The sequence below is a fragment of the Kribbella sp. NPDC026596 genome, from assembly GCF_040638415.1.
Classification (GTDB): Bacteria; Actinomycetota; Actinomycetes; order Propionibacteriales; family Kribbellaceae; genus Kribbella.
The window spans coordinates 1-50,131 of record NZ_JBEZYF010000067.1 but is presented as its reverse complement, the minus strand read 5'-3'; the positions used below and the strand labels follow the sequence as shown (position 1 = coordinate 50,131).

At 68.1% G+C, this 50,131-nt stretch carries 45 protein-coding genes, 2 pseudogenes and 1 riboswitch; of the genes and pseudogenes, 17 read left to right on the top strand and 30 right to left on the bottom strand.

The features are described 5' to 3' along the window. Positions 1–54: 54 nt before the first annotated feature. The 3 genes from AB0E63_RS37250 to dnaG form a co-directional block, all read right to left on the bottom strand. Complete coding sequence (locus AB0E63_RS37250; RefSeq protein WP_360376735.1) at positions 55–741, bottom strand: hypothetical protein; 687 nt, start codon at positions 739–741, stop codon at positions 55–57. Position 742: 1 nt separating this feature from the next. Then, positions 743–985 (bottom strand): hypothetical protein, encoded by a 243-nt coding sequence (locus AB0E63_RS37245; RefSeq protein ID WP_360376733.1) that lies wholly within the window; start codon positions 983–985, stop codon positions 743–745. Positions 986–1,170: 185 nt separating this feature from the next. Continuing rightward, complete coding sequence (gene dnaG, locus AB0E63_RS37240; protein WP_360376731.1) at positions 1,171–3,084, bottom strand: DNA primase; 1,914 nt, start codon at positions 3,082–3,084, stop codon at positions 1,171–1,173. A gap of 45 nt (positions 3,085–3,129) precedes the next feature. On the opposite strand from dnaG, the gene AB0E63_RS37235 reads away from it, so the two are divergent. After that, complete coding sequence (locus AB0E63_RS37235) at positions 3,130–3,990, top strand: biopolymer transporter Tol (protein ID WP_360376729.1); 861 nt, start codon at positions 3,130–3,132, stop codon at positions 3,988–3,990. Between the two features lie 4 nt (positions 3,991–3,994). On the opposite strand, the gene AB0E63_RS37230 is transcribed toward AB0E63_RS37235, so the two are convergent. After that, positions 3,995–5,242 carry an FAD/NAD(P)-binding oxidoreductase gene (locus tag AB0E63_RS37230; protein ID WP_360376726.1) on the bottom strand — a complete coding sequence of 416 codons (1,248 nt, stop codon included), beginning with the start codon at positions 5,240–5,242 and terminating at the stop codon, positions 3,995–3,997. Positions 5,243–5,337: 95 nt separating this feature from the next. On the opposite strand from AB0E63_RS37230, the pseudogene AB0E63_RS37225 reads away from it, so the two are divergent. After that, positions 5,338–5,844, top strand: a pseudogene (locus tag AB0E63_RS37225) (sialidase family protein); the annotation flags it as partial. 127 nt (positions 5,845–5,971) lie between these two features. Then, entirely contained in the window at positions 5,972–6,367 is a 396-nt protein-coding gene (locus AB0E63_RS37220) for a hypothetical protein (RefSeq protein WP_360376743.1), read from the top strand. Here the strand turns inward: AB0E63_RS37220 and AB0E63_RS37215 are convergent. Next, positions 6,351–7,586: a deoxyguanosinetriphosphate triphosphohydrolase gene (locus tag AB0E63_RS37215; RefSeq protein WP_360376723.1), complete on the bottom strand. Its 1,236-nt coding sequence runs from the start codon at positions 7,584–7,586 to the stop codon at positions 6,351–6,353. The genes AB0E63_RS37220 and AB0E63_RS37215 overlap by 17 nt on opposite strands. A gap of 109 nt (positions 7,587–7,695) precedes the next feature. On the opposite strand from AB0E63_RS37215, the gene AB0E63_RS37210 reads away from it, so the two are divergent. Further along, positions 7,696–8,298 carry a DUF899 family protein gene (locus tag AB0E63_RS37210; RefSeq protein ID WP_360376720.1) on the top strand — a complete coding sequence of 201 codons (603 nt, stop codon included), beginning with the start codon at positions 7,696–7,698 and terminating at the stop codon, positions 8,296–8,298. Positions 8,299–8,333: 35 nt separating this feature from the next. Here AB0E63_RS37210 and AB0E63_RS37205 read toward each other — a convergent pair whose 3' ends face one another. Further along, positions 8,334–8,939 (bottom strand): dihydrofolate reductase family protein, encoded by a 606-nt coding sequence (locus tag AB0E63_RS37205; protein ID WP_360376717.1) that lies wholly within the window; start codon positions 8,937–8,939, stop codon positions 8,334–8,336. A gap of 31 nt (positions 8,940–8,970) precedes the next feature. Continuing rightward, the gene (locus AB0E63_RS37200; protein WP_360376714.1) at positions 8,971–9,597 is read right to left on the bottom strand and encodes a TetR/AcrR family transcriptional regulator; all 627 of its coding nucleotides are present in this window, start codon (positions 9,595–9,597) and stop codon (positions 8,971–8,973) included. 102 nt (positions 9,598–9,699) lie between these two features. On the opposite strand from AB0E63_RS37200, the gene AB0E63_RS37195 reads away from it, so the two are divergent. Beyond that, complete coding sequence (locus AB0E63_RS37195; RefSeq protein WP_360376712.1) at positions 9,700–10,560, top strand: alpha/beta hydrolase; 861 nt, start codon at positions 9,700–9,702, stop codon at positions 10,558–10,560. Here AB0E63_RS37195 and AB0E63_RS37190 read toward each other — a convergent pair. Next, the gene (locus AB0E63_RS37190; RefSeq protein ID WP_360376710.1) at positions 10,525–12,051 is read right to left on the bottom strand and encodes a UDP-N-acetylglucosamine 1-carboxyvinyltransferase; all 1,527 of its coding nucleotides are present in this window, start codon (positions 12,049–12,051) and stop codon (positions 10,525–10,527) included. The genes AB0E63_RS37195 and AB0E63_RS37190 overlap by 36 nt on opposite strands. Before the next feature lie 174 nt (positions 12,052–12,225). On the opposite strand from AB0E63_RS37190, the gene AB0E63_RS37185 reads away from it, so the two are divergent. Together AB0E63_RS37185 and AB0E63_RS37180 are read left to right on the top strand one after the other, a co-directional pair. After that, on the top strand, positions 12,226–13,446 hold the full coding sequence (locus tag AB0E63_RS37185; protein WP_360376708.1) for a hypothetical protein: 1,221 nt from the start codon (positions 12,226–12,228) through the stop codon (positions 13,444–13,446). Positions 13,447–13,613: 167 nt separating this feature from the next. Further along, complete coding sequence (locus AB0E63_RS37180; protein WP_360376706.1) at positions 13,614–14,096, top strand: acyl-CoA thioester hydrolase/BAAT C-terminal domain-containing protein; 483 nt, start codon at positions 13,614–13,616, stop codon at positions 14,094–14,096. Here the strand turns inward: AB0E63_RS37180 and AB0E63_RS37175 are convergent. Beyond that, entirely contained in the window at positions 14,089–14,367 is a 279-nt protein-coding gene (locus AB0E63_RS37175; protein WP_360376703.1) for a muconolactone Delta-isomerase family protein, read from the bottom strand. The genes AB0E63_RS37180 and AB0E63_RS37175 overlap by 8 nt on opposite strands. Positions 14,368–14,724: 357 nt before the next feature. Beyond that, a complete protein-coding gene (gene ppdK / locus AB0E63_RS37170; RefSeq protein WP_360376701.1) occupies positions 14,725–17,379 on the bottom strand; it encodes a pyruvate, phosphate dikinase in 2,655 nt (884 codons plus the stop codon). Between the two features lie 387 nt (positions 17,380–17,766). Here ppdK and AB0E63_RS37165 point away from each other — a divergent pair, with 387 nt between their 5' ends. Together AB0E63_RS37165 and metE are read left to right on the top strand one after the other, a co-directional pair. After that, positions 17,767–18,633 carry an ABC transporter substrate-binding protein gene (locus AB0E63_RS37165; protein WP_360376698.1) on the top strand — a complete coding sequence of 289 codons (867 nt, stop codon included), beginning with the start codon at positions 17,767–17,769 and terminating at the stop codon, positions 18,631–18,633. Between the two features lie 43 nt (positions 18,634–18,676). Beyond that, positions 18,677–18,899, top strand: a riboswitch (cobalamin riboswitch). Positions 18,900–19,033: 134 nt separating this feature from the next. Continuing rightward, positions 19,034–21,265: a 5-methyltetrahydropteroyltriglutamate--homocysteine S-methyltransferase gene (gene metE, locus AB0E63_RS37160; RefSeq protein ID WP_360376741.1), complete on the top strand. Its 2,232-nt coding sequence runs from the start codon at positions 19,034–19,036 to the stop codon at positions 21,263–21,265. 42 nt (positions 21,266–21,307) lie between these two features. On the opposite strand, the gene AB0E63_RS37155 is transcribed toward metE, so the two are convergent. The 4 genes from AB0E63_RS37155 to AB0E63_RS37140 all read right to left on the bottom strand — a co-directional run bounded on the left by AB0E63_RS37155 (position 21,308) and on the right by AB0E63_RS37140 (position 26,832). Beyond that, positions 21,308–23,266 carry a VWA domain-containing protein gene (locus AB0E63_RS37155; RefSeq protein WP_360376695.1) on the bottom strand — a complete coding sequence of 653 codons (1,959 nt, stop codon included), beginning with the start codon at positions 23,264–23,266 and terminating at the stop codon, positions 21,308–21,310. 120 nt (positions 23,267–23,386) lie between these two features. Beyond that, positions 23,387–24,784, bottom strand: coding sequence for an ATP-binding protein (locus tag AB0E63_RS37150; protein WP_360376692.1), 1,398 nt, complete (start codon positions 24,782–24,784; stop codon positions 23,387–23,389). A gap of 44 nt (positions 24,785–24,828) precedes the next feature. Then, positions 24,829–26,106 (bottom strand): serine hydrolase domain-containing protein, encoded by a 1,278-nt coding sequence (locus AB0E63_RS37145; protein WP_360376690.1) that lies wholly within the window; start codon positions 26,104–26,106, stop codon positions 24,829–24,831. 9 nt (positions 26,107–26,115) lie between these two features. Next, positions 26,116–26,832: a Clp protease N-terminal domain-containing protein gene (locus AB0E63_RS37140; protein ID WP_360376687.1), complete on the bottom strand. Its 717-nt coding sequence runs from the start codon at positions 26,830–26,832 to the stop codon at positions 26,116–26,118. Between the two features lie 65 nt (positions 26,833–26,897). On the opposite strand from AB0E63_RS37140, the gene mug reads away from it, so the two are divergent. Then, positions 26,898–27,398: a G/U mismatch-specific DNA glycosylase gene (gene mug, locus AB0E63_RS37135; protein ID WP_360376684.1), complete on the top strand. Its 501-nt coding sequence runs from the start codon at positions 26,898–26,900 to the stop codon at positions 27,396–27,398. Here mug and AB0E63_RS37130 read toward each other — a convergent pair. Next, complete coding sequence (locus AB0E63_RS37130; RefSeq protein ID WP_360376738.1) at positions 27,391–28,044, bottom strand: alpha/beta hydrolase; 654 nt, start codon at positions 28,042–28,044, stop codon at positions 27,391–27,393. The genes mug and AB0E63_RS37130 overlap by 8 nt on opposite strands. A 180-nt stretch (positions 28,045–28,224) precedes the next feature. Here AB0E63_RS37130 and AB0E63_RS37125 point away from each other — a divergent pair, with 180 nt between their 5' ends. The 3 genes and pseudogenes from AB0E63_RS37125 (at position 28,225) to AB0E63_RS37115 (ending at position 32,538) form a co-directional block, all read left to right on the top strand. Then, positions 28,225–28,368, top strand: coding sequence for a hypothetical protein (locus AB0E63_RS37125; RefSeq protein ID WP_360376681.1), 144 nt, complete (start codon positions 28,225–28,227; stop codon positions 28,366–28,368). A 30-nt stretch (positions 28,369–28,398) separates the two neighbouring features. Further along, positions 28,399–31,713 (top strand): hypothetical protein, encoded by a 3,315-nt coding sequence (locus AB0E63_RS37120; protein WP_360376679.1) that lies wholly within the window; start codon positions 28,399–28,401, stop codon positions 31,711–31,713. A 50-nt stretch (positions 31,714–31,763) separates the two neighbouring features. Next, positions 31,764–32,538, top strand: a pseudogene (locus AB0E63_RS37115) (transposase). Positions 32,539–32,724: 186 nt separating this feature from the next. Here the strand turns inward: AB0E63_RS37115 and AB0E63_RS37110 are convergent. The 13 genes from AB0E63_RS37110 to AB0E63_RS37050 all read right to left on the bottom strand — a co-directional run bounded on the left by AB0E63_RS37110 (position 32,725) and on the right by AB0E63_RS37050 (position 44,464). After that, the gene (locus AB0E63_RS37110; RefSeq protein ID WP_360376676.1) at positions 32,725–33,354 is read right to left on the bottom strand and encodes a glyoxalase superfamily protein; all 630 of its coding nucleotides are present in this window, start codon (positions 33,352–33,354) and stop codon (positions 32,725–32,727) included. 493 nt (positions 33,355–33,847) lie between these two features. After that, positions 33,848–34,831, bottom strand: coding sequence for a non-homologous end-joining DNA ligase (ligD, locus tag AB0E63_RS37105; RefSeq protein ID WP_360376673.1), 984 nt, complete (start codon positions 34,829–34,831; stop codon positions 33,848–33,850). 24 nt (positions 34,832–34,855) lie between these two features. Next, positions 34,856–36,115, bottom strand: a complete 1,260-nt coding sequence (locus AB0E63_RS37100; RefSeq protein WP_360376670.1) for a hypothetical protein — start codon at positions 36,113–36,115, stop codon at positions 34,856–34,858. Between the two features lie 144 nt (positions 36,116–36,259). Beyond that, entirely contained in the window at positions 36,260–37,108 is an 849-nt protein-coding gene (locus AB0E63_RS37095; RefSeq protein ID WP_360376668.1) for an acetylxylan esterase, read from the bottom strand. A gap of 3 nt (positions 37,109–37,111) precedes the next feature. Next, positions 37,112–38,038: an acetylxylan esterase gene (locus AB0E63_RS37090; protein WP_360376665.1), complete on the bottom strand. Its 927-nt coding sequence runs from the start codon at positions 38,036–38,038 to the stop codon at positions 37,112–37,114. 26 nt (positions 38,039–38,064) lie between these two features. Continuing rightward, the gene (locus AB0E63_RS37085) at positions 38,065–38,295 is read right to left on the bottom strand and encodes a TOBE domain-containing protein (RefSeq protein ID WP_360376662.1); all 231 of its coding nucleotides are present in this window, start codon (positions 38,293–38,295) and stop codon (positions 38,065–38,067) included. After that, a complete protein-coding gene (locus tag AB0E63_RS37080; RefSeq protein WP_360376659.1) occupies positions 38,268–39,593 on the bottom strand; it encodes a hypothetical protein in 1,326 nt (441 codons plus the stop codon). Before AB0E63_RS37080 ends, AB0E63_RS37085 begins: the two co-directional genes overlap by 28 nt. A 234-nt stretch (positions 39,594–39,827) precedes the next feature. Further along, entirely contained in the window at positions 39,828–40,376 is a 549-nt protein-coding gene (locus AB0E63_RS37075; protein WP_360376657.1) for an SRPBCC domain-containing protein, read from the bottom strand. Further along, entirely contained in the window at positions 40,373–40,693 is a 321-nt protein-coding gene (locus AB0E63_RS37070) for a metalloregulator ArsR/SmtB family transcription factor (RefSeq protein WP_360376654.1), read from the bottom strand. Before AB0E63_RS37070 ends, AB0E63_RS37075 begins: the two co-directional genes overlap by 4 nt. A gap of 183 nt (positions 40,694–40,876) precedes the next feature. Continuing rightward, positions 40,877–42,028, bottom strand: a complete 1,152-nt coding sequence (gene dusB / locus AB0E63_RS37065) for a tRNA dihydrouridine synthase DusB (protein WP_360376652.1) — start codon at positions 42,026–42,028, stop codon at positions 40,877–40,879. 1 nt (position 42,029) lies between these two features. Continuing rightward, positions 42,030–42,707 (bottom strand): hypothetical protein, encoded by a 678-nt coding sequence (locus AB0E63_RS37060; protein WP_360376650.1) that lies wholly within the window; start codon positions 42,705–42,707, stop codon positions 42,030–42,032. 2 nt (positions 42,708–42,709) lie between these two features. After that, on the bottom strand, positions 42,710–44,095 hold the full coding sequence (locus AB0E63_RS37055) for a glycine--tRNA ligase (RefSeq protein WP_360376648.1): 1,386 nt from the start codon (positions 44,093–44,095) through the stop codon (positions 42,710–42,712). Positions 44,096–44,173: 78 nt separating this feature from the next. Then, complete coding sequence (locus tag AB0E63_RS37050) at positions 44,174–44,464, bottom strand: antibiotic biosynthesis monooxygenase family protein (RefSeq protein WP_360376645.1); 291 nt, start codon at positions 44,462–44,464, stop codon at positions 44,174–44,176. Between the two features lie 32 nt (positions 44,465–44,496). Between AB0E63_RS37050 and AB0E63_RS37045 the strand changes: the two genes are divergently transcribed. Continuing rightward, positions 44,497–44,805 (top strand): DUF6703 family protein, encoded by a 309-nt coding sequence (locus tag AB0E63_RS37045; protein WP_360376643.1) that lies wholly within the window; start codon positions 44,497–44,499, stop codon positions 44,803–44,805. Here AB0E63_RS37045 and AB0E63_RS37040 read toward each other — a convergent pair whose 3' ends face one another. Further along, a complete protein-coding gene (locus AB0E63_RS37040; RefSeq protein ID WP_360376640.1) occupies positions 44,806–45,348 on the bottom strand; it encodes a TetR/AcrR family transcriptional regulator in 543 nt (180 codons plus the stop codon). It lies immediately after the preceding gene. 98 nt (positions 45,349–45,446) lie between these two features. On the opposite strand from AB0E63_RS37040, the gene AB0E63_RS37035 reads away from it, so the two are divergent. Further along, positions 45,447–46,676: an FAD-dependent monooxygenase gene (locus tag AB0E63_RS37035; RefSeq protein WP_360376637.1), complete on the top strand. Its 1,230-nt coding sequence runs from the start codon at positions 45,447–45,449 to the stop codon at positions 46,674–46,676. 213 nt (positions 46,677–46,889) lie between these two features. Here AB0E63_RS37035 and AB0E63_RS37030 read toward each other — a convergent pair whose 3' ends face one another. Then, positions 46,890–48,185, bottom strand: a complete 1,296-nt coding sequence (locus AB0E63_RS37030) for a YibE/F family protein (protein WP_360376635.1) — start codon at positions 48,183–48,185, stop codon at positions 46,890–46,892. 52 nt (positions 48,186–48,237) lie between these two features. On the opposite strand from AB0E63_RS37030, the gene AB0E63_RS37025 reads away from it, so the two are divergent. Both AB0E63_RS37025 and AB0E63_RS37020 read left to right on the top strand, forming a co-directional pair. After that, positions 48,238–49,188 carry a metal ABC transporter substrate-binding protein gene (locus tag AB0E63_RS37025; protein WP_360376632.1) on the top strand — a complete coding sequence of 317 codons (951 nt, stop codon included), beginning with the start codon at positions 48,238–48,240 and terminating at the stop codon, positions 49,186–49,188. A gap of 115 nt (positions 49,189–49,303) precedes the next feature. Then, positions 49,304–50,062, top strand: a complete 759-nt coding sequence (locus AB0E63_RS37020; protein WP_360376630.1) for a metal ABC transporter ATP-binding protein — start codon at positions 49,304–49,306, stop codon at positions 50,060–50,062. Positions 50,063–50,131 lie beyond the last annotated feature (69 nt).

The following is a 50,131-nucleotide window of genomic DNA, read 5'->3' as shown; positions in this document are numbered from 1 at the left end:
CGGCGGACCGCCGGCGGACGTGGGGCCGCCCGCCGGCGGTTCTGTCGGGCGCGGTCAGTTGATGACGCGGAAGCCGTTGCGCTCGCCCAGTATTGTCAGGCTCCGCATCCCTGGGATGCCGTCGAACGGCGGTGGGACCGTGGCCTTCTGGAAGAGCGCGTAGGCCTTGCGGAACTCGGTGCCGGCGTAGCCGTCGACGAACTCCGCCGGCTTGAGGCCCTGGTGCCGCAGCGCCTTCTCGACGATCAGTACGTCGCGCTCGTGCAGCCCTTCCCCACTCGGGCGGAACTGGTCACGGCGGGCGGCGTCGATGACGTTGCTGAGGTCGACGACCGGCATCTGTGGTGGGTGCATCGGCCGCCAGACCCGGACTCCGTTGACGTCCTCGCTCCAGCCGCGGTACCGGTGTCCCCAGCTGCGGGTGATGAACGAGATCGCGACCCTGTCGATCTCGCCGTGCCGCTTGATGTCGTTGCTGAAGCAGGTCCCGTCGCCTGCGCTGATGGCGACGTGCCCATCACCTCCGTTGGTCCACCAGATGGGAACACCGAGTGGCGGCGTACCCGTGGTGCCGTGCCTGAAGTCGGTGCCGAAGTAGCCCTTCTCGGCCGACCCGTACAGCGGTCCGACGTTGAAGCAACGCCGGACGAAGACCAGACACTGGCGGAACCAATCCTGGGACGGGTTGGCCACCTGTCCCTTCGCGAAGTTGATCGCGGCCTGCCCGGTGCGGATCGCCATCTCACTGCCCCCCGTCCGGATCGACCTCGTCGGCCGACTTCACGACATCGTCGGGCCGAGTCTCCTGACCGGGCTCCTCGCCCGGTTCCAACGCGGTCTCATCGCTGTTCCCGCGCGGCTCGGCGAACTCGCTGTCGAGCGCCGGGTCATCGGCCTTCACCCCCGCCGACTTGCTCAACGGCAGCAGCGTACTTTCGTCCAACACGTCGACAGATTGCGAACTGTCGACCACTACTTCGCTCATCGCGAAACCTCCCCCTGTTTGCTGTTACTCCCACAACTACGCTCACGCCACCCCTGCGACATCCGAGGGAAACCCTCAGATCGGCGGCAAGAACCCTCAGATTCCCAGCCGGCCTTCAGCCAGCCTTAAACCGCTTGGTACGCCGAGCAGGCGGCCAGGCTCGTGTCACAGCTGGCTGGCGACGACTAGAGCGCGCCGGAGATGGCCTTCTTGCGGAGGTCGGCGCGGTAGGCCTCCAGCGCGATCAGCTCGCCGAACATCCGGTTGTAGTCGTCGGCGCGGTCGATCGGATTCGTCCGCTGCAGCTTGGATTTCAGGTCCTGGATCCGGCGCGCACAGGTCAGCTCCTGCAACCGGGCCAGCAAGGCCTGCGCGTACGGTTCGTCGGGTTCACGCCCGAGCCGCAACGGGTCCACGGCCAGCGCGCTCACCACCGCCGCGGCCGGATCGTTGCCGATGGCATCGCGTACGGCGACCACCCACGCCTCACCGGGAGCCGCGGCCGCCGGTCCACCCGCCTTCGCCATCGCGACCCGGACGGCGGCCAGCCACGGATGCGTGAAGTCATGGTCGTCGAGCTCGTCGAAGGCGACCCCGACCAGCAGTGGATACTGCATCGCGACCTTCAGCGCGTCCCACTCGATCACGAACCGCTGATCCCGCGGCGACGGGATCTCGACGCGAGGAGTTGGCGGCTGAGCCCCCTCCGGCGACTGCCCGCCCTGACCACGATCACTGTGAACACGGTCCGTCGGCGCCGCACCTCGCGAGGCGGCCCGGTGGACCTCGGACCGGACCTGGTCGACCTCCATGCCGAGCTGCCCGGCCAGTTCGCGGGTGAAGGCGTCGACCTTCGACCGGTCGCGAATGCTGATCACCAGACGCGCTGCCTCTCGCAGCGCGTCGATCCGCGTGTCCGCGCGATCCAGGTCGTACTTCGACAGCACGTTGGTCAGTACGAAGCGGTACAGCGGGACCCGCCGGCCGATGAGCTCCCGGACCGCGGCATCACCCTTCTGCAGCCGCAGGTCGCACGGATCCAGTCCGTCCGGCTCCACCGCGACGTACGTCTGCGAGGCGAAGGCCTGGTCGCCGGCGAACGCCTTGAGCGCCGCCCGTTGACCGGCCTCGTCACCGTCGAAGGTGAAGATCACCTCGCCGCGGAACTGGTCGTGGTCGAGCAGCAACTGCCGCAGGACGCGCGCGTGATCCTCACCGAACGACGTCCCACAGGTGGCAACCGCCGTCTGCACGCCGGCCAGGTGGCAGGCCATCACGTCGGTGTAGCCCTCGACGACCACGGCCTGGCGGCCCTTCGCGATCTCGCGGCGGGCGAGGTCGACTCCGTACAGGACCTTGGATTTCTTGTAGATCGGGGTCTCGGGAGTGTTCAGGTACTTCGCTTCGATCCGGTCGTCGTCGAAGAGCCGGCGGGCACCGAACCCGATCACGTCCGAGGACGCGTCCCGGATCGGCCACATCAGCCGGCCGCGGAACCGGTCGTACAGACCGCGCTGTCCCTCCGCGGACAAGCCGGACGCGACCAGCTCCGCGTTCGTGAAGCCGCGGCCGCGCAGATGGTTGGTCAGCGCCTCACCGCCACGCGGCGAGAACCCGACCCCGAAGTGGACGGCAGCGTCCTTGTCGAAGCCGCGCTGATCCAGGAACTGCCGGCCGGACGACGCGTCGGCCGCGCCGAACAGCTGCTCGACGTAGTACTCCGCGGCGACCTTGTGCGCCTCGACCAGCCGGGGCCGCTGGTTGCCCGGACCGCGCTGGATCGGCGCGCCGGAGTCGTCGTACCGCAACTGGATGCCGACCTTCGAGGCCAGGGTCTCGACCGCTTCGGAGAAGCTGATCTGGTCGATCTTCTGGATGAAGTCGATGACGTCGCCGCCCTCTTGGCAGCCGAAGCAGTAGAAGAACCCGCGCGCCGGGGTGACGTTGAACGACGGCGATTTCTCGTCGTGGAACGGGCACAACCCCTTGAGCGAACCACCGCCGGCGTTCTTCAAGGTCACGTACGAGCCGACGATGTCGTCGATCCGGGCCCGCTCGCGCACCAGCGCGATGTCCTCGTCCTTGATCCGGCCTGCCACCCCGCGAGTCTACGACGCGGGCGGGGTGGTCTTAACCTGGATACCGTGCCGCGTACTCTTCGCCCTGGTCAAAAGTCCGAGCTCTACGTCGTCGAGGTGGACACCGGCGAGCGCCGCCTGGTCTACAGCTCCGCCGATCTGCTCTTCGAAGCGCCCAACTGGACGCCCGGCGGGGAGCTGATCGTCAACGGGGACGGACGGCTGTTCCGGGTCGACGGCGGGCTCGAGGAGATCGATCTCGGCGGGGTGCCGGCGATCAACAACGACCACGTGGTCAGTCCGGACGGCACGACGGTCTACGTGTCGGCGGACGACGGACATCTGTACGCCGTACCGCTCGAAGGCGGATCGCCTCGCCGGGTGACCAACGATCGGGGACCTGGGTTTCATCACTACCTGCACGGGGTTTCGCCGGACGGCACGACGTTGGCGTACATCGGGTTGGAGCAGGTGGACGGTCGCCGGATCACCAATGTGTGGACGATTCCGGCCGCCGGCGGGGACGACGTACAGCTGACCGATGACGAGCACGCGGACGACGGGTCCGAGTACAGCCCGGACGGGAAGTGGATCTACTTCAACTCCGAGCGGGCGTCGACCACGCCGGGGCACGCGCAGCTGTTCCGGATCCCGGCCGGCGGTGGCGCTGCCGAGCAACTGACGTTCGACGAGCGGGTCAACTGGTTCCCGCATCCCGCACCGGACGGGTCGGCGATCGTCTACGTCAGCTTCCCTCCCGGTGTCCAGGGGCATCCAGCTGACATTGCCGACGTACGCCTGCGGCTGCTCACCGCCCGGGGCGAGATCCGGGAGATCGCGACGCTGTTCGGCGGCCAGGGCACGATGAACGTGCCTAGCTGGTCGCCGGACAGCACACGGTTCGCGTACGTCGCTTACCCGATCTAGGGGCTTAGATGTCCGCGAGCTCCACCGAGGTGTCGGCGAGGCGGGCCGGTTCGACCTGCTTGCCGGAGCGGATCAGGTCCTGGATGGCGTCGGTCGCGCCCCAGGTGTTGACGTGCATGCCGGCCAGCACGTGCCGGTCGTCGTCCACCCAGAACGCGACATAAGCACCGGACTTCGGGTCACCCCGCAGCACGACCTGGTACGACGTTCCGCGCGGGACGTAGCCGGCGTACTCCATGCCCAGGTCGAACTGGTCGGTGAAGAAGAACGGGATCGCGTCGTGCGCGACGTCCTGGCCGAGCATCGCCTTGGCCGCCGACTTGCCGGTGTCCTTGGCGTTCTGCCAGTGCTCGACCCGCACCGGCCCCCCGAACAGCGGGTGGTCCCAGCGCACCACATCACCCGCGGCGTACACGTCCTCGGCCGACGTCCGCAGATCCGGACCGGTCACGATGCCCGAGCCGTTCTCACGGGTCGCGACCTCGATGCCGGCGTCCGCGGCCAGCTCGACGTTCGGCTGGACGCCGACCCCGACGACCACCAGTTCCGCCGGAAGCACCTCGTCGCCGGCGAGCCGCACCCCGGTCACCTTGTCGGTGCCCTCGAAGCCCTCGACCCCGGCGCCGAACCGGAACTGGACCCCGTGCTGCCGGTGGAACTCGGCGAACAGCTCCCCGACCTCTTCCCCGAGGACCGCGGCCAGCGCGGTCGACTGCGGCTCGACGACCGTGACCTCGCAGCCGCGCTCGCGGGCGGCCGATGCCGCCTCCAGCCCGATCCAGCCGGCGCCGACCACGACGACGCGCGGCTTGGCGGCGTACGCGTCGGTCAGCGCCTGCGACTCCTCGGCCGTCCGCAGGTAGTTGATCCCCGGCAGGTCGGCACCCGGTACGTCGAGCTTCCGGACCCGGCTGCCCGTGGCGATCAGCAGCTTGCCGTACGACACCTGTGAACCGTCGTCCACGGTGACGGTGTGGGCCGCGGGGTCGATCGCCGTGACGGTCCGGCCGAGACGCAGTTCGACGTTGTTGTCGTCGTACCACTGCTGGTCGTGCAGCTGGGCGACGTCGGTCTGGTCCTTGCCGAGCAGCACCCCCTTGGACAACGGCGGTCGCTCGTACGGCAGTGAGCTCTCACTGCCGATCAGGACGATGCCGCCGGTCCAGCCTTCGGTCCGCAGCGTCTCCGCCGCGGTCGCACCCGCAAGGCTCGCACCAACGATGACAATGGCCTGCTGATCTGCGTCACTCATGCAGCCGACTCTAGTGCGCGAAGCCTTGTCGCGTAGTCAGCGCGTCACCACCGTGGCACAGCACATCATACGTCCTATGTCTTTCCGGGAGTCTCATGCGCGCCACCTGGACGGCGCCGCGCGAGCTCACCGACGCCAAGCTGCCGAGCTGGAACTTCTGGTACGCGACCGGCCCGATGCACGGCATCCAGCTCCAGCACGGCCAGCACGCCGGCCGACTGGTCGTCGGCGCCAACTTCGAGACGTACGACGGCATCGGTCCGCACATCTACGGCACGCATCTGCTCTACAGCGACGACTCCGGCCAGAGCTGGCACATCGGCGCGACCACCTCCCGCGACGACGGCACGGTGATCGCCCGGGAGGTGACCGCGGCCGAGTTGACCGACGGCCGGATCTACGCGCTGGCCCGCGAACGCGGCACCGACCCGGGCAGTCGCGCGTACGCGATCAGCAGCGATGGCGGCGAAACCTTCGACGCCCCCTTCCGGACCCTGCCGAACCTCGTCGTGCCCGATCTCCAAGGTTCCTTGCTGCGCTTCAGCGCCCGCAACGAAGGCGATCGGCGCAACCGGATCCTGTTCTCCGCGCCGGCCCATCCGGCGGCCCGCGAGGTGATGACGGTGCGTTCGTCGTACGACGAGGCTCGGACCTGGGACACGTGGCAGCAAAGCAAGGTCTTCGACTGTTGCCCCGGGCAAGTTCGGCACCGGGCTCGCACTGGACGGGGTGGACGATCGGGTCGAGGTGCCGTTCGACCGCTCGATCGATCTCGGCGCGGACGACTTCACGATGATGGCGTGGATCAAGTACGGCGCCAGCACCGGATCCCACGCGATCCTGTGGGCCTTCCGCACCGGGTCGGGAACAACACCGCAGGTCTGGCTACGAGCAGAGCCGGAGAGCAACCGAATCCGGGCGCTTCTGGATGTCGACCGTTTCAACATCACTGTGCAGTCGGTCGGACAGCGAGTCGATGGCGTCAGCCGCTTCCAGGGCACCGTCGACGAGGTCCGCGTCTACCGCCGCGCACTTTCCACAACCGAGCTCGACCAGATCCGCCAGACCAACAAGCCCATCCGCTCGCAGCTCGGCCTCGATCTCCCGTTCAGCTCGGTCGGCTGACCAACTGTGAGTGCCAGGCCTGGGCCGAGGGGTCGGTGAGGGAGGCTACCTGGTCGACGATGACGCGGAGACGAGCGTGATCGTCGGTGGCCTCGGTGAAGTCGCTACGGAAGGCGGCGTCCAGGTGCAGGGGCGCCGTCTTCCACAAGGCTTCGACGAGCTCGGTGAGGAGCTCGCGCTGCAAGGCGCGGCGGGCCTGGCGTTCGGGTGAGTTGAGGACGTGGAACATGCCGACGCCCTTGAGCAGCCCGATCTCTACCCGGACGCCATCGGGGACGACCAGGTCGGCTTCGTAGCGGATCAGGCGGGAGCGGCCGAAGACGGCGTGCGTGGCCTGCTCGGCCGCGGTCGCGAAGCGGCCGATCAGTTGGCTGGTCAGGTCTTTCAGTCCACCGAGCGCTCGCCGGCTGTCGTCGAACGGGCCGCCCGGCCAGTAGTTCAGCGACGTGAGCCGCGTCCACCCCTCGTCCAGCTCCGCGTCGGTTGCCTCTGGCAAGTACAACCGCCGGACGATCTCCCAGTACGGCGCCCGGTCGGCGCCGACCGCAGCGAGATCGATGTGGTGGGCAACGATCCCGTCCTCGACGTCGTGCACCGAGTAGGCCACGTCGTCGGCGAAGTCCATCACCTGCGCCTCCAGGCAGCGGAGCTCGCCGACGCCCTGACGCAACCAGGTGAAGACCGCGAGATCGTCGTCGTACACCCCGAACTTGCGCTCGCGGGCCCGCCGCGGCCACGGATACTTCGTCGCTGCGTCAAGCGTTGCGCGGCTGAGGTTGAGGCCGACACTGCGGCCGTCGGAGTCGAAGGTCTTCGACTCCAGCCGGGTCAGCAATCGCAACGTCTGCGCGTTCCCCTCGAACCCGCCGATCTCCGCGGCGACCTGGTCGAGCGCCCGCTCGCCGTTGTGCCCGAACGGCGGATGCCCCAGGTCGTGCGACAGGCAAGCGGCGTCCACGATGTCCGGATCGCAGCCGAGTGTCGCGGCCAACTCGCGACCGATCTGCGCGACCTCGAGGCTGTGCGTCAAACGGTTGCGAACGAAGTCGTCACTACCGGCCGTCACCACCTGCGTCTTGGCCGCCAGCCGCCGCAACGCCGCACTGTGCAGTACGCGCGCGCGATCGCGAGCGAAGGCTGTCCGCCCCGGCCGCTTGACCGGCTCGGCGACCCATCGCTCGGCGTCATGCTCGTCGTACCACTCATGCTGCTTCCTCATCACTGCTCACAGTAGCGGCCATCACCGACAGTTCGGTGAACACATGTCACGCAGAGCGCATCGGCTCCGACGTTGCGGGTACCAGGTAATCGACGGAAGGAAAGTAGTCGTGGTTGACGAACGAAGGTCAAGCCTGCCGGAGGTAGTCGATCGGACCGCGTTCGAGACGGAACTGGACGCTCTGCGCGTACGCGAGAAGGCGCGCAAGCAACTCATCGCCTACTACTTCATGTGGCACCCCGGCCACCCCGCGGCCGAGCAGTGCCAGGGCTGCACGTGGTGCAACGGCAACGTCGCGGAACTGTCCTACCTGCACTCCCGCGACATCACGGACGCCGTCTTCTGCCAGGGCCCGTACGACGAGAGCCGCCGCTACCGCGATTTCATGGGCTGGACGATGCCGTGGTACTCGGCCGTGGACTCCCTCGACGAACTCCTCGTCGGGCGCAAGATCGGCAACATGCACCTGGTCTGTTACGTCCGCGACGGCGATCGCGTGTTCGATACCTGGTGGACCACCATCCGCGGCGTCGAGGTGATGGACAACAGTTACTCGCTGATGGACCTCACCGTGTACGGGCGCCAGGAAGTGCACGAGGACTCCCCCGACGGCTGGCCGCAGCAGTGGGAGGTCGGTGGCCTGACCGGCAACGGCCGCCCCATCTCGCAGTGGTCACGCCTGGAGGCCGGCCGCTCTGACGATCTCACCTGAGGGGCGTGAGTCGCCAGAGCGGTCTCCATCGGGCGTCAGGTGGAGACGCAGTAGCGGAGCCAGACGACGCCGCCCCCGAATACCTCGGTGCCGACCGGGTGAAGGGTCAGCTTCCGGGTGTCGCACCAGCGTCGGCCGGTGCCAACGAGCACCGGGTGGACCAGCAGGGCGAGCTCGTCGACCAGCCCGAGGTCGAGGAGCGCATTGACGAGCGCACCGCCGGAGTCGACGCGAACCGTCTGCACCCCACGCCGACCGAGGACATCGAGCACCTCGGCCAGGTCAACGTGCTCGTAGCCGGTGACGAGCTCGCGGGTCGTCGCATCAGGCGGTCGCGCCGGCGTCTGATCGGCGTACAAGGCAAGGACGTCGGACCAGTAGCCGAGCTGTCGCAGCGTCTCCCACTCGCGGACCCGCGCGCGACTGTCCACCACCGCGAGCAACGGACCATCGGGCTTCGGCCCTGGCCGTGGAGCGGCCCGTACGGCGACCTCCTGCGCGAGGATCGTGTCGGCGCCGGCCAGCGTGACGTCCTCCTGCCACAAGGTCGCGAGCGCGTAGAACCGCGCGAGGTCGACGTCGAACCCCGACGTCACCCCGTCCAGCGAGACCGCCACCTGAGCCACCACCTGAGGCCGCATGCCGCAAACCTAGAGAAGCCCACCGACAACCTCACCAGGGCAAGGCTGTGCCCGCGGTGGCTGCTGACTCGAGACGGAAGCGGACCGCATGACGGGCCTGATCGTAGGTCGTGTTGTCCTCATGCAGGATCGACGCGAGGTTCGCGGCCTCGTAGTACGCGTTGAGGTCGAAGGCCAGGAGCTTCGGATCCCCGGCCAGCTCGCCGCGCTCGATCGCCTCGCCGATCATGGTCTCGATCAGATCCATCCACTCGCGATGCACGGCGGCGAGTGAGTCCTGCACCGCTCCCCCACGGGCCGCGTACTCGTGAGAGACCTTCTGGAAGAAGCACCCGCCCGGGAACACCCGGCTTTGCGAGTAGTCGAGCCAGTGCGCACTCAACGCCCAGACCCGCCCGAGCCCGGGCTCGACCTCGAACGCCGGCGTCACCACGTTGTCGGCGTAGATCCGTCGCGCGGCCCGGATCGTCGCGAGCTGCAGCTCCTCCTTCGAGCCGAAGTGCGCGAACAGCCCGCTCTTGCTGATCCCCAGCTCGGTCGCGAGCCGCCCGATCGACAGCCCTTCGAGTCCGTCGACCGATGCGATGTCTACCGCCCGGCGCAGCACGGCGCGCCGGGTCTGGTCACCCCGCACCAGCCGTCCGTCGACCTTCTCCACGGTTCCCGATCCTAGTGGTGTTGACGTTCGCGCTCTGACAAACTAATAATACGACCGTTCGTATAGTTTGCCAGAGTCAACGCCACGCAGCCGAGGAGCGCCATGAAGAAGCTGGTCAGGACCGGATTGTCGACAATCGGATCGTTGTCACCCCGGCTGGCCGGGCGCCTCGCGTTCGCACTCTGGCGCCGTCCCTTCGCCCGTGGCCAGGTCCGCGACTCCGAGCGCAAGATCCACGAGGCCGCGCGGATCGAGGTCGTCGACGGGGTCGTCACCTACGCGTGGGGCGACGGCCGCCGGCCGGTGCTGCTCGTGCACGGCTGGCGCTCCCGCGCGTCCAGGTACGCCGGGTTCGTCACCAAGCTGCTCGAGCTCGGCTACAGCCCGGTCTCGTACGACGCTCCCGGCCACGGCGACTCCGCGGGGCCGATCGTGTCGATCCTCGGCCACCAGCGCATCATCCGCGGACTGGAGGAACGGCACGGCCCGTTCGAAGGCGTGATCGCCCACTCCCTCGGCGTACCGTTCGCCCTGTACGCCGTCCGCGAAGGGGTCGCCGCCCGCCGGCTGGTCACGATCAGCGGCGTCGCCGAGTTCGCCTACCTGGCGGACACCTTCTGCCGCGAGTTGGGTCTGGGCCCGAAGATCAACCGAGAGCTCCGGCGCCGCATCGAGCGCGGGTACTTCGATGGCGACGACGGGATCTGGACCCGGTTCTCGGTGGCCACCGGCGACATCGATCTGCTGGTGATCCACAACGACGAGGACGACGTGGTTGATCCGCAGCAGGCGCGAGTGCTCTTGAGGGCCTACGGGCCGCGGGCGCATTTCCTGCCGACGAGCGGCCTCGGTCACAGCCGGATCCTGGCCGATCCGGAAGTGATCACCGAGGCCGTCGCCTTCCTGCAGGACTCAGACGTCCAGGACTCAGATGTCCCGGAACGTCTCGATCTGGGCGCCTAGCGAGTTCAGCCGGGCGGCGAGGTCCTCGTAGCCGCGGTTGATCACGTAGACGCTGCGCAGGACCGACGTACCCTTCGCGGCCATCATCGCGATCAGCGTGACCACGGCCGGGCGCAGCGCCGGCGGGCACATGATCTCCGCACCCGAGAAGTGCGTCGGGCCTTCGACCATCACCCGGTGCGGGTCGAGCAGCTTGACCCGGCCGCCGAGCTTGTTCAGGTCGGTCAGGTAGATCGCCCGGTTCTCGTAGACCCAGTCATGGATCAGCGTCTGACCGGTCGCCTTCGCCGCGATCACCGCGAAGAACGGCAGGTTGTCGATGTTCAGGCCGGGGAACGGCATCGGGTGGATCTTGTCGATCGGCGCGTGCAGCTTCGAGGGCCGGGTGGTCAGGTCGACCAGCCGGGTCCGCCCGTTCTCGGCCAGGTACTCGTCGCTGCGGCTGTAGTCGAAGCCCATCTCCTCCAGCAGCGCGAGCTCGATCTCGAGGAACTCCACCGGCGCCCGCCGGATGGTGATCTCCGAGCCGGTCACGATCGCCGCGGTGAGCAGGCTCATCGCCTCGATCGGGTCCTCGGACGGCGCGTAGTCGACGTCCACGTCGATCTCGGCCTTGCCGTGCACGGTCAGCGTGGTGGAACCGACGCCGTCGATCTTGACGCCGAGCAGGTCGAGGTAGAAGCACAGGTCCTGGACCATGTAGTTCGAGCTGGCGTTGCGGATCACCGTGACACCGTCGTACCGGGCCGCGGCCATGATCGCGTTCTCGGTCACGGTGTCGCCGCGCTCGGTCAGCACGATCGGCTTGCCCGGGCTCAGCGCCCGATTCACCACCGCGTGGTACTCACCGCCGGTCGCCTTCACCTCCAGCCCGAACGGACGCAGCGCGGCCATGTGCGGCTCGACGGTCCGCGTGCCCAGGTCGCAGCCACCGGCGTACGGCAACTGGAAAGTGTCCTCGCGGTGCAGCAGCGGGCCGAGGAACATGATGATCGAGCGGGTACGCCGTGCCGCCTCGGCATCCATCGCGGCCAGGTCGAGGTGGGCCGGCGGGACGATCTCCAGGTCGCCGGCGTCGTTCAGCCAGGTGGTCCGGACGCCGATCGAGTTCAGGACCTCGAGCAGCCGGTTGACCTCTTCGATCCGGGCCACCTTGCGCAGCGTCGTACGGCCCTTGTTCAGCAGGCTGGCACACAGCAGCGCGACACCGGCGTTCTTGCTCGATTTCACGTCGATGGACCCGGACAACCGCAATCCGCCCACGACGCGGAGGTGGACCGGCCCGCCGCCGAGAGAGACAATTTCGGAGTCGAGTGCCTCGCCGATCCGGGCGAGCATCTCGAGGGTGAGGTTCTGATGACCCTTTTCGATCCTGTTCACCGCACTCTGGCTGGTGTTCAGTACTTCCGCGAGTTGCGTCTGCGTCCAGCCGCGATGCTTGCGGGCGTCCCGGATGAGATTTCCGATCCGGCTCAGGTAGTCATCGGTCATGCGCCGGACCTTATCTCACATGTGAGATACCTCTGCATCGACCCGCCGGTGCCAGCGTAGCCAATGTCACGCCGGCCCCCACACCGGCCCCCGACGGACCCACCCACTACCGTCCGTCGAAACGACGGCCGCCTACAGTTACTCCAACTCCCGCCGCCAGGAGAGGATCAGCAGATGCCCTACGACACCTCCGCCGCGGTGGTCAGCGAGTTCGAGGCGGAGTCGTGGCCGCTCGAGGCAGCCGCGGACAGCCTGCACCAGGTCATCGAGGGATTCCACAACGGCGACACCCGGCCGCTGGTGATCGGTGACGGCGACCAGCCGGTGCTGGTGGTGCTCGCGATCGCGGACCTGGCCGACTTCCGGGCGCGGATCGCGGAGCTGCTGGCGAGCCCGGTCGACGCGGGCTGGCTGCGGTACTACCTGCGCTCGAACTTCGACATGAGCTCGGAGCGCCTGGTCGAGCTGCTCGGGGTCGACGGCGACCACGGGCTTTCGTCGCTGGCGAGTCAGGTGAACGTCGAGCAGGCCGCCGTACTGATGCCCGATCATCTGCGCCGGACCGAGGCCGGCGGCAACCCGCTGATGCTGATCGGCGACGGGATGATGGCGACCGCGGCGCTGGTCGCGTTCCCGGCGTTCCAGGTGCTGCTCGCGATGGAGGGCGAGGGCAAGGTCGAGGACGACTCCTGCGCGCACGACGATGAGGAGAAGCCGACCACGCCGCTGGAGGTGCTGGCCGAGCGGCTCGGGCCGGTGTCGACCCAGCTCGTCGCGCAGATCAACGCCGGCCGCGAGGCGCACCTGCCGCGCTACGAGCTGCACTTCGAGGACGACCTGGTCGAGCACCTGCGGGATCTGGAGACGCGGGCGCAGAAGGCTCCCGGCGGTGGCGCGTACGACGAACTGAACGACCTCCTGCACGACTTCGACCGGATGCGCAGCGGGCTCGTCGAGGTCGAGGCCGACGAGGAGCCGGGCGAGGCGCCGTACCTGGAAGCCTCCGATCTGAGGGCCGCGCTGCCGGACATCCGCGACAACTTCCGCGACGGCTCCGACGACCCGTACCTGATCGGCCTCGACGGCCGCCCACTCGCCGGACTGATCACCTTCGACCTCTACGAGGAACTGCAGAAGGTCTCGGTCGAACTCGGCGGCACCGACGAAGCGCCGGTGCTCCCGCTCCCCGAGCCGCGCTGGGAGAACGGGCCGCGCCTGCTGCCGTTCGAGCTCGCCCTCGAGCTGTGCGAAGCGGTCATCGAGGACATCGCCAACGGCGAAGCCTCGATGCTGTTCATCGCCGACGAGGACAACGAACCAGAACTGGTCCTCGCCCCCCTAGTCTGGCTCTGGGCCTACGTAGACCACCTAAACCTGGAACCAGCCGACATCTGACAACTCGGTGAACCGGAACCGCGCGACCATTCGGGTATGCACCGGATCCGCGCGAGCATGCTGGTCCTTTGCCTGGTCGCGGCCGGGTGCTCATCGGGCGCTGACCAGGCGGTCGTTCACGTGGACCGTCCTGTCGCCCTGGCGTCGATCCCGCGCACGTGATCGTGATGAGCGCGTCACGTGGCACCGAGGCTGCGCTCCTGGTGGCACAGGACTTCCCTCAACTGCTGCACGGCGCTGTTCTCTACGCGCCGGCCTCGGTGGTCCACGAGTCGTCCCCGCGCCCGGACGGCGTTGCCTGGACACTGCGGGGGCAAGCCGTGCTCAAAGACCTGATTCCTGTCGACCACATCGACGGCCCGGTCCTTGCGGTCGCTGGGTCCGACGACCGGTTGTGGGAGTCGAACTTCGCGGCGCCACTGATCGTGCACGAACTCGACCAGGCGAACCGCCGGTTCCCGCATGAGGCGCTGGTCGTGCAAGGTGCCGGGCACAGCATCGGCGGCGCGCCGTACCTGCCGCACGGATCGAAGTTCGTTTATCCCGGGCAGGCGGAGCCGTTCGACACAGGCGGGACCCACGCCGCGAACGAGTCCGCGCTGCTCCAGGGGTGGACGAAGGTCCTCGAGTTGCTGGCGTCGATCAGCTGAGGGGGAACAGGGGTTCCCACTCGGCGAGGGTGGCGATTTCGGCGACGTTGGCGGGGGTGTAGGGGTCCTTGGCGAGGATGTCGCGGAGTTCGGCTTCGTCGGCGACGTCGTACACGAGGAGGGCGCCGGTCTGGTCGGCGAAAGGTCCGGCGACGACGAGCTTGCCGGCGGTCTTCAGCTCGGTGAGGTACTCACGGTGCGCCGGACGGACGGCCATCCGGCGGTCTGACTCGGCGAGGTCGAAGCGCAGCTGCACGACATAAAGGGCCATGCCGAAACCCTACATCGGCCTTGAAAACAAGAGGATTTGGTGCGGGAAGGGAGTCACGAGCCGCCACAGCGGCTGGTTCAGGTCAGACCCGAAAGTCGACGAGTGATCGCCCTTCCCGCCCGCACATTCTCGCCACCAGGAGAGCGCTTACGCAAGGGGTTGGTTAAGGAAATTGCTGCAGACAGTTGAGTCACATAACCCTTCGTAACCAACCCGCCCGCCGCGTCCATCAAAGGCCGGATCCGGTTCTACAGTCCGTCACGCGGCTCCGCTGTCAAGGCCCCCGGGTGACCGGAGCGGGGAGGATTCCTGCCCGATTCGGGACCTCCCCAACCCCGGCCGTTCCGGGTACGGCCGTTAGGCGAGGGCGGCGCGGCCGGATTCCAGGCGGGCTACGGGGATTCGGAAGGGGGAGCAGGAGACGTAGTCGAGGCCTGCCTCGTGGAAGAAGTGGATGCTGTCGGGATCGCCGCCGTGTTCGCCGCAGACGCCGAGTTTGAGGTCGGGCTTGGCGGCGCGGCCGCGGTCGACGCCGGTACGGACGAGTGCGCCGACTCCCTCGCGGTCGATCGACTCGAACGGCGACATCGCGAAGATGCCCTTCTCCAGGTACTGGGAGAAGAACGCGCCTTCGACGTCGTCGCGGCTGAAGCCCCACGTCGTCTGAGTGAGGTCGTTCGTCCCGAAGGAGAAGAAGTCGGCCGCCTCGGCGATCTGGTCCGCGAGCACCGCGGCCCGCGGCAGCTCGATCATCGTGCCGATCGGGATGTCCGAGTCCCCGACGACCTCGGTGAGCACACGTTCCACCTCGTCGCGAGCCAGTTGCAGCTCCTGGACCGCGCCGACCAGCGGGATCATGATCTCCGGCTGCGGATCCTTGCCCTGCTCGCGAAGCTCGACGGCGGCCGACGCGATCGCACGTACCTGCATCGCGAACAGCCCCGGGATGACCAGCCCGAGCCGGACACCACGCAGGCCGAGCATCGGGTTCTCCTCGTGCAGCCGCTCGACCGCGGCGAGCAACGCGGCGTCGCGTCCCGGGTCCTCACCCCGTTCGCGAGCCAGCGCGACCTTGACCGCCAGGTCCTCCATCGAGGGCAGGAACTCGTGCAACGGCGGGTCGATCAGCCGGATCGTCACCGGCAGCCCGTCCATCGCGGTCAGCAACTCCAGGAAGTCGCCACGCTGCAACGGCTCGAGCTCGGCCAGCGCCGCGTCCCGATCGGCGTCGTTGTCGGCGAGGATCAGCCGCTCGACGGACTCCCGCCGCTCCCCCAGGAACATGTGCTCGGTCCGGCACAACCCGATCCCCTCGGCGCCGAACCGGCGCGCCCGGGCCGCGTCGTCCGCGGTGTCCGCATTGGTCCGTACCCCGAGCCGCCGTACCTCGTCGGCATGCGTCATCAACCGGTGTACGGCGGCCACGAGTTCGTCACCGGCGTCCGGGGCGAGCGTGCCCTCGAAGTACTGGACGACCGGCGACGGGACGACCGGGACCTCACCGCGGAACACCTCGCCGGTGGTGCCGTCGATCGAGATCAGCTCGCCGGCCTCGAGCACCGTGCCGTTCACCTTGATGGTGCCTTGGGCAACATTCACGTCGAGCTCCTCGGCGCCGCAGACACAGGTCTTGCCCATGCCGCGGGCGACCACGGCCGCGTGCGAGGTCTTGCCGCCGCGGCTGGTCAGGATGCCCTGCGCCGCGATCATTCCGTGCAGGTCGTCCGGGTTCGTCTCGCGCCGGACCAGGATCACCTTCTCGCCCTGGTCGGCCGCCTCGACCGCGGCGGCCGAGGTGAAGACCACCTTGCCCGAGGCCGCACCCGGCGACGCGCCGATCGCCTTGGTGATCAGCTCCTTGTCCGCGTCCGCGTCGAACCGCGGGAACATCAGCTGCGCCAACTGCGCGCCGTTCACCCGGCGCAGTGCCTCGCCGGTGTCGATCACGCCCTCGTCGATCAGGCTGGTCGCGATCCGGAAGGCCGCCGCCGCGGTCCGCTTGCCGACCCGGGTCTGCAGCATCCACAGCTTGCCGCGCTCGACGGTGAACTCGATGTCGCACAGGTCGCGGTAGTGCCCCTCGAGCTTGGCCATGATCGCCATCAGATCGTCGTACGACGTCTTGTCGATCTGCTCCAGGTCCGCCAGCGGAACCGTGTTGCGGATGCCGGCCACCACATCCTCGCCTTGCGCGTTCTGCAGGTAGTCGCCGTACACACCGGGCTGGCCGCTCGACGGGTCGCGGGTGAACGCGACGCCGGTGCCGGACTCCATGCCGAGGTTGCCGAACACCATCGAGCAGATGTTGACCGCCGTACCGAGGTCTGTGGCGATCCGCTCCTGGCGGCGGTACAGGATCGCGCGGTCGGAGTTCCACGAGCCGAAGACGGCCTCGATCGCGAGGTCCATCTGGGTCCGCGGGTCCTGCGGGAACTCGCGGCCGGTGTGCTCGTGCACGGCCTGCTTGAAGGTCTTGACGAGGGCCTGCAGGTCGTGGGTGTCCAGCTCCAGGTCGGTACGGGCGCCCTTCGCCTGCTTGGCCGCTTCGAGCGCGTCCTCGAAGACATCGCCCTTCATGTCGAGCACGGTCTTGCCGAACATCTGGATCAGCCGGCGGTACGCGTCCCAGGCGAAGCGCGGGCTGCCGGACTGATGTGCGAGCCCGTTCACCGAGTCGTCGTTGAGGCCGACGTTGAGAACCGTCTCCATCATGCCGGGCATCGACGCGGCCGCACCGGACCGGACCGAGACCAGCAGCGGGTCGTCGGCCTGGCCGAGCTTCTTGCCCATCTTCTCCTGCAGCAGGTCGACGTGGTGGTCGATCTCGTCGGCCAGCTCCGGCGGGCACGAACCGGTTGCGAGGTACGCGCGGCAGGCGTCTGTGGTGATGGTGAAACCGGGCGGAACGGGCAGGCCGAGGTTGGTCATCTCGGCCAGGTTCGCCCCCTTCCCGCCGAGCAGGTCCTTCATCTCCTTGTTGCCTTCGGCGAAGTCGTAGACGAGTTTCGGCACTGTCACTCCCAAGGTTGCGGGCGGTGCTGGTGAGTCGCGGCGTGTGGTCCGCTGGCCCATCGACTCCGGTGGCGGGGGCGTCTTTTCAGGGTAAGCCAGAAAACCAGTCCAGTTGAACACTGGTCTCACGATGCCGACGTGACCCTGCCCACAGGTCGAAGGCCGGAAAACCCTTCCCTCATTGACAACGCAAGACAATCGTCGCGTTCACCAAGGAATCCTCGCGCCAACCCAAACAGGACTTTTCCGCAAGGGTCACCCGCCCTTCGGGGCGGGTCGTGAGGCCTGCCGGCCGGGGGTCGTGAGGGTTGCGAGGTGGTGGTCGTGGGGGCTTGCGGGATCGGGGCGCGGGGCTTGCGGGGGCGGGGTGGCGGGTAGGGTCCTTGGGTGCGGATCGTTTCGTTGCTGCCGTCTGCGACCGAGATCTGCTTTGCGCTGGGTGCCGGTGATGATGTGGTCGGCGTGACGTTCGAATGCGACTATCCGGCGGCGGCGCGGGCACGGCGGATCGTGTCGACGACCGCACTCCCCGAGGGACTGACGCCGGGTGAGATCGACGCGTTCGTCCGGCAGCGGGTCGCAGCCGGCGAGGATCTCTATCACCTCGACGCGGGTGCCTTGCGCGAACTCGACCCGGATGTCGTCATCACCCAGGACCTGTGCAAGGTCTGCGCGATCGACGTGACCGAAGTAGCCGACGCCCTCAGCTATCTGGGCTGCCAAGCCGAGGTGGTCACCACCGATCCACACAACCTCGAAGACGTCCTCACCTCGATCGGAACCATCGCCAAAGCAATCGACCGCGACCCCACCCCGCTCCTGGACAACCTCCGTCGCCGGCTCCGCGCCGCGGCAGTCCGAGCCAACCGCACGCGGCCGCGGGTGGCGTTGCTCGAGTGGACGGATCCGCCGTACGCGCCAGGACACTGGTTGCCGGAGATGGTGGCGCTGGCGGGTGGCACCAACGTCCTGGGCGCCGCGGGTCAGCGTTCGACCCCGATCACCTGGGAGGAGGTCGGTGGTGCGCGCCCCGACGTGATCGTGTCAGCTCCGTGTGGGTACGACCTCGACGGTGCCGTCCGACTGACAGCAGACCTCTCGAATCTCCTCCCACCGAGCATCCCGGTGTGGGCGGTCGACGCGAACGGGTACTTCGCCCGCCCGGGTCCCCGGCTCGTCGACGGGATCGAGCTGCTCGCCGCCCTCCTCCACGACAAGACCCCGGATCAGAAGATCGCTCGACGACTGCGGTAGTGGCGTTCGTCTCGACGTACGGCGGTTCGCGGCCGGCGCGCGTACGCTCGGGTACGCCGACGGTTCGCGTGGTCATGTGGTTGTGATCGCGCGAGGCAAGAGGGAACCCGGTGGGAATCCGGGACTGCCCCGCAGCGGTGAACGGGAACGACCGCCGTCACAAGCACTGAACGCCCAGCGTCCGGGAAGCGACGGCCAGTAGGTCCACCGGTCAGCGACCGGTCCGCCCGTGAGTCCGAAGACCTGCCGCCGGTGCGCTCACCAACCCGGTGCGCGCGGGAACGGTGGTCTCGTGGGAGGACCCTGCCCGGTCGGCCGCATCCAACCGACCCCACCGGCACGGTCTCCCCGCGATCCGCCGAACCATCGGCACGCTCGCGAGGAGAGAGACGTGAACACCATGAAGACTGTGCTGGGCTACCCACGGATCGGCCCGGCCCGCGAACTCAAGAAGGCCGTCGAGAAGTACTGGTCCGGCGACAGCAACGCGGCCGAGCTGGAGGCAGCCGCCCACCGGCTACGGGCCGACACCTGGCACGACCTGGCCGGCCGCGGCCTCGACGTACTCCCCGGCAACACCTTCTCGTACTACGACCAGATGCTCGACCACGTGCAACTGTTCGGCATCGTCCCCGACCGCTTCCGAGGCCTCTCCAAGCTCGACACGTACTTCGCGATGGCCCGCGGCCGGGACGAGGTCGCGCCGCTGGAGCTGACCAAGTGGTTCGACACCAACTACCACTACCTGGTCCCCGAGCTCACCGAGAACACCGTCTTCCAGCTCGACGCGACCAAGCCGCTCGAGGACCTGGCGGCCGCACGCGAGCTCGGCGTCGACACCCGCCCGGTCCTGATCGGACCAATGACCTTCCTATTGCTCTCGAAGTCCGTCACGCCTGGGTTCGAACCGCTCAGCCTGCTCGACCGCCTACTGGATGCGTACGCCGACCTGCTCAACCAACTCGAATCCGCCGGAGCGGAATGGGTGCAGCTGGACGAGCCGGCCCTGGTCCAGGACCGCACCCCCGCCGAGCTCGACGCTCTCCGTCGCGCCTACGACCGCCTCGCCACACTCACCGACCGCCCACGACTCCTGGTCGCGACGTACTTCGGTGACCCCGGCCCCGCGTTGCCAGTACTGACGTCGACCGCCATCGACGGTCTCGCGGTCGACCTCGTGTCCGCCCCCGGACTCGTCGACCAACTCGCCGTACTGCCGAGTCTGCGGCGCAAGACCGTCGTCGCCGGAGTGGTCGACGGCCGCAACGTCTGGCGCACGCCGTTGGGCGACGCACTCTCCACCTGCGCGAAGTTGCTCGACTCGGTCGGGCAGCTGGTCGTCTCCACCTCCTGCTCGCTACTGCACGTCCCGTACGACGTGGAGGCCGAGGACGAGCTGGATCCGCGCGTCCGCGAGCGGCTCGCGTTCGCACGGCAGAAGGTCGACGAGGTCGTCGTACTCGGCCGGGCCCTCAGCGAAGGGGTCCTGGTCGATCTCGGCAACCCGCCCGGCGGACCGGTCGAGGAGTCCGGCCTTGCCCGTGAACAGGCGGTCCGCGACCGGGCGGCCGCGATTCGTCCCGCGGATCGACAGCGGCCGTCGTACGACGAACGCCGTACCGCGCAGGAGTCGATCGGGCTGCCGGCGCTCGCAACCACCACGATCGGTTCCTTTCCACAGACCGCGGACATTCGCCGGACGCGCGCCGACCTGCGGGTCGGTCGGATCGACTCAGCGACGTACGACGAGCGGATGCGGGCCGAGATCGCACGGGTGATCGGGCCGCAGGAGGAGCTCGGGCTCGACGTACTCGTGCATGGTGAGCCCGAGCGCAACGACATGGTCCAGTACTTCGCCGAGCAGTTGGATGGCTTCGCGACCACGAAACAAGGCTGGGTGCAGTCGTACGGCAGCCGCTGCGTCCGTCCGCCGATCCTGTACGGCGAGGTGTCGCGACCGGCCCCGATGACCGTGTCGTGGGCGTCGTACGCGCAGTCCCTGACCGAGCGGCCGGTGAAGGGGATGCTGACCGGACCCGTCACGATCCTGGCGTGGTCGTTCGTCCGGGACGACCAGCCGCTAGCTACCACGGCCGACCAGGTCGCGTTGGCGCTCCGCGACGAACTGGCCGACCTGGACGCGGCCGGGATCAGGATCGTGCAGGTCGATGAGCCTGCGTTGCGCGAACTGCTGCCGCTGCGGGCCGCGGAACAGAAGGCGTACCTGGACTGGGCGGTCGGTGCGTTCCAGCTGGCGACCGGTGGAGCGCCGGCGGGCGTCCAGATCCACACGCACCTGTGCTATTCGGAGTTCGGTGCGGTGATCGCCGGGATCGACGGGCTGGACGCGGACGTCACCACGATCGAGGCGGCGCGCTCGCGGATGGAGGTGCTGACGGACCTCGCCGCCGTCGGCTTCCGGCGCGGGGTCGGGCCCGGCGTGTACGACATCCACTCACCACGGGTCCCGAGCACCGAGGAACTCACCGCCCTGATCCAGGCCGCTCTCGCGACCACCTCCGCCGAGCAGCTGTGGATCAACCCCGACTGCGGCCTCAAGACGCGCGGGTACGACGAGGTCGTCCCCGCCCTGCGGCACCTGGTCGAGGCAGCGCAGGCCGCCAGGTCCTGATCGAATGATGTTGCTGTGGGCACCTATCAAGGTGCCCACAGCTCACAGTCTCCGGCGAGTGCGGAGGTAGTCGCCGACCACCGCGGCCCCGAGGCCGTCCGAGTCGGGCGCCAGCACCCGCCCGCCACTGCGGCGGGCGAGCAGGTCGACGAACGCGTTCAGGCGCGGGTCATCACCAAGCCGGAACACGGTCAGCGAAGCGCCGAGCTTGGCCAGCCGGTCCACCTCGAAGATCGTCTTCCGCAACGTCGCCGGCTCAGGCGGGTACGAGAACTCCGCCGTACCGTCCGGCTCGAGGTGCGCGGTCGGCTCGCCATCGGTCACCATCAGCACGACCGGCTGCGCGTCCGGATGCCGGCGCAGGTGACGGCCGGCCAGCAGCAGGGCGTGATGCGCGTTGGTGCCCTGTTCCCAGGTGCCTTCCATCCCGATCAACTGCGGCAGCTCGACGACTCCGGCGTACCGGCCGAAGGTGATCAACTGCAGCGCGTCGTTGCGGTAGCGCGTCGAGATGAGTTGGTGCAGCGCGAGCGCCGTCCGCTTCATCGGCAGCCAGCGACCCTCCTGGACCATCGACCAGGACGTGTCGACCAGCAATGCGACCGCGGCCCGGGCCCGATGCTCGGTCTCCGCGATCTCCACATCGGCGACATCCAGCTTGACGGACCCGCTGCGCGAAGCCGTCCGCAGTACGGCGTTCCGCACCGTCCGCGGAACGTCCCACGGCTGGGTGTCGCCGAACTCCCACTGCCGCGTGGACCCGCTCAGCTCACCGGCCGCGCCCGCGTTGGCCGCGTCGCGTTCACCGGATCCCCGGGCAGTCCGCAGTACGTCGGCCAACGCGGTCTGACCGAGTTGCCGCAAGGCTTTCGGTGACAACCGCAACGATCCATCGGGTGCCCGTTCCAGCAAACCCTGATCGCGAAGCTGCCGCTCGAGCTCGGACAGCCGGCGGGCATCAACCGTTGCCTCGTCACCCAACTGCCGCGTGAGCGCGTCGAGGTCGATGTCCTCCAACCGCGCACCCGGGTACGACTGCGCCAACTGCTCGGCCAATGCGTCCAGCTCGGCGAGATCCGACATCGCCCGCGCACCATCGGCGAGACCGAGCGGATCGTCTCCGCTCATCCGCTCCGATCCGGACCAGTCCTCCCCCGGCCGGAGCGCCTGCAACTGCGCGTCGAGCTGCGACAGCTGCTGAGCAAGCTGCGGGCTGCCGAACGCCTGCTGTGACAGCTCCATCAGCTCGGCCCGCTGCTCGGGCGTCATCGAGTTCAGCATCCGTTGCGCCGCGGCCGCCCGCTGCGCGAGGACGTCGATCAGTTCGTCGACGTTCCGCGGATTCTCCGGGAAGAACTCGCCGTGCTTGGCCATGAATTCCTCGAACAGCTCCGGCACCTCCGGCCGGCCCTGTGCGTGCGCCGCGAGCAACGCGTTGAGGTCGGTGAGCATCTCGTTGATGGCCTCGACGTCCTCGGGCGTGGTCTGCTGCAGAGCCTCCTTCATGCCCTCGAACCGTGACCCGAGCAACTCACGCCCGAGCAACTCACGGATCTCCTCGTACTTCTCCCGAGCCTCTGACGACTGCCAGTCGTAGTTGGCCAGCTCCCGGACGGCGGCCGCCGTACCGGACGGGAGCGCGTCGAGCTGAGCCTCCCGGAACCGGGCGTCGTCGGACGGGTTCGGGAACAGCTCGTGCCGCTCGGCCTCGAGCGCCTCGTCGAGCAACCGCTGGACGTCCCGCAGCGTGCCCTCGAGGTTGTGCCGCCGCTGGATCTCGCGGCGGCGCTCCCACAACCGCCGGGTCAGATCGTCCAGGCCCTGGGTGTTCCGGGTACCGCGCCGGAGCAGCTCCTCCAGCGCGGACCGCGGCGACGAACCGCTCATCACGTCGCGGCCGATCTCGTCCAGCGCGTCCCGCAGATCCGCCGGCGCCTTCAGTGGATCAGGCCCGTCGTGCCACGGCCCGTAGGACCAGCCTTCCGGTATCGACGCGGTCATGGGGCCTCCCGGCCTGGACTGAGGAGCGCAGGGAGCGCAGCGACCGGAGCGACGAGGGAAGGCCGGGAGTCAAAGCCCCATGACCCCCGCGCCGGAGGCGCGGCATTCAACACTGTCATGTCAGACCCCGTAGATCGTCGTGTCGTCGTCGGCGTCCTTGGCGACTCGTTTGGACAGGTAGAGCGCCTCCAGGGCGAGCTCGACCGCGGCGGCGATCCGGCCCGGCGACTCGTCCGGCTCGACGCCGGCGCGGGCCGCGACGTCGTGGAGCACGGGCAGCTCGGGCAATGCCGCGAGTACGTCGCGGCCGGGCACTCGCTCGCCGGTCGTCACAAGGTTGCCATCGGCAATCGCGTGGGCGAGCGGGCTGAGGTCGAGGCCGGCGAACCGCTCGCGCGCGGTGTCCGCGACCGAGCGGCGCAGCAGGTACTCGAGCAGTTCGATCTCGCGCCCTTCCTCGCCGGGCTCGAACTCGAGCTTGCCGCGCAGCACGGCGGGCACGGCCTCGAGGTCGATCGGACGCGCGACGGCCGGCTCCTCACCGGTGATCGCGCTGCGGCGCAACGCGGCGGCGGCGATCGTCTCGGCCGCGGCGACCGCGAACCGTGCCGACACGCCCGAGCGCTGGTCGATCGCGGTCGACTCCCGCAGATGCCGGACGAACCGGGCCAGCACCTCCAGCAGCGGCTCGCCCACCTCGGCGGTGAATTCGGCCTCCTGCCGGATCACGTCCACCTCGGCATCGATGTCGAGCGGGTAGTGAGTCCGCACCTCCGCCCCGAACCGGTCCTTCAGCGGCGTGATGATGCGGCCGCGGTTGGTGTAGTCCTCCGGGTTGGCCGTTGCCACCAGCAACACGTCGAGCGGCAGCCGCAGTGTGTACCCACGGACCTGGATGTCGCGCTCTTCCATCACGTTGAGCAGCGCGACCTGGATCCGCTCGGCCAGGTCCGGCAGCTCGTTGATCGCCACGATGCCGCGGTGCGCCCGCGGGACCAGGCCGAAATGGATGGTCTCCGGGTCACCGAGGCTGCGGCCCTCGGCCACCTTCACCGGGTCCACGTCGCCGATCAGGTCGCCGACCGAGGTGTCCGGGGTCGCGAGCTTCTCGGCGTACCGCAGGCTGCGGTGCAGCCACGCGACCGGCAGGTCGTCGCCCAGCTCGGCGGCGCGGCGGCGCGAGGCGGGGGTGATCGGGTCGAGCGGGTGTTCGGGGAGCTCGGCCCCTTCGATCACCGGGGTCCACTCGTCGAGCAGGCCGACCAGGGTGCGCAGCAGCCGGGTCTTGCCCTGACCACGCTCACCCAGCAGGACGACATCATGGCCCGCGAGCAGGGCGCGTTCGAGTTGCGGAATCACCGTCCGGGTGAATCCGACGATGCCGGGCCAGGGATCACGCCCGGCCCGGAGCTCTGTCAGGAGGTTGTCACGAAGTTCGGCCTTGATCGACCGAGGGAGATATCCGGCGGCCCGGAGGTCACCGGCCTTACGGGGAAGTTCAGCAGGTGCACTAGTCACCCTGAAGACGTTAGCTCGCTCACCCCAGCAACGCCCGCGGTATTTCAGACCCTGGGCGTGACGCGGCCTGACGTGAAGACGTGGGTCGGAGTGAAGGTGACCGGGATCCACGGGTGCGTCGGCGCCTCCCGGGTGACGAAATGATCGCCGTCGGCAGGCTCCGTCTGGCGCAGCTCGTACTCGTGCGACGGCTGGTCGGTGAACGTCAGCCGGTCGCCCGTCGCCTGGTAGATCATGACCAGGCGGCCCTCCCGGCGTACGACGTCCAGCCGCACGCTGGCCCGTTCGAAGCGGCCGATATGGCGGTCGTCGATGGGGGCGTCGATCGGTTGCGGTGGAGCCGGGTGAGCGACACCGGTGAAGTGAGTGAAGACCTCGGTGGCCAGCGGCTCGAACAGCGTCGTACCGTTGCCGGAGTTGGTCAGCAGGCACATGATCAGCCGGGCCTCGGGGTCGATCCGCAGGAACGCCAGCTGCGAGATCGTCGTACCGTCGTGGCCGAACAGCCGGCGGCCGTCCCAGTCGTAGATCCGCCACGCCAGGCCGAGGTCGTTGAAGCCTCCGATGCCACCCGCGTACGGGACCTGCGGCTCCTGCATGACGGCGTAGCGGTCGTCGGTCAGGTGCATCCGGGCGAACTCGAGTACGTCGCTCGCACTCGCCGTGATCAGCCCGGCCGGACCGATACTGCGGGGCAGCTGCCACGTCTTCACTGGCGTGCTGTCACTGGCGAGGTGACCGAGCGCGGCTCGGTGCAGAATCGCTTCCTCCGGGAGGGTCACCGTCTTCGTCAGGCCGAGCGGCTCGACCAGGCGGGCCTTGAGCGACTCGTCCCAGGTGCAGCCGTCGAGGACCTCGATGATCCGGCCGAGCAGCACGAATCCCGCGTTGCAGTAGGAGTACGCCGTACCGGGATCGAAGAGACGGTCGACGTCGGCAAGGAGAGCGACGTACCGCTCGACGCAGTCGTCACCGCGGCCGGTGTCGGTGAACACATCGCCGTCGATCCCGCTGGTGTGGGTGAGCAGGTGACGGACCGTGATCCGCGGATCAATCGGTGCCTCGGGCAACAGTTTCACCACCGGATCGTCCAGCGTCAGCCGGCCCTCGGCGGCGAGCTGGACGATCATCGTGGCGGTCCACGGCTTGGTCACCGAGCCGATCTGGAACAGCGAGTCGGCGGTGGTCTCGACCCCGGTCCCGGCGTTCAGGACGCCGTACGGCGCGATCGTCGTCTCACCGTCGTGCCAGATCCCGAGCACCGCTCCGGGAACCTCCCCCGCCACCGCCAGTTCACTCAACCGCGCAGACCAGTCAGGCATGCGGCCAACCTACTTCGTGGCCTCCTCGAGCAGTGCACGGAGGGCGGTCCACGCGGCGCTCTCGTCGAAGCCCTGCGCCAGCAGGATCTTCGTCGCCAGGCCACCCTGATCCCGGTAGAACGCGAGCAGCAGATGCTCGGTGCCGACATAGTTGTGGCCGAGCGTCAGAGCCTCCCCTACGGCTCCTTGCAGTACGTGTGCGGTCCGCCGGGTGAATGGAGGTCGCGCGGCGTCGAGCGTCTTCGGCGGGTCGGTCGGCTCCTCGGCGGGATTGACCTCGTGGACTGCCGCGCGGACGCCCTCTTCGGTGAGGCCGTGCTGGAGCAGCGCCTTCGTGGCCAGCGATTCGGGCTGGGTGAAGAACGCGAGCAGCAGATGCTCGGTGCCGATGTAGTCGTGGTTGTCTGCGCCGGCGACGTCCGCCGCGGCCTTCACCACGGCCATCGCGCGCTGGGTGTACCGATTGAAGGCGGGCTTGGTCGTCCAGGAGTCGGCGAACCGCTTGTGCGCGGCCTGCTTGCTCACCCCGAGCACCGCGCTGATCTCGACCCACGACTTCCCCGCGCCGCGGGCCCGATCCACGAAGAACCCGAGCGCCGCGTCGCTCGTGCCGGTCAGTTCACTGATCGTCGTCGCCGCGGTCGCGAGCTGCTCGAGCTCGTCGTCGGTCCCCGCGTCGGCCTTGATGATGTCGATGAGCTGCTGCAGATCCGGTCCAGGAGTCATGCCGTCAACCTTAGGTTGACGATGCTTGGAGCGTCAACCCTGGGTTGACAGCTACTGTGTGGCGCGTGCAGCCTCTGGCGGATGTGATCAACGATGGGCTGCGGGTGCTGTTCTCCGGGATCAACCCCGGGCTGATGTCCGCGGCGACCGGGCACCACTTCGCCCGACCGGGGAATCGGTTCTGGCCGGCCTTGCACCTCAGCGGGTTCACGCCGCGGCAGTTGCAACCGGCCGAGCAGGCTGAGCTGCTGACCTACCGGCTCGGGATCACCAACGTCGTCGACCGCCCGTCCGCGCGAGCCGATGAGCTGACCCGGGCGGAGTATCTGGCCGGCGGGGAGAACCTGGTGAAGAAGGTGCTCCGCTATCGGCCGGAGTGGCTGGCCGTCGTCGGCGTCACGGCGTACCGGGATGCTTTCGGCGAGCGGACGGCCCAGATCGGGCGGCAGGAGCGGCTGATCGGCACCACCCGGGTCTGGATCCTGCCGAACCCGAGTGGCCTCAACGCCCACTACACACTGCCGAAGCTGGCCGCCGCGTTCGCCGAACTCGCGCAGGTCAGTTGAGGGCCTTCCGCAACGTCGAGATGGCCAGCTCGATGGCCGCACCCGCCGCGTGGGTTTCGCGGAGCGCGTCCAGCATCACGAAGTCGTGGATGATCGCGGCGAACCGTACGGCGGTCGTCGGAACGCCGGCCTCGAGCAGCTTGGCGGCGTAGGCCTCACCCTCGTCACGCAGTACGTCGGCCGCGCCCGTGATCACCAGCGCCGGGGGCAGGCCCGTCAGCTGCTCGGTGGTCGCGCGCAGCGGGGACGCGGTGATCTGGTTCCGCTCGTTCTCGTCGGTCGTGTACTGATCCCAGAACCACTTCATGCCGTCCCGCATGAGGAAGTAGCCCTCGGCGAACTGCTTGTACGAGTCGGTGTCGAACGAGGCGTCGGTGACCGGGTAGAACAGCACTTGCTGGACGAACTTCACGTCGCCCCGCTCCTTGGCGAGCAGCGTCACCCCCGCGGTCATGTTGCCACCGACCGAGTCGCCGGCGATCGCGAGCCGCTCCGCGTCCAGGCCATGATCCTTGCCCGAGGCAATGATCCAGCGAGCCACCGCGTAGTTCTGCTCGAGCGCGTGCGGGTACCGGACCTCCGGCGAGAGGTCGTACTCCGGGAACACAACGGCCGCACCCGCGCCGACCGCGAGCTCACGAACCAGCGGCGTTCATCAACGCGTTCCGCGAGTTCGGGTCGGTCTCGCCCCGGGTCGCCGAGATGGCACTGCAGCACAAGGAAGGCTTCCGGCAGGCGCTGATCAAGCTCGCCGCGGAGGCCGACGCGACCGATCCCGACCGTCTGGCCGACCACCGCCGCGCGATGCTGAACCAGGTCGGCCACCTTGTCCTCTGCAACCAGTCGGACAGCGCTCATCCTGCTCAGCGAAGGCGCGATCACCCGCGCCGCGATCTCCGGCTCCCCCGACCCCGCGATCCGCGCCCGCGAGGCCGCCGGGCTGCTGCTGGACGCCACCCTGCCGTCCTGACCTGACACCAGGAGTCGGCAGGATTGGCCCATGCGTGCGAGTGAGCTACTGCGGTCGATCGACGGTCTCTCGTACGGGCAACGGGCGCGGCTGCTCGGTGGCCGGGCGCAACAACTGACCGGGCTTCTCGACGAGTTGGGCCGGGGCGATGCGTTCGAGCGGACACTCGGTCTCCAGATCGCCGAGGCCGCGCGCGAGACGTCGTACGTCACCAGGATGCTGCGCGACCCCGAGCCGGCGGTCCAGAGCCGAGCGCTGGCCGCCGTGTCCCGAGGTGTACCCGTGTCCGACGACGACCTCCGGATCCTGTACGACGACGCACCCGCGGCACTGCGGACCAAACTCGTCTCCCTGGTACGGCGGACGCGGCGCGAGCACCTCGCCACCCGCCTCATCGACGAGCACCGGGCCCGCTGGGGCGACGAGGCCGCCGCCGGCCTGCTCGAAGCCACCGACCGGACGACCGTCGAGCGCCTGCTGCCCGAGCTGGCGTATTGCATGACGCCTGGGAGCTGGCGGCGGCTCGCCATTCGGTATACCGAAGTGGTGCTCGCGTACGCGACGCGGACGCTCCCGACTGGCGAGGACCGCGACGAGTGGTGGCGCGGTGTCGGCCACGGTGTCACGGCCGCGCTCGACGTTGCCCCGGACACCGTTCTCGCGCTCATCGAGCAGGCGATCCCGCCGCATGATCTCCCGGTCGCGGTGCTCGGCATCCTCGGCCGGCTGACCGATCGCGACCCGGCTCGGGTGCTGGCGCTGGTCCTCGCACCCGACCGGCAGGTCGTGGTCGGGAAGGCGTTGACGCCGGCATTCCGTCGTCGCCTGCACCGGTATACCAACGACGAACTGACTGCGCTCGGTCGCGTCCTCTGGCCGGATCTCACTGAGCTCCTGCGCGAGCTGGCGCCGTCTCGACGTACGACGATCTTCGAGGCCGTCACCAGCTCGGTCGACCTCGGCCAAGCCGTGCTGTCCGACGAACTGCTCGACGTCCTCCCGCGGGCGATGCGGCACGAGCAGGCCCGGCGGATGCTCGACCTCCCGGCCGTCGCCGAGGACACGCTCTACCGCTGGCGGGTGCTGGCTCACCTTCCGTACAACGAGGCCTTCGCGGCACTCGAGTCTGAGGTACGACGACCGGACGCGGACTACCGGGCCGGTGTCTACCGCGCGGTGATTCGCGCGGCGGGGCGGTCACGGCGGAGCGACCAGCTGGCGAGTGCCCTGACCTGGGCGGCGGAGCGCGTTCGCAACGACCGCGACGGCGTCCGGGTGGCGGTGCTCGATGCGTTGTCCGCCGTACCTCGGTCGCTGCTCGGCGACGACCATGTCGATCAGCTGCAGGCTCTGCTCACCGACGCCCTGGAGGCGCGGGACACCTCGTGGGCGACCCGGCGGGCGCTCGCCACGCTGGCCGAGCATGCCGTCGTACAAGGTGCCCTGGGCAACCGATCCGCGTTGCTGGACTGGGGTTTACGGGCGCATGCGCGGTTGTCCGAGAACCGTGGCTCGCTCAGCCTGTACGGGCTGATCGACGGTCTCCCCCGAGGCCGTGAGACCGAGGTGTACGACGTACTCCGGCCGTCCATCGAGGCTGCGGCCAAGCGCAACGAGTTCGGGCTGGCTTTCGCCGTGGCCGCCGCGTTCGGTCGCCGGGGCTGGTCTCTGACCCATCTGCACGAGGTGCTCGAGCAGGCTGTCTGGTCGGAGCAGCAGGAGAACACCGTTCAGCAAGCCTGCAGGTACTGGCTGGATCCGCCGCGGACGCGTCACGACCGGACTGCGCAGATCATCGACCGCGATGTCCGGATGGCTCGCTGGCATCCGGTCTGGTGGGTGGTCACCGAGATCCACACCGACCTTCTCGACCCGGTGTTCGCCGCTGCGGACCAGATCCGCCGCTTCGACCGGAACAGCCCGGCCTGGGACGTTCCGGACTACGCCGTACGGGTCTGGCTCCCTCGCCAGCAGACGCGGTACGCCGAGCTTCTCGTCGGTGCTGCCCGTGACGAACGGATGCCCGAGTGGTACCGGGCTTCGGCCGTCAAGGCGCTGGGACACATACCTGGGGCTGTTCTGCAGCAGTTCCTCGATAGTGACGATGTCCTGCTTCAGGAGGCGGCGCTCGCCGCGCTGGCGTGGACCGATCGGCCGGATTTCGCTCTGCCGTTGCTGCTCGCGCACGCCGGTGACGATCGCGCGAGAGTCGCGATGTACGCCGCCTCCCGCGCGGCACGGTATGTTCGGCCGAGTCTGCTGCCTCGCCTGCTGCAGCCGCTGCTGACCGGGGACGGCGCCAAAGTGACCTCCCGGAAGGAGGCCGTCCGGCTACTCGGAGAGCTGCGCGCGCCGGGCGCCGGCGCCATCCTGACCGAGGCGTGGCCGACCGCGCATCGGGATGTGCGGGCAGCGATCGCCAGCACGGTGTCGCAGTACCTGCTCTACGACGCGGCCGCGTGGGCGGTGCTGGAGCAGGCTGTCCACGACTCGGCGGCGACGGCCGTCGTACTGACCGAGCGACGGGCGTACGCCGTACCGACCGCCTACCGATCGCGGTATGCGGACCTGTTGATCGCGGTCACGACCCGGAGCGAGCCGGAAGTCGTCGGGCCGGCCCTGCTCGCGCTGCAGCAGTGGGCCCGCTACAACCGCGCCGCGGCCCGCGTCTGCGCCGACTTCATCACCGATCTGACGAACCGAAGCGCCATCTGGTCCGACGCCGTCACCGCACTCGTCGGCATCGTGGCCACCAACCCGCCCGACGGCTTGGACGACCTGATCGACGTGGTCCGATCGCTGGTCCGCCTCGAGGCCGACCCGCACCTACCGAACGCCACCGCAGACCGCGACCACCCCGCCCGCCAACGCCTGACCCTCCTGGTACGCCGCCTGTCGACCCAACTGACCGGCCGATCGGAACAGACCCGCCAAGTCCTCAAGCCGATCGCTTCCGAGCTGACCGGCCCAGACTTCCTCCAGCTCCGCCTGGAACTCCTGATCACCGCTCTGCAGGCCTCGCGCCTGGCAGCCGAACTGACCGAGTTGCGTCAGATCGTCGACAATCGCCCGCTCGCCGCCCTGGCCGCCGCCGAGTTGGTCCGCAACCGCCTCGCAGCAACCGAGCCGGCCTGGACCCCGCCAACCCTCCTGGCCATCGCCACCCCACTGACCCAAGCCACCGACCTACCCTCCGGCCTCCTGGCCCACGCCCTCATCGCAGCCGCAGCCCCCCGCGCCGGCTGGCCCCCCGAATGGCGCCACCAACTACATGCCCTACGCAACCACCCACACCCGGACATCCGCCAACGCGCCCTCGACCTAACCACTGCCGTCGAGAGCTAATGTCGCGTGTCGTTAGTTCCTGAACGGTTGGGTTCTCGAGATCACGGGGTATGGCGAATCGTGCTGCTCCTGCGGTGGTGTTGGGCGATGATGATCAGGAGTTGCTTGAGGGCTGGTTGCGGTCGCGGTCGGTGAAGGCGGGTCTGGTATCTGGCTCGTGGTGTGGCCGGTCTGGAAGATCGTGACCGTTCCGGACGGCCCCGTGAGGTGGATCATGGGGCGGTGGTGACCGCGACGCTGACGCCGCCGCCGAAGAAGCTCGGGGTCACACAGTGGTCGTCGCGGTTGCTGGCCGGTGAGCTCAAGATCAGTCACAAGAGCGTGGCCCGGGCGTGGAAGGCGTACGGGATCAAGCCGTGGAAGGCCGAGGCCCTGGAGATCGCCACTGGCCAGGTGGCCGCGGCGCTGAAGCCCAAGCACCGCCACCAGGAGTTCCTCGCCTTCCTGCGCCAGATCGAGCGGACCTACCGCGACGCCATCGATCCGCAGACCCGGGAGCCGGTCGAGTTGCACCTGGTCATGGACAACTGCGCCGCCCACAAGCACAAGAACGTCCGCCAATGGCTGGCGAAGAACCCGAGGTTCAAGGTCCACTTCACCCCGACCCACGCCTCCTGGATGAACCTCGTAGAGGTCTGGTTCGGCCTGGTCGAACGCCAAGCAGTGCGACGCAGGGTGTTCAAATCGGTCCAAGACCTCAACTGCAAGCTCCGCGCCTACATCGAGGGCTGGAACAAGCGCGCCCACCCATTCATCTGGACCAAAACCGCCGCACAGATCCTCAACAAGGCGAACCGTCCAACAGCGTCAAATCCGCGCCACTAGAGCTCGTCGTCAACCAGAGCGATCGTGATGGCGAAGAGTGCCATGCACAAGGTGGCCGTCGTACGCACGACCACCAGAATAGGTCGCCGGAGCAACGGGTTGGAACCGTACGGCGGCGCAAACCGGCGGAGTTCGCCGTACTGACCACAATTGACCGCAACCGGTCACGCTTCGCCGCGTCGAGCCTCAGCCGACGAACGCGATCGCGTTGCCGTCCGGGTCGCGCACGATGAAGTCGGTGCCGCCCCACGCTTGTTTGGTCAGCTTCTGCACGATCTCGGCGTCAGCGGCCAGATATTCCGTGTAAAGTTCGCGGACGTTCGGCGTATCGACGAACGCCATGATGAGCCCCTCTCGTTCCGCGGCACCGCCCGCGAACACCGGCTCGTGTACGAACTTCAGGTGCAGGGTCGCGCCGTCGCGCGACACCGATCCGTAGAACGGCGGGTTGCCGTGCAAGAAGTCGATCCGGAAGCCGAGCTGGTCCCGATAGAACGTGGCCGAGGCATCGACGTCGGCGACGTACAGCACCGGTTTGGCGCGCGCGACTGCCGTGTCCTGAGTCTCCGGCTGCTCGCCGGTGGGCGGGGCCGCTTCCGTGCTCGCCTTGAGTTCGGCCCAGCTGGCGCAGCCCGCTTCGAGGGCGATGATCTCTTGGGCTTCGGTGAGGGGAAACTTCAGCGCGAGTGCTTCGCGGTCGGACAACGTGCGATAGCGCGCGAGCTGTCGGATGCGACCGCCGATCGAGAAGTTCCCTTCGCGGTGCCAGCGAACGAGCAGTTTCGCCTGCTTCTTGTAGGTTTCGAGCTTGGGCATGGCGCTCCCTCTTCGGTCTTGAAGTAGGTGGGCCTTGCCCTTTCGGCTTGCTGTGCCGCTGCGCCCTACGACCGGGTTCGAACCCGCGCCTGCGACGTTGAGATTACCACAGCGAATTGGCCCCCCGGCCGCGTGAGCGCCGTCCTTTCTCCGGTTCCGCGGACCGTGGCGCGCTGTCGGTGGCGGGACGTACGGTGTCGACCATGAACGATCGGAGGCCGCGCGGGAACCGACCTTGCCGTGGAGTTGCGGCGCTACTTGCAGGCGTCGAGAGATCGGTTGGTGTCCGTGCTGGACGGGCTCGACGAGCGTGACGTACGCCGGCCGGCACCAACCTGCTGGGGCTGGTCAAGCACCTGATCGGCATCGAGCTCGGCTATCTCGGTTCCCGATCACCATCACCCAACACCACCGCAGGAGCAGCACGACTCGCCATACCCCGTGATCTCAAGAACCCAACCGTTCAGGAACTAACGACACGCGACACTAGGACCTATTCCTCTGGCTTGGGGTGTTCGGCGGCTTCGCGGGCTCGTTTGCGGCGTTTGCCTTCATGCATGGCTATTACGCGGGCGATGGGGATGCCTCGGCCTTCCTCAAGGAGGTCTTCGGGGAGGGTTTGGGGTGCTGGGAGTTGGTCGGCCCAGCGGTCAGCGTCGCCGAGTTGGTCGACTGCTGTGCGGACGGTGAAGTCGCGCGGCGTGACGCGGTCCAGGTCGTCCCACCCGACCGGGAACGACACCGGCGTACCAGGCCTGACGCGCGGACTGTACGCGGCAACGACCGTCGCGCCACCGGAGCGCGTCGAGTCGACGAAGACCTTCCCGTGCCGGTCCTCCTTGATGTACGCCGTGGTCGCCACGTCCGGGTCGATCCGCTCAGCTCGGGCCGCGATCGCACGGGTCGCGGCCGCGGCGTCCTCGGTCGACACCGAATCGGCGATCGGAACGATGACGTGCACACCCTTCGCGCCGCTGGTCTTGACCGCACCCGTCAGCCCGGCGTCGGTCAGCGCCTGCCGGACCAGGAACGCCGCCTGCACCGCCTTCGAGAACGTCTCGTCACCTTCAGGCGGGTCGAGGTCCAGCACGAGATGCGTGACGTGGTCCCAACGGTCGGCGCGCACCAGCGTCGGGTGGTACTCGACCGCCCGCTGATTGGCGAACCACAGCAGCGTCCGCCGGTCGTCGCACAACGCGTACGACACCTCCCGCTTGGACGCCTCCGCCCACACCGGCACTGTCTTCACCCAGTCAGGCGTGTACTTGGGCACGTTCTTCTGCATGAACGCCGGCTGGCCCGGCCGAATCCGGATCACCGACAACGGCCGGTTCCGCAACTCAGGCAGGATCCGCTCGTGCACCGCGTCCAGGTAGTCGACCAGATCCCGCTTGGTCGCGTCCGCCCCGTCGAACAGCGGCTGGTCCAGGTTGGTCAGGTCAACCCCGTCACGCGTTTCATCCGGCTTGCTCGCCATCCCCAGAGCTTAGGCCGTACAGGTTCACGAGACACGGCTCAGCAACCTGACCAGGGCATCGAGAACCACTGTGTCCTCTCCCGGCTCCAGCGTCTGCGGGTTGAGCGCGATCGAGTCGTCGGGTACGCGGAACGTGCCGACCGCGATCCGCGGATCCCCATCCCACAACGCCTGTACGAGCGCATCCCGTGTCCATTTGCAGGTTGTCGACAATCGGACGATGGCGCGCCCGTGCGGTTGGCCCGCCTCACTCGGATACCCGCGCGCGACCACCACGCCCGGCAACCCACTGAGGCCGACAATCCACCTGTCGACAATCTGCTCGTAGCCCGCGATGACGGCCTCCTCGTCCTGCTCGAGCGTCCACTCGACCGCGGCGAGCAACGCGAGCAGTTCTTCCTTGCCGACCTTCATCCCGCGCCCGATCTCCTGATTCGGCGACGCATGGGCCCGGCACCTGTCGACAATCCACTGCTTCCCCAGCACCAACCCACTGGCCTGCGGTCCACGCAGCCCCTTCCCGCCACTGAAGATCACCGCATCCGCCCCGACGTCACGAGTGAACCGCCACAGCGAAGACGTAGGAGGAATCTGAGCAGCCGCATCAACAATCACCGGCACAGCCGCCGACCCAACGAGGGTCGGACTGTTGCGGGTCGGACTGTTGGGGGCCGAGCTATTGGGGGCCGGGCTGCCGGGGCTAGGGTTATTGGGGGCTGGGCTGCTGGAGGTCGCGCCGTTGGCGGTCGGACTGTTGGAGGTCGAGCTGCTGGAGGTCGAGGTGTTGGGGGCGGGTGGGTCGAGTTCGCGGGCGGCTCGGACGACGTCTTCGATCGGCAGCGCGCCGGTGGCCAGGTGGGCTCCGGCGAACCACAGTACGCACGCGGGACGTCGTACCAGCGCCTCCTGCAGCTCGGCGATCGACGGACCGATCTCGACGATGCGCGCACCCGTGATGCGGGCGGAGTAGTCGTACCCGTTGCGTTGGCCGGCGAACATGACCACCTCGGCGTCGGCCGGGAACGCCTGCGCCGGCTCGCCGATACACGACGCGACGGTGAGGGTGATCGCCGCCGCAGCCCCCGAGGTCACGCAGGCCGCCTCGTTGTGGGTGAGCTCGGCCAAGCGTTCGCCGACACGGTCGTGCAGTTCGGGCAGGTCGACGAAGTGCGCGGCCGCGTCAGCCATCGCCTTCAGCGCCGGCGGCGGCATCAACGACCCACCGAGCACCGTCAAAGTGGCGGATGCGTTGATGACGGAACGCACCCCGAACGGATTGGTCATGCCGGACACCTCCGGGCTGCAGTGATCATGCCGAAAGCCTCCGGGGTGAGGTGGTCATGCCGAAAGCCTCCCGGGCTGGTGTGGTCCCGCCGAAAGCCTCCCGGGCTGGTGTGGTCCCGCCGAAAGCCTCCCCGGCTGGGGTGGTCATGTGGTGATGAACCTCGAGAGGGGTGGGACGCCGGAGAGTTCGGACAGCCAGGCGTCGAGGAAGTCGTTGTCGGTGCCGTCGAGGTGGGTCAGCTGATAGACGTCCGCGGCCGGCAGGGCCTCGATCAGCGACGCACACCAATCGGGATCCTCGACGGCGACCAACGACCGGCCGGTGACCGCGGGCGCGTGCCGGGCGGGATCGAAGTACGCAATCGTATTGTCAACAATCTCCGGGGAGGAGCCCGCGCGCAGGTAGTCGTTGAGCTCCTCGAGCGGGTAGTGACTGGACCTCAGCCGCGCCTCCATCGCCCGGTAGAACAGCAACTCCGTCACCCGGACCGCACTGAACCCGGGCCGCCGCGCCGCCGTCAGCACCGCCAGGTCGTCCCCACTCACGGCCACTCGCGCGGGATCCACCTCCGACAGGCTCATCAAGAACTCGGCCGCCCGCAAGCAGTCCGCCGCGATCCCGCGATAGATGTACGACGCCGGGTCATCGATGCCCATTGTCAACAATCCCGGATACGCCGCCGAGAACCCCTCGTCGGCCAGGCGCTGACCACGGTGCATCAGGCCGAGTACGACGTACCGGCTGCGGTCGTTCGGATGGGGGACGTGGTTGACGCTCCCGTAGCGCGGCGTCTGCAGCAGCGCGGGGAACGGGCCGTCACCGGTGGGGATGCTGAGATGCCCGAACACCCGGTACGGCCCGGTGCTGGTGAGCCGGACGGTGTAGCTCGTCGCCTCGGCCGTGACCCGTTGCGGCACCAGGTCGACCACGGGCCGACCAGGAATCGCGGCCAGCTCCTCGTCGACGACCGCCCAGTAGTCAGCGAAGTTCATCGGTCACCGTCCCGGCTTGAGGTGTTCGGCAAGGAAGTCCTCCACGATCCGCATCACTCCGGGCAGTCCGGCGTGATGTGCGCAGTTCGGGTACGTGTGCAATGTCTTCTCACACGTCAGCACCCGATGCAGCGCGAACCCGGTCTCCGGTGGACACACGTCGTCCTCGAGCCCGAGATACAGCAGCGTCGGCGCCTGCACCTTCGGCGCGAAGTTGAGCCCGTCGTAGTACGCGACCGACTCCCGAACCCGGTCGGCGTCCTTCGGGTGCAGCCGCAGGTACTCGTTGATCTCCTCGTACGGATACGACCGGGTGAGCGTCGGCGCCGTCATGATCCCGCACAGGTACGGCGCTCCCGCCGCAACGCAACGAATCACGTCAGGCAGCAGTGCGGCCGTACTGATCCCGAGCCCACCGCCCTGACTCGATCCCTGTAGTCCGATCCGCAGATTGTCGACTTCCGGACGATCGAGCAACACCTCGACCGCGCGCACCACGTCGAGGTAGAACCCGCGATACCCGTAGGTGTTGTGGTCGACGATGTTGTGAATCAGCAGACCGGGGTAGCCCGGGTTGAACACGGTGTTCGATCGGAGCTTGCCCCGGGGCGCCACCGCGAGTGCGGCGTACCCGAGCTCGGACCACTCCTTCGGGATGGTCGGCTCGGAGATGTACCCGGGGATCGTGACCAGTGCCGGGTACGGCGCGGATCCCTCGCGCGGAATGGTATACCAGCCGGCGATCCGCAGACCGCCGTAACTCGTGTAGCGCAGATCGTAGACAATCACTTCGTCCGTGGATAGCGACGGCATCTCGGTCAGTACAGGATCCAGCGGGTACGACGCACAGTCCGCCAAGCCGGCCGCCCAGAAGTCGTCGAAGTCATCCGGCAACTCGACCTCGACGGTCGCGTTCTCAAGGTCTCTCAAGAGCATTCCTCTCGATGGGGGTTGCTTCACGCAAGCTGTGGTGCTCGCAGGGCAGTGCCGTCGGCGGCAGCGAACAAGTGCAGGCGATCCGGGTTGAAGCCGACGTACACCGTGCTGTCGTGCCCCAACGAGAACGGCGTGGGGATGCGGGCCTTCAGCAGCTCGCCGTCGATGCGGACCGTGACGAGGACATCCGGACCGAGCGGCTCGGACACGAGGCCGGCGTACTTCAGGATCTGGCGGCGGTTGAGCTCCATGATTGTCCCTTCAACGCTTGGGCGACGCGTAGTCGGTACAGACGGGTAGGGCGTCCCTTCGGATGGTGCTGTGCGGTGCCCTCGACGCTCACCAGGCCGCCCGCGTCGAGAGTGCGGATCAGTCGGCGCCCGCTCTGATCCGTGATGCCGAGATGGCCGGCGAGCTCTCCAGGCGAGAGCGCGCGGCCTTCCAGTTCGTGGTCCAGCGCCGCTAGCCGTGACACAGTCACGGCGCTGAGACCGACGTACTTCGCGAGCTGTTCGACGTCCTCGCCGTGCTCGCGGTAGGAGTAGCGCAGCGCCTCACCGGCCGGTCCCATCGGGCCGATGATCACACCGCTGTCCTCGAACAGATACGCACAAGGCTCGCTCGAGAGCTCGGCCCGGGCAGCCGCCTGCTCGGCGAGCAGGACGCAACTGCGGGCGGACACGCCGACGCCGAAGCCGGCCGAGACCTGTACGCCGAGCGCCGCGGCTGCCTCGGCCAGAGCTGGTACGGCGACCCAGTTGCGGGTGATGCGCTCGAACAAAGCCTTGTGAGCGAAGACGACAACGCCACGCCGGCCACGGTTCTCGATCCAGGCGCCGGCGAACTCGGGGGTGTTGAGCAACAGATTCATCAGGCCGATCCGGGCCCGCTCCTCGTCCGCGGACTGCGAGCTGAGGAAGACCCCGGCCGCGAACCGTTGGGCGCTCGCCTGCTCCGACTCGATCCGCAGCGCGAGCTCGTGCAACTCGGTCCGGATGGTCGCCGGCACCGGCATACCGCTCATGATCGGGATCTGGCCGTCGAGCAGTTCACGTACGGCGGCGCGCACGCTGATCACGTAGCTGCGGTCGCCGAACCGGTGATACGCGGAACGGTGGAACTCGACGATGTCCTCGACCGACTGGGTCGGTGCATAGGGCAAGCAATCGATCTGGTCCTGGTCGAGCTCGAGTGCGGTCGCGACCGCCTCGACCGCCTCGGCCGGAAAGGTGTCGATGCTGATCGGCGTACGACCCCAGCCACGCTCCTGGGCGCGGTAGAGCGCGAGGGTCAGGTCGAGCGCCGACGATCGAATCACGCCAACCGGCAGGCCGGGCGGGAGCAGTTCACGGCTGGCCGTATACGGGACCGGACCGGCCAGGAACCCGTCGAGCCGGGTGGTCCCGAGGAACTCGGCGACCTTGTCGCGGACCTCGTCCTCGTGGTCGTAGCTGACCCACTCCAGATCGACGCCCCGGAGCGTACTCGCGGCATCGTGAAACAACTCCTGGTGCGTCACATGCGTGACAACCCCGATCACGATGGCCACGGCACCCCTTTACGAACCAGGTTCGGAAATGACTCGTAAATCCATTGCGAACCAAGGTGGCCGAGATCCGATGGCCAGGTCAAGGGATCGGCAGGAAGAAACGTCGCGGAAACACACGGCGACCCAAGCTGTCCCCGCAGCCGCAGCCCCGCGAGGGGATATCCCATCGCGGGCAGACCAGGCGCGGACGAAGCCCACCGGCGGGCGGTTCGGGGCCGGTCGCGGTTCCTCGGTTCAGCGGATGGTGGAGGCCAGCTGTTGGTAGGTGGTGACGAGTTCGGACCAGCGGGACTCGGTGTTGGTGGATTCCTGGTGGGTGAGGTAGGCGGCGAGGTTCTCGGCGTGGATCTGCCAGCCGGCGCCGTAGTACTCGATCTTGTCGAGGGGCAGGCCGCGGATCTCGATGGTCAGGACGGTGTGCGGGCCGGCGGCGGTGAGCGTGGCTTCGATGGTTTGCTCGAAGGGTTGCGGGCCGTTGCCTCGTTGGGCGGACTCGTCCGATTCCCTGGTGGTGACCTCGAGTCGCCGCGGTGGTTCGCAGGTGTCGACGCGCCCGATGCTCTCCAGGTCGGCGGACTCGAGGTACACGGTGAAGGCCCCACCAGGACGCAGGTCACCTTCGACCTTGCCGTACCACCGGGCCAGTCGCTCGGGGTCGGTGATCGACGACCACAGATCGTCGATGTCGGTGTCGTACCGGTCCTGGACGCGTACGACACCTGTACCGTCGGCCACTCCCAGGTGACCCAGGACGCGACCGCCCTGACCTGCATTGCTCGTCATCTGTTACTCCCTCGCTTGCCCCTGGCGATCTCGGTGTGGAGGGCGTCCAGCCGCTGCTCCCAGAGACTGCGATAACGCCCCAGCCATTCGTCGAGCTCGGCGAACGGCTCGGACCGCAAGCTGTACACCCGCCGCTGCGCCTCCTGCCGACTCTCCACCAGCCCCGCCTCCCGCAGCACCCGCAGATGCCGCGAAACCCCGGGCCGCGCAATCGGCAACAGCGCCGCCAACTCCCCCGCCGTGGCCGGCCCCGAAGCCAAGGCCTCTACCAAGGTCCGTCGCCCGTCATCAGCCAACGCCCGCAAAACAGCTTCCACCCTTCGAGGGTAACCACTGGTGTACGTAACCGTCAAGGTACATAAGCCGCAAAGGGTGGCCTCGTCCGCATGGCGGGGACCTTGAACAGGTCATAACTTGTTCACGGCCCCGCCAAGGCATAGAAGCCCCCGACTTCCGGACCCTGCGGAGCCGAAAGAACTGCCGCCACCGAAGGCGGGGGCTCAGCCGCCGGAGACGCCGATTTCTGCGTCGGCCAGGTCGGCGGTCAGGCCGTCGGTGTCGTCCAGCCAGCCTTGCGGGAGGACGATGTGGTCTCGGGGACTGCCCTGTCGGCCTCGGGGAGCGCCGAGTTCGGCGACAGGGAAGGGGACGCTGGGGTCTAGCTGGGCGAGCAGATCGTCCAACTGGGCAAGGGATTCGACCATGCCGAGGGCGGCGCGGAGTTCGCCGCCGGCAGGGAAACCCTTCAAGTACCAGGGGACGTGTTTGCGGAAGTCGCGGAGGCCGCGCGGCTCCCCCATCAGATCCGCCAGCAACTCCCCGTGGCGGCGCATGACGGTGGCTACCTCGCCGAGCGTCGGGAGGTTGAGGGTCTCGCCGCCGGCGAAGGCGGCGGCCAGGTCGCGGAAGAGCCACGGGCGGCCGAGGCAGCCGCGGCCGACGATGACGCCGGCGCAACCTGTCTCGGCGACCATCCGGAGCGCGTCGCCGGCCTCCCAGATGTCGCCGTTGCCGAGCACCGGGATGTCCACATGCTCCACGAGGGCAGCGATCGCGGACCAGTCCGCCTGACCCGAGTACGCCTGCGCCGCCGTACGCCCATGAAGCCCGATCGCCGCGGCTCCGGAGTCCGACGCGATCCGCCCGGCGTCGAGATACGTCTGGTGATCCTGGTCGATCCCGATCCGCGTCTTCATCGTGACGGGTACGCCGTACGGCGTCGCCGAGTGCACCGCCGACCGCAGGATCGCGCCGAGCAGGTTGCGCTTCCACGGGAGGGCCGCGCCACCGCCCTTGCGCGTCACCTTCGGCACCGGGCACCCGAAGTTCAGATCGATATGCGCGACGCCGTACTCGTCGCAGAGAATCTGCACCGCACGCCCGATATACATGGGATCCACGCCGTACAACTGCACCGAGCGGACCGTCTCACGCGAGTCGAACGTCAGCATGTCGAGCGACTTCTGGTCACCCTCGACGATCCCGCGCGACGTGATCATCTCGCACACGTACAGCCCGGCGCCCTGCTCGGCGCACAGCCGCCGGTACGCCGCGTTCGTGATGCCGGCCATCGGCGCCAGCACCACGGGTGTGTCGATCGTGAGGTTGCCCAACTTCAGCGTGCGACCGGGGTGGTGGGGTGGGGGAAGCATCTCAACTAGCCTTTGCAACCAGGACCTGGCCGTTGCCCGAAACCTGTGCCTTGTAAGGCTGTACGGCGTTCGCCGTCGTCGTCACGTCGCAGGCGATACCAGCGTCGGAATGCTTGACCACGGCAACATCATCCATCGTGCAGGTGACCTTCGCCGCGTCCGTCACCGTCCGCAGGACCGCGTCGACCACCTTCGCCCGAACGATGGCTACCGATTCGGAGGTGAACTTGTACGACGCGCTGTACTGTTTCGCGTCGATCGTCAGCGTCCCGCTGTACGGCTTCCCAGCGTACGTGACCGTGCAGGTCAGCTCGTGCTTCCCGGGTGTCTCGGCGGTCTCGATGCCGGGGCACTTCACGGTCGTGGTGGCGGCCTTGCCGGCCGCGATCTGCGCCTGCTTGGCGATCGCGAACCGGATCCGGTCGGCCAGCGGCGCGTCGTTCTCCGGCGCGCCGGTCACCTTCGGAGTCGGCCACGGCTTCGACGGCGTCGGCAGTGGAGTCAAGGCGGGCGTCGACGCGGTCGGGATCGGCGCACTCGAAGATGACGACGACCCGGTCGAAGGCGTGGAACCAGCCTCGGGCTTGCTGTCCGAGCAAGCAGACAGCAGGAACACCGCGAGTGCGGACAGGCCGAAAACGGCCAGCCCGAAGCGCAACCGCTGCCCCGACAGCACCATCGTCAGCAACCCACCAGGTGCTGGGCGAGGTAGCCGGTGACCTCGGTCAGGGCGACCCGCTCCTGCTTCATCGAGTCACGCTCCCGGATCGTCACCGCCTGGTCGTCGAGGGTGTCGAAGTCGACGGTGATGCAGTACGGCGTACCGATCTCGTCCTGCCGGCGGTAGCGGCGGCCGATCGCGCCGGCGTCGTCGAAGTCGACGTTCCAGTTCTTCCGCAACTCGGTGGCCAGATCGCGAGCCTTCGGCGACAGGTCGGCGTTACGGGACAACGGCAGTACGGCGGCCTTGACCGGCGCGAGCCGTGGGTCGAAGCGCAGCACCGTCCGCTTGTCCACGCCGCCCTTGGCGTTCGGCGCCTCGTCCTCGGTGTAGGCGTCGAGCAGGAACGCGAGCACGTTGCGAGTCAGGCCGGCCGCCGGCTCGATCACGTACGGCGTCCAGCGCTCGCCCTTCTCCTGGTCGAAGTACGACAGGTCGGCGCCGGAGTGCTTGGAGTGCGTGGACAGGTCGAAGTCGGTCCGGTTCGCGATGCCCTCGAGTTCGTCGAACTCCTTGCCGCCGAAGTTGAACTTGTACTCGATGTCGACGGTGCGCTTCGAGTAGTGGCTCAGCTTCTCCTGCGGGTGCTCGTAGAAGCGCATGTTGTCCGGGTTCAGACCGAGGCCCGTGTACCAGTCCCAGCGAGTCTTCAGCCAGTACTCGTGCCACTCCTCGTCGCTGCCCGGCACGACGAAGAACTCCATCTCCATCTGCTCGAACTCGCGGGTCCGGAAGATGAAGTTGCCCGGGGTGATCTCGTTGCGGAAGCTCTTGCCGACCTGGGCGATGCCGAACGGCGGCTTCTTCCGGGCGGTGCCCATCACGTTCGCGAAGTTGATGAAGATGCCCTGTGCGGTCTCCGGGCGCAGATAGTGCAGGCCCTCCTCGGACTCGACCGGGCCGAGGTAGGTCTTCAGCAGGCCGTTGAACATCCGCGGCTCGGTGAAGGTGTTCTTGTTCCCGCAGTTCGGGCAGGCGATCTCGGCGAGTTTGACCTCGTCGGCGTCCTTGTTCTTCCGGCGGGCGTAGTCCTCGCGCAGGTGGTCGTCGCGGAACCGCTTGTGGCACGACTGGCACTCGGTCAGCGGGTCGACGAACTCGGACAGGTGGCCGGAGGCCTCCCAGACCTTGGTCGGCAGGATCACCGACGAGTCCAGGCCGACGATGTCGTCACGACTCGTCACCATCGCCCGCCACCACTGGTTCCGGATGTTGTTCTTCAGCTCGACGCCGAGCGGCCCGTAGTCCCAGGCCGACTTGGTACCGCCGTAGATCTCGCCGCACGGGTAGACGAAGCCTCTCCGCTTACTGAGGCTGACGACGGCATCGACGGTTTCGACGGGCACTTTTAGACTCCAGAACAGGCAGTTGCAATACGGAAGGGTCCAGGCTATCGGTCCAGGGCGCTCGCCGTCGCATCCGTGCTATGGAAGCATCGCGGCGAGGTCTTCGTAGGCGGTCGGCTCGTCGATCGCCTGGGACAGCAGCGGCACGGCGGTCAGCTTCACGTCGTACGGCGACAACGCCCGACGGTAACTGCCGACGTTCTCCCACTCCAGGTTCAGCGCCAGCAACTCCGGGTCATCGACATTCCGCCCGACCTGCGCCGCCACGAACCCTTTCTGCTGCGCCAGGACGTCGACCGCGGCCTGCGCCCGTACGGCGAACTCCGCCTGCTCGGCCTCTGCCACCCGGAACCTGATCACCACGAACACGAGCCCACCCTAAGACCTGGAACAATGGGGTAATGAGCTCCCCCAGCAGTCAGCCGGTGAGTCCGCTCCGGCAGCGGATCACGAAGTTCAGCTACCCGTATGTGGCGCGGCTGCACGGCATGCCGAAGCTCACCCTGCCCGGGATCACCCTGGTGCTCGCGCTGGCCGGCGTGTTCGCGCCCCTACCCGTCGCCATCCCCGCCCTGATCCTGCTGGCGTTGCTGCTGGCCTGGCTCGGCTTCCTGTCCTGGCCGGTCGTCACGACCGGACCCCGGCTGCTCCGGATCTTCTCGATCCTCGTCATCCTGTTGTTCGCGGTGTCCCGTATCGCAAACGGTTGATCACGAACGACCCAGGCTGTCGTACGCCGCGTCGACGGCGGCCGTCCGCAGCTCGGTGACCGGGACGTGGTCGATCATCACCGCACAGTCGGACAGGCCACCGATGGCCACCATGGCCCGGACCTGGTCGGACAGAGATGGGGATGTGCCGATCAGGAGCTCTGTCAGTTGCTGGCGCCACTCGATGAAGCGGATCGCGAGCTTGAGCTCCTGCAGCACGGACAGGTCGCGGATCGCGAGCTGGATCAGAATCCGGTGCTTGTAGGCGAGATCGAAGTACGACCCGAGGAGCTCACGGGTCTCGACGGGCGCGGCTTCCTGCTGCTCGGCGGCGTACGCCTCGAAGTCCTCGATCATCGGCTGGACCAGGCTGTTCAGCAGGTCCTCGCGCGAAGCAAAGTGGTAGTAGAGCGCCGGCTTGGTCACGCCGAGGCGGTCGGCGATGTCGCGCAGGCTCGTCTGCTGCAGACCTTGCTCGGTGAACAGCTCGAGCGCGACCTGCTGGATCCGCGCCCGGGTGTCTCCGGTCCGTTGTCTCGGCATACCCGGAAGATTAGCTGACCTTCCGGTAAGTAAGCCATTGACAACGCCGCGCCGGATTGCTTACCTTCCGTTAAGTAAGCGAATCGAAAGGGGTCGTCATGAAGGTCCTGATCTCAGGCGCGAGCGTGGCCGGTCCGGTGCTCGCCTACTGGCTGCACCGCTACGGTTTCGAGCCGACGATCGTCGAGCGCACGCCGGCGATGCGGCACGGTCTCGGCGGCCATGCCGTCGACCTGTTCGGCCCGGCCTCCGAGGTCGCGCGCCGGATGGGCCGCTGGGACGCGATCGAGGCGGCCCGGACCCGGATCGAGTCGATGACGATCGAGCGCTTCGGCAAGCGTCCGGTGCACATCGACCTGAGCCGCCTGTACGCCGGGATCGCCAGCGGCCACGTGGAGATCCTGCGTGGCGAGCTGACCAAGGTCCTGTACGACGCCACCCGCGACAGCACCGAGTACCTCTTCGGCGACTCGATCACGAGCCTGAACGACGACGGTGCCGGTGTGGACGTGTCGTTCGAGTCCGGCGAGGAACGCCGGTTCGATCTGGTGATCGGTGCCGACGGCATGCACTCGAACGTCCGCCGGCTCGTCTTCGGCCCCGAGGAGTCGATGCGCCGGCCACTCGGCGGCTACCTCGCGGTGTACTCGATGCCGGCCGTCCTCGGCCTCGGCGACCGGATGCTCGGTCACCTGAGCGTCGACCGGCTGTGCGGCGCGTACGGCGTACACCAAACCGGCCAGGAGCGAGCGACCTTCCTCTTCCGGACGCCGCACGAGTTGCGCTACGACTACCGCGACAAGGATGAGCAGAAAGCCCTGCTGCGCAAGGAGTTCCGCGACTACGGCTGGAAGGTGCCACAGCTCCTCGAGCACCTGGACTCGGCCGATGACTTCTACTTCGACTCGATCTCGCAGATCACGCTCGATACCTGGCAGCGCGGCCGGATCGCACTCGTCGGCGACGCCGGCTTCTGCCCGGCCCCGGCCGTGGGTGGCGGCACCAGCCTGGCGGTGGTGACGGCGTACATCTTGGCCGGTGAACTGGCCGCGGCTCGCAGCGATCCGCCGTCCGGCCTGCGGAACTACGAGAGGGCGATACGCCGACTGGTCGATCTGAGCCGGGGCATCGGACCGCGGGTGATGCGCTCGATCATCCCCACTGGTCCTGGCGCAGTGCGACTCATGCCGATCGCGGCCGCGGCCGTGCCGAAGCTGCCGATAGCGGTGCAGCGGTTCATCTGGTCGCAGAACGCCGCCGGCAAGGCGCTGACCTCAGTGCCACTCCCCGACTACTCCGACCTGACCAGAGCACCCCGGGCGGTCTAGCCGATCGGCTCTAGAGTCACCGCGGTCTAGTCGACGGGCTCCAGCCGCAGAGCGGTCAGGCGATCGCCAAGCCAGCGCGCTCTTTGGCGATTCGCTTGGCCAGCGCCTGCTCCCTCGCCCCGTGAGCCACAGAAGATCATTGCAAGCGCACTCTCTGTGATCTATTCAGCACTGTAGGAGCCGGACAGGCTGTGTGGAAGGGGTGATTTTCGGTTAGGCGTTGTGGATGTGTTCCGGTTCGGCGGTGACCAGGTTCCGCGAGCGGTCCGCGACGGCCATGGCGGCCAGGGCGGTAGTGAGCGGAACCGCCGCGATGATGCCGAGGCTGCCGACCAGGCCGCGGACGACTTCCATGGCGACCGTCTCGGTGGAGAGGACGATCCGGCCGGGAAGATCCTGGATCGCGAAGACGAGCAGGGTCGGCAACGCGGCGCCGGCGTAGGCGAGGACGAGCGTGTTGACCACCGAAGCGACGTGGGTACGGCCGATCCGCAGACCTGCGCCCATCAGCTCACGCCGAGTCGCGGCCGGGTTCGCCGCGGACAACTCCCAGACCGCCGCCGCTTGAGTGACGGTGACATCGTCGAGCACACCCAGCGCACCGATCACCATGCCGGCCACCAGCAAACCGGTCAGGTCGATGGTCGGCGCGAGTTGCTTGGCCGCCGAGGCGCCCTCGGAGGCCAAGCCACTCAGCTGACAGAACTTGGTGAAGAACCATCCGAGGACCACGGTCAGCCCCAGTGCCGCGATCGTTCCGGACAGCGCTATCGAACTCTCCGCATTGATTCCATGCGTCAGGAACAGCGCTATCGCCATGATCACCGTGCCGCCCACCACCGCGACCACCAGCGCGTTCTCGCCCGTGAGGATCGCCGGCAGGATGAACTGCGTCAGCATCACCGCGGTCACCGCGAGCGCGATCAGCGCCGCGAAACCACGCCAGCGCGACAGCGCCACGACCGCGATCGCGAAGATCAAGGCCAGCACCAACAACGGCTTGCTTCGGTCGTGATCGACGTACGAGTACCGGTTGGCGATAGTCGGCGAGTCCTGCACCCCAAGCATGATCGACTGACCGACCTTGACCGGGAGCGGCGTCGCGCCGGCCTGCGGGACCTGGATCGGCACCACCTTTCCCTTGTCCGGGCCGGTGGTGAGCCGGACCGTCGCCTCGTCGCACTTGTCCTTCGGATCCGGGCACGCCTTGAGCGCCGTGACCTCACCGCGGGCGGTCGCGGTCTGGTACGACGCGACCTTCAGATCACCGCCCGGCCACAGCACGATCATCGTGACCACAGCAGCCGTGATCAGCGGGATCAGGATCGCGGCGACCACTATCCGGACGCGACGGGCGACGATCGCATCCGAGTTCACGACCGAGGTGTCGACCACGTGGTCGCCGTGTCCGTGACCATGGCCGTGCCCGTGACCGCGCGGAATTTCCAGCCGGCGCCTGCGGTTGCTCCTGTGGTCGGCGCGGCGGTGCCCGGCAGAACGGCTGGCCATCGGTCAACTCCCTGTTTTGACAATCACTTCCAGTTAAATGAAAATGATTGTCATGAGATCTAGTGCTCGTGCTGTCGTCGCCGGCGCCACCGCCCTGGCCGCCCTCACCCTTGCTGGATGTAGCGGCTCGGCCGCCAGCGGCTCCGGTAGCGGCAAGCTCGACGTCGTGACTTCGTTCTACCCGCTCGAGTTCATCGCCCGCACAGTGGGGGGCGATGCCGTGAATGTCACCACCCTGACCGCCCCGGGCGTCGAACCGCACGACCTCGAACTCACTCCCAAGCAGGTCGGTACGGTCGCCAGCGCGAAGCTGGTCGTCTACGAGAAGGGCCTGCAGCCGGCCGTCGACGAGGCCGTCGACCAGAACGCCAAGGACGCCGGCTTCGACGTCGCGCCGGCGGCCAAGCTCGAGGCCACCGGCGCCGACTTCGAGGAGCACGAGGAGCCCGGCGGTGCGGCCCCGGCCGCGCACACCGAGGACGCGCTCGACCCGCACTTCTGGCTCGACCCGGTCCGGTACGCCGACGTCGTCAAGGCGGTCGAGGAGAAGCTGGCCGCCACCGACAGCGCGAACGCCGAGGGCTACCACACCCGGGCCAACGCTCTCCTGGCCCAGGTCGGCAAGCTCGACACCGACTACAAGACCGGTCTGGCCGACTGCAAGCTGAAGACCTTCGTGACGAGTCATCAGGCCTTCGCCTACCTCGCGAAGCGATACGGTCTGACGATGGTCGGCATCGCCGGGTTCACCCCGGACGCCGAGCCGACCCCGGCCCGGATCAAGGAGGTCCAGGACATCGTGAAGGCCCAGCACGTGACCACGATCTTCTACGAGGAGCTGGTCAGCCCGAAGGTCGCCGAGACGATCGCGCGGGACGTCGGCGTGCAGACCGCCGTACTGAGCCCGATCGAGGGGTTGTCCGACGCCAACTCTCACGAGACCTACCTGACCCTGATGCAGGAGAACCTCCAGGAGCTCCGGAAGGCGAACAGCTGCTCGTGACCGTGCTGATGCCGCGCCTCCGGCGCGGGGGGTCATGGGGCCCTGGTTCCCGGCCTTCCCTCGTCACTCCAGTCGCTTCGCTCCCTCCGCACCTCAGTCCAGGCCGGGAGGCCCCATGACCACTCGTGAGTCGGGCCCGAAGGCTGTCCAGGTCGCCGATCTCTCGGTCGACCTGGGCGGTCGTCTCGTGCTCCGGGGCGTCGACCTGCAGATCCGCCAGGGTGAGGTGGTCGCCGTCCTCGGCACCAACGGCTCCGGCAAGTCCACGCTGATCCGGACCATCGTCGGTCTGCTGCCGGCCGCGCGCGGGCAGGTCCGCCTCTTCGGTACGCCGGTCCCCCGCTTCCGCGAGTGGCGCCGGGTGGGCTACGTACCGCAACGCATCACGGCAGCCGGCGGCGTACCCGCGACCGTGTACGAGGTGGTCTCGTCCGGGCTGCTGTCGAAGCGGCGGATGTTCACCCCGCTGGGAGCGGCCGGGAAACAGGCGATCGAGCAGGCGCTCGAGATCGTCGACATGGCCGACCGGCGCAAGGACGGGGTGGCCGAGCTGTCCGGCGGGCAGCAGCAGCGGGTCCTGATCGCCCGTGCGCTGGTATCCGATCCGGAGCTGCTGATCCTCGACGAGCCGACCGCCGGCGTGGACCTGGCCAGCCAGCAGATTTTCGCCGACGCGATCCGCGAGCGGGTCGCCCGCGGCACCACCGTGGTGATGGTCAGCCACGACCTCGGCCCGATGGACGCGCTGATCGACCGCTCGGTCGTCCTCCGCCGCGGCCGCATCGTGTACGACGGCCCGCCCCACGCATCCCAGACCCACGCTCATGTCCACCACTCACACACGGGTGACGAACCGGGGTGGCTGACGTCATGACTGTGCTTTTGGCCGGGCCTTCGGCGCCGGCGTGGTCATGGGGCTTTGTCTCCCGGCCTTCCCTCGTCG

Excerpts from the sequence above, each read along its gene's own strand:
- AB0E63_RS37035 (WP_360376637.1), top strand. The coding sequence starts at position 45,447 with ATGAAGGTCCTGATCTCAGGCGCGAGCGTGGCCGGTCCGGTGCTCGCC.
- dusB (WP_360376652.1), bottom strand. The coding sequence starts at position 42,028 with ATGCTTCCCCCACCCCACCACCCCGGTCGCACGCTGAAGTTGGGCAAC.
- AB0E63_RS37190 (WP_360376710.1), bottom strand. The coding sequence starts at position 12,051 with ATGACCGATGACTACCTGAGCCGGATCGGAAATCTCATCCGGGACGCC.
- AB0E63_RS37095 (WP_360376668.1), bottom strand. The coding sequence starts at position 37,108 with ATGAACTTCGCTGACTACTGGGCGGTCGTCGACGAGGAGCTGGCCGCG.
- AB0E63_RS37040 (WP_360376640.1), bottom strand. The coding sequence starts at position 45,348 with ATGCCGAGACAACGGACCGGAGACACCCGGGCGCGGATCCAGCAGGTC.
- AB0E63_RS37075 (WP_360376657.1), bottom strand. The coding sequence starts at position 40,376 with ATGACGAGCAATGCAGGTCAGGGCGGTCGCGTCCTGGGTCACCTGGGA.
- AB0E63_RS37180 (WP_360376706.1), top strand. The coding sequence starts at position 13,614 with ATGAGCGCGTCACGTGGCACCGAGGCTGCGCTCCTGGTGGCACAGGAC.
- AB0E63_RS37045 (WP_360376643.1), top strand. The coding sequence starts at position 44,497 with ATGAGCTCCCCCAGCAGTCAGCCGGTGAGTCCGCTCCGGCAGCGGATC.
- AB0E63_RS37185 (WP_360376708.1), top strand. The coding sequence starts at position 12,226 with ATGCCCTACGACACCTCCGCCGCGGTGGTCAGCGAGTTCGAGGCGGAG.
- AB0E63_RS37030 (WP_360376635.1), bottom strand. The coding sequence starts at position 48,185 with ATGGCCAGCCGTTCTGCCGGGCACCGCCGCGCCGACCACAGGAGCAAC.
- AB0E63_RS37120 (WP_360376679.1), top strand. The coding sequence starts at position 28,399 with ATGCGTGCGAGTGAGCTACTGCGGTCGATCGACGGTCTCTCGTACGGG.
- AB0E63_RS37215 (WP_360376723.1), bottom strand. The coding sequence starts at position 7,586 with ATGAGGAAGCAGCATGAGTGGTACGACGAGCATGACGCCGAGCGATGG.
- metE (WP_360376741.1), top strand. The coding sequence starts at position 19,034 with ATGAAGACTGTGCTGGGCTACCCACGGATCGGCCCGGCCCGCGAACTC.
- AB0E63_RS37195 (WP_360376712.1), top strand. The coding sequence starts at position 9,700 with ATGAAGAAGCTGGTCAGGACCGGATTGTCGACAATCGGATCGTTGTCA.
- AB0E63_RS37155 (WP_360376695.1), bottom strand. The coding sequence starts at position 23,266 with ATGACCGCGTCGATACCGGAAGGCTGGTCCTACGGGCCGTGGCACGAC.
- AB0E63_RS37230 (WP_360376726.1), bottom strand. The coding sequence starts at position 5,242 with ATGAGTGACGCAGATCAGCAGGCCATTGTCATCGTTGGTGCGAGCCTT.
- AB0E63_RS37020 (WP_360376630.1), top strand. The coding sequence starts at position 49,304 with ATGACCACTCGTGAGTCGGGCCCGAAGGCTGTCCAGGTCGCCGATCTC.
- AB0E63_RS37110 (WP_360376676.1), bottom strand. The coding sequence starts at position 33,354 with ATGCCCAAGCTCGAAACCTACAAGAAGCAGGCGAAACTGCTCGTTCGC.
- AB0E63_RS37175 (WP_360376703.1), bottom strand. The coding sequence starts at position 14,367 with ATGGCCCTTTATGTCGTGCAGCTGCGCTTCGACCTCGCCGAGTCAGAC.
- AB0E63_RS37140 (WP_360376687.1), bottom strand. The coding sequence starts at position 26,832 with ATGACTCCTGGACCGGATCTGCAGCAGCTCATCGACATCATCAAGGCC.
- AB0E63_RS37245 (WP_360376733.1), bottom strand. The coding sequence starts at position 985 with ATGAGCGAAGTAGTGGTCGACAGTTCGCAATCTGTCGACGTGTTGGAC.
- AB0E63_RS37085 (WP_360376662.1), bottom strand. The coding sequence starts at position 38,295 with ATGGAGCTCAACCGCCGCCAGATCCTGAAGTACGCCGGCCTCGTGTCC.
- AB0E63_RS37100 (WP_360376670.1), bottom strand. The coding sequence starts at position 36,115 with ATGACCAATCCGTTCGGGGTGCGTTCCGTCATCAACGCATCCGCCACT.
- AB0E63_RS37060 (WP_360376650.1), bottom strand. The coding sequence starts at position 42,707 with ATGGTGCTGTCGGGGCAGCGGTTGCGCTTCGGGCTGGCCGTTTTCGGC.
- ligD (WP_360376673.1), bottom strand. The coding sequence starts at position 34,831 with ATGGCGAGCAAGCCGGATGAAACGCGTGACGGGGTTGACCTGACCAAC.
- AB0E63_RS37205 (WP_360376717.1), bottom strand. The coding sequence starts at position 8,939 with ATGCGGCCTCAGGTGGTGGCTCAGGTGGCGGTCTCGCTGGACGGGGTG.
- AB0E63_RS37250 (WP_360376735.1), bottom strand. The coding sequence starts at position 741 with ATGGCGATCCGCACCGGGCAGGCCGCGATCAACTTCGCGAAGGGACAG.
- AB0E63_RS37145 (WP_360376690.1), bottom strand. The coding sequence starts at position 26,106 with ATGCCTGACTGGTCTGCGCGGTTGAGTGAACTGGCGGTGGCGGGGGAG.
- AB0E63_RS37025 (WP_360376632.1), top strand. The coding sequence starts at position 48,238 with ATGAGATCTAGTGCTCGTGCTGTCGTCGCCGGCGCCACCGCCCTGGCC.